The organism is Streptacidiphilus melanogenes (assembly GCF_000787835.1).
GTDB classification, from domain to species: domain Bacteria; phylum Actinomycetota; class Actinomycetes; order Streptomycetales; family Streptomycetaceae; genus Streptacidiphilus; species Streptacidiphilus melanogenes.
Window position 1 is genome coordinate 212,160 of record NZ_BBPP01000003.1, and the last position, 57,671, is coordinate 269,830.

Annotated in this window: 47 protein-coding genes and 1 pseudogene (2 of these 48 cut by a window edge); 30 read left to right on the forward strand and 18 right to left on the reverse strand. The window is 72.4% G+C overall.

What is annotated here, in order from left to right; translation table 11 throughout:
- Positions 1-1,906: the 3' portion of a helix-turn-helix transcriptional regulator gene (locus TR49_RS04845; protein WP_042377458.1), read on the forward strand. The gene continues 890 nt to the left of window position 1, outside the view; the window shows 1,906 of its 2,796 coding nt (coding positions 891-2,796); the start codon falls outside the window, past its left edge; the stop codon is at positions 1,904-1,906.
- A 45-nt stretch (positions 1,907-1,951) separates the two neighbouring features.
- Here the strand turns inward: TR49_RS04845 and TR49_RS04850 are convergent, their stop codons facing one another.
- Complete coding sequence (locus tag TR49_RS04850) at positions 1,952-3,634, reverse strand: serine/threonine-protein kinase (protein WP_042377460.1); 1,683 nt, start codon at positions 3,632-3,634, stop codon at positions 1,952-1,954.
- Positions 3,635-3,946: 312 nt separating this feature from the next.
- Between TR49_RS04850 and TR49_RS04855 the strand changes: the two genes are divergently transcribed.
- Positions 3,947-4,627, forward strand: coding sequence for an FHA domain-containing protein (locus TR49_RS04855; RefSeq protein ID WP_236653223.1), 681 nt, complete (start codon positions 3,947-3,949; stop codon positions 4,625-4,627).
- Positions 4,628-4,751: 124 nt separating this feature from the next.
- Here the strand turns inward: TR49_RS04855 and TR49_RS04860 are convergent, their stop codons facing one another.
- The 5 genes from TR49_RS04860 to TR49_RS04880 form a co-directional block, all read right to left on the reverse strand.
- A complete protein-coding gene (locus TR49_RS04860; protein WP_042377466.1) occupies positions 4,752-5,894 on the reverse strand; it encodes a DUF4185 domain-containing protein in 1,143 nt (380 codons plus the stop codon).
- Positions 5,895-5,950: 56 nt separating this feature from the next.
- Positions 5,951-6,184 (reverse strand): hypothetical protein, encoded by a 234-nt coding sequence (locus TR49_RS04865; RefSeq protein ID WP_042377468.1) that lies wholly within the window; start codon positions 6,182-6,184, stop codon positions 5,951-5,953.
- Positions 6,177-6,416: a hypothetical protein gene (locus tag TR49_RS04870; RefSeq protein ID WP_042377470.1), complete on the reverse strand. Its 240-nt coding sequence runs from the start codon at positions 6,414-6,416 to the stop codon at positions 6,177-6,179. Before TR49_RS04870 ends, TR49_RS04865 begins: the two co-directional genes overlap by 8 nt.
- Before the next feature lie 40 nt (positions 6,417-6,456).
- Positions 6,457-8,841 (reverse strand): ATP-binding protein, encoded by a 2,385-nt coding sequence (locus tag TR49_RS04875; RefSeq protein WP_042377472.1) that lies wholly within the window; start codon positions 8,839-8,841, stop codon positions 6,457-6,459.
- A 78-nt stretch (positions 8,842-8,919) separates the two neighbouring features.
- Positions 8,920-9,660, reverse strand: a complete 741-nt coding sequence (locus tag TR49_RS04880; protein WP_042377484.1) for a Crp/Fnr family transcriptional regulator — start codon at positions 9,658-9,660, stop codon at positions 8,920-8,922.
- 175 nt (positions 9,661-9,835) lie between these two features.
- Between TR49_RS04880 and TR49_RS04885 the strand changes: the two genes are divergently transcribed.
- From TR49_RS04885 to tgmB, 8 genes are read left to right on the forward strand one after another with little or no spacing between them, the layout of a single operon-like run.
- Positions 9,836-10,630, forward strand: coding sequence for a hypothetical protein (locus TR49_RS04885; protein ID WP_042377487.1), 795 nt, complete (start codon positions 9,836-9,838; stop codon positions 10,628-10,630).
- A gap of 9 nt (positions 10,631-10,639) precedes the next feature.
- Positions 10,640-11,056: a hypothetical protein gene (locus TR49_RS04890; protein ID WP_042377488.1), complete on the forward strand. Its 417-nt coding sequence runs from the start codon at positions 10,640-10,642 to the stop codon at positions 11,054-11,056.
- The gene (locus TR49_RS04895) at positions 11,053-12,282 is read left to right on the forward strand and encodes a protein phosphatase 2C domain-containing protein (RefSeq protein ID WP_052434017.1); all 1,230 of its coding nucleotides are present in this window, start codon (positions 11,053-11,055) and stop codon (positions 12,280-12,282) included. The genes TR49_RS04890 and TR49_RS04895 overlap by 4 nt, the downstream gene beginning before the upstream one ends.
- A complete protein-coding gene (locus tag TR49_RS04900) occupies positions 12,279-13,535 on the forward strand; it encodes a hypothetical protein (RefSeq protein ID WP_042377489.1) in 1,257 nt (418 codons plus the stop codon). Before TR49_RS04895 ends, TR49_RS04900 begins: the two co-directional genes overlap by 4 nt.
- Positions 13,536-13,555: 20 nt before the next feature.
- Positions 13,556-14,206, forward strand: a complete 651-nt coding sequence (locus TR49_RS04905; RefSeq protein ID WP_042377490.1) for a vWA domain-containing protein — start codon at positions 13,556-13,558, stop codon at positions 14,204-14,206.
- Positions 14,206-14,505 (forward strand): hypothetical protein, encoded by a 300-nt coding sequence (locus TR49_RS04910; protein WP_042377492.1) that lies wholly within the window; start codon positions 14,206-14,208, stop codon positions 14,503-14,505. Before TR49_RS04905 ends, TR49_RS04910 begins: the two co-directional genes overlap by 1 nt.
- A gap of 35 nt (positions 14,506-14,540) precedes the next feature.
- The gene (tgmA, locus tag TR49_RS04915) at positions 14,541-14,840 is read left to right on the forward strand and encodes a putative ATP-grasp-modified RiPP (protein ID WP_236653224.1); all 300 of its coding nucleotides are present in this window, start codon (positions 14,541-14,543) and stop codon (positions 14,838-14,840) included.
- A 28-nt stretch (positions 14,841-14,868) separates the two neighbouring features.
- The gene (gene tgmB / locus TR49_RS04920; RefSeq protein WP_042377498.1) at positions 14,869-15,867 is read left to right on the forward strand and encodes an ATP-grasp ribosomal peptide maturase; all 999 of its coding nucleotides are present in this window, start codon (positions 14,869-14,871) and stop codon (positions 15,865-15,867) included.
- A 195-nt stretch (positions 15,868-16,062) separates the two neighbouring features.
- Here the strand turns inward: tgmB and TR49_RS04925 are convergent, their stop codons facing one another.
- Positions 16,063-16,833: a DUF6585 family protein gene (locus tag TR49_RS04925; protein WP_152627066.1), complete on the reverse strand. Its 771-nt coding sequence runs from the start codon at positions 16,831-16,833 to the stop codon at positions 16,063-16,065.
- A gap of 647 nt (positions 16,834-17,480) precedes the next feature.
- Here TR49_RS04925 and TR49_RS04930 point away from each other — a divergent pair.
- The 12 genes from TR49_RS04930 (at position 17,481) to TR49_RS42435 (ending at position 34,077) form a co-directional block, all read left to right on the forward strand.
- Positions 17,481-18,512, forward strand: coding sequence for an AfsR/SARP family transcriptional regulator (locus tag TR49_RS04930; protein ID WP_084724568.1), 1,032 nt, complete (start codon positions 17,481-17,483; stop codon positions 18,510-18,512).
- Positions 18,509-20,845 (forward strand): TOMM precursor leader peptide-binding protein, encoded by a 2,337-nt coding sequence (locus TR49_RS46290; RefSeq protein WP_042377501.1) that lies wholly within the window; start codon positions 18,509-18,511, stop codon positions 20,843-20,845. The genes TR49_RS04930 and TR49_RS46290 overlap by 4 nt, the downstream gene beginning before the upstream one ends.
- Positions 20,842-22,842 (forward strand): TOMM precursor leader peptide-binding protein, encoded by a 2,001-nt coding sequence (locus tag TR49_RS04940; RefSeq protein WP_084724569.1) that lies wholly within the window; start codon positions 20,842-20,844, stop codon positions 22,840-22,842. The genes TR49_RS46290 and TR49_RS04940 overlap by 4 nt, the downstream gene beginning before the upstream one ends.
- An 80-nt stretch (positions 22,843-22,922) precedes the next feature.
- Positions 22,923-24,521: a nitroreductase family protein gene (locus TR49_RS04945; protein WP_042377503.1), complete on the forward strand. Its 1,599-nt coding sequence runs from the start codon at positions 22,923-22,925 to the stop codon at positions 24,519-24,521.
- Positions 24,522-24,535: 14 nt separating this feature from the next.
- Positions 24,536-27,307 carry a lantibiotic dehydratase gene (locus tag TR49_RS04950; protein ID WP_063770021.1) on the forward strand — a complete coding sequence of 924 codons (2,772 nt, stop codon included), beginning with the start codon at positions 24,536-24,538 and terminating at the stop codon, positions 27,305-27,307.
- The gene (locus TR49_RS04955) at positions 27,304-28,416 is read left to right on the forward strand and encodes a lantibiotic dehydratase C-terminal domain-containing protein (RefSeq protein WP_042377504.1); all 1,113 of its coding nucleotides are present in this window, start codon (positions 27,304-27,306) and stop codon (positions 28,414-28,416) included. The genes TR49_RS04950 and TR49_RS04955 overlap by 4 nt, the downstream gene beginning before the upstream one ends.
- On the forward strand, positions 28,413-29,678 hold the full coding sequence (locus TR49_RS04960; RefSeq protein ID WP_052434019.1) for a M50 family metallopeptidase: 1,266 nt from the start codon (positions 28,413-28,415) through the stop codon (positions 29,676-29,678). Before TR49_RS04955 ends, TR49_RS04960 begins: the two co-directional genes overlap by 4 nt.
- Positions 29,679-29,734: 56 nt before the next feature.
- Positions 29,735-31,630, forward strand: coding sequence for a TOMM precursor leader peptide-binding protein (locus tag TR49_RS04965; protein ID WP_042377838.1), 1,896 nt, complete (start codon positions 29,735-29,737; stop codon positions 31,628-31,630).
- Between the two features lie 153 nt (positions 31,631-31,783).
- A complete protein-coding gene (locus TR49_RS04970) occupies positions 31,784-32,743 on the forward strand; it encodes an ABC transporter ATP-binding protein (RefSeq protein ID WP_042377506.1) in 960 nt (319 codons plus the stop codon).
- Complete coding sequence (locus TR49_RS04975) at positions 32,740-33,549, forward strand: ABC transporter permease (protein ID WP_042377507.1); 810 nt, start codon at positions 32,740-32,742, stop codon at positions 33,547-33,549. The genes TR49_RS04970 and TR49_RS04975 overlap by 4 nt, the downstream gene beginning before the upstream one ends.
- 115 nt (positions 33,550-33,664) lie before the next feature.
- Complete coding sequence (locus tag TR49_RS04980; RefSeq protein WP_042377508.1) at positions 33,665-33,826, forward strand: thiazolylpeptide-type bacteriocin; 162 nt, start codon at positions 33,665-33,667, stop codon at positions 33,824-33,826.
- An 86-nt stretch (positions 33,827-33,912) separates the two neighbouring features.
- On the forward strand, positions 33,913-34,077 hold the full coding sequence (locus tag TR49_RS42435) for a thiazolylpeptide-type bacteriocin (protein WP_152627068.1): 165 nt from the start codon (positions 33,913-33,915) through the stop codon (positions 34,075-34,077).
- 103 nt (positions 34,078-34,180) lie between these two features.
- On the opposite strand, the gene TR49_RS04985 is transcribed toward TR49_RS42435, so the two are convergent.
- Positions 34,181-34,996: a class I SAM-dependent methyltransferase gene (locus tag TR49_RS04985; protein WP_042377509.1), complete on the reverse strand. Its 816-nt coding sequence runs from the start codon at positions 34,994-34,996 to the stop codon at positions 34,181-34,183.
- Between the two features lie 259 nt (positions 34,997-35,255).
- Between TR49_RS04985 and TR49_RS04990 the strand changes: the two genes are divergently transcribed.
- Together TR49_RS04990 and TR49_RS04995 are read left to right on the forward strand one after the other, a co-directional pair.
- On the forward strand, positions 35,256-35,720 hold the full coding sequence (locus tag TR49_RS04990; protein WP_152627070.1) for a hypothetical protein: 465 nt from the start codon (positions 35,256-35,258) through the stop codon (positions 35,718-35,720).
- Positions 35,717-36,121, forward strand: a pseudogene (locus TR49_RS04995) (hypothetical protein); the annotation flags it as partial. The gene TR49_RS04990 and the pseudogene TR49_RS04995, both read left to right, overlap by 4 nt.
- A gap of 152 nt (positions 36,122-36,273) precedes the next feature.
- On the opposite strand, the gene TR49_RS05000 reads toward TR49_RS04995, so the two are convergent.
- Positions 36,274-36,810, reverse strand: a complete 537-nt coding sequence (locus TR49_RS05000; RefSeq protein ID WP_160311535.1) for a hypothetical protein — start codon at positions 36,808-36,810, stop codon at positions 36,274-36,276.
- Positions 36,811-37,004: 194 nt separating this feature from the next.
- Positions 37,005-37,352 carry a transposase family protein gene (locus TR49_RS45205; protein ID WP_152627071.1) on the reverse strand — a complete coding sequence of 116 codons (348 nt, stop codon included), beginning with the start codon at positions 37,350-37,352 and terminating at the stop codon, positions 37,005-37,007.
- A gap of 256 nt (positions 37,353-37,608) precedes the next feature.
- Here TR49_RS45205 and TR49_RS05010 point away from each other — a divergent pair, with 256 nt between their 5' ends.
- Positions 37,609-37,887: a hypothetical protein gene (locus TR49_RS05010; protein WP_042377517.1), complete on the forward strand. Its 279-nt coding sequence runs from the start codon at positions 37,609-37,611 to the stop codon at positions 37,885-37,887.
- Positions 37,888-37,927: 40 nt separating this feature from the next.
- Here TR49_RS05010 and TR49_RS05015 read toward each other — a convergent pair whose 3' ends face one another.
- Entirely contained in the window at positions 37,928-38,764 is an 837-nt protein-coding gene (locus TR49_RS05015) for an alpha/beta fold hydrolase (RefSeq protein ID WP_042377518.1), read from the reverse strand.
- A gap of 76 nt (positions 38,765-38,840) precedes the next feature.
- The gene (locus tag TR49_RS05020) at positions 38,841-39,521 is read right to left on the reverse strand and encodes a class I SAM-dependent methyltransferase (RefSeq protein ID WP_201776148.1); all 681 of its coding nucleotides are present in this window, start codon (positions 39,519-39,521) and stop codon (positions 38,841-38,843) included.
- A 74-nt stretch (positions 39,522-39,595) separates the two neighbouring features.
- On the opposite strand from TR49_RS05020, the gene TR49_RS05025 reads away from it, so the two are divergent.
- Positions 39,596-40,498 (forward strand): helix-turn-helix transcriptional regulator, encoded by a 903-nt coding sequence (locus TR49_RS05025; RefSeq protein ID WP_042377521.1) that lies wholly within the window; start codon positions 39,596-39,598, stop codon positions 40,496-40,498.
- Positions 40,499-40,523: 25 nt separating this feature from the next.
- On the opposite strand, the gene TR49_RS05030 is transcribed toward TR49_RS05025, so the two are convergent.
- Positions 40,524-40,859 carry a hypothetical protein gene (locus TR49_RS05030; RefSeq protein ID WP_152627072.1) on the reverse strand — a complete coding sequence of 112 codons (336 nt, stop codon included), beginning with the start codon at positions 40,857-40,859 and terminating at the stop codon, positions 40,524-40,526.
- 157 nt (positions 40,860-41,016) lie between these two features.
- Positions 41,017-41,850, reverse strand: coding sequence for a PIG-L family deacetylase (locus tag TR49_RS05035; protein ID WP_042377524.1), 834 nt, complete (start codon positions 41,848-41,850; stop codon positions 41,017-41,019).
- A gap of 578 nt (positions 41,851-42,428) precedes the next feature.
- On the opposite strand from TR49_RS05035, the gene TR49_RS05040 reads away from it, so the two are divergent.
- From TR49_RS05040 to TR49_RS05055, 4 genes are read left to right on the forward strand one after another with little or no spacing between them, the layout of a single operon-like run.
- Positions 42,429-43,712 carry an MFS transporter gene (locus tag TR49_RS05040; protein ID WP_042377525.1) on the forward strand — a complete coding sequence of 428 codons (1,284 nt, stop codon included), beginning with the start codon at positions 42,429-42,431 and terminating at the stop codon, positions 43,710-43,712.
- Positions 43,709-46,996, forward strand: coding sequence for a type I polyketide synthase (locus TR49_RS05045; RefSeq protein WP_042377528.1), 3,288 nt, complete (start codon positions 43,709-43,711; stop codon positions 46,994-46,996). Before TR49_RS05040 ends, TR49_RS05045 begins: the two co-directional genes overlap by 4 nt.
- On the forward strand, positions 46,986-52,940 hold the full coding sequence (locus TR49_RS05050) for a non-ribosomal peptide synthetase (RefSeq protein WP_052434020.1): 5,955 nt from the start codon (positions 46,986-46,988) through the stop codon (positions 52,938-52,940). Before TR49_RS05045 ends, TR49_RS05050 begins: the two co-directional genes overlap by 11 nt.
- A gap of 17 nt (positions 52,941-52,957) precedes the next feature.
- Positions 52,958-55,258, forward strand: coding sequence for an alpha/beta fold hydrolase (locus TR49_RS05055; RefSeq protein WP_042377530.1), 2,301 nt, complete (start codon positions 52,958-52,960; stop codon positions 55,256-55,258).
- 3 nt (positions 55,259-55,261) lie between these two features.
- On the opposite strand, the gene TR49_RS05060 is transcribed toward TR49_RS05055, so the two are convergent.
- The 4 genes from TR49_RS05060 to TR49_RS05075 form a co-directional block, all read right to left on the reverse strand.
- Entirely contained in the window at positions 55,262-55,489 is a 228-nt protein-coding gene (locus TR49_RS05060; protein ID WP_439654074.1) for a hypothetical protein, read from the reverse strand.
- Positions 55,490-55,556: 67 nt separating this feature from the next.
- Complete coding sequence (locus TR49_RS05065; protein WP_174501550.1) at positions 55,557-56,411, reverse strand: hypothetical protein; 855 nt, start codon at positions 56,409-56,411, stop codon at positions 55,557-55,559.
- 49 nt (positions 56,412-56,460) lie between these two features.
- Complete coding sequence (locus TR49_RS05070) at positions 56,461-57,651, reverse strand: ferritin-like domain-containing protein (protein ID WP_052434021.1); 1,191 nt, start codon at positions 57,649-57,651, stop codon at positions 56,461-56,463.
- Positions 57,648-57,671, reverse strand: partial view of a GMC oxidoreductase gene (locus TR49_RS05075; RefSeq protein WP_042377532.1) — the end only. The gene runs 1,890 nt beyond the window's last position; only the last 24 of its 1,914 coding nucleotides appear in the window; its start codon lies off the right edge, out of view — the gene reads right to left on this strand; the stop codon is at positions 57,648-57,650. The genes TR49_RS05070 and TR49_RS05075 overlap by 4 nt, the downstream gene beginning before the upstream one ends.

Sequence of the window (57,671 nt, forward strand, 5' to 3'; positions counted from 1 at the left end):
CCTCTACCAGCAGGTCGAGCCCGGTCGGCGCCACGCCCTGCACCGGCGGGCCGAGTCCGCCCTGGCCGAACGGACGGCCGCCTACGCCACCCGTGCCCGCCACGTCGTCCGCGCGGCCGACCCGGAGCAGCCCGAGCACGTCACCGTCCTGATGACCGCCGCTCGCGACGTGCTCTACAGCGCCCCCGCCGAGGCGGTCGGGTTCCTGCGGGCGGCCCTGCCGCTGCTCCGGGAGGGCCAGGACCACTGGCACGAGGCGCACGTGCTGCTCGCCCGGGCCCAGCTGCTGGCGGGCGACGCGTCCGAGAGCCGCGCCCTGCTGGACTCCCTCCGGGCCACCGTCGCCGGAGCGCCGGCCGAGGCGACGGTGCTGCCGGAGTCGAGTCGCGCCGAACGACGTCTCGGCCGCTTCAGCGAAGCCGGGGCACTTGCCCGTTCGGGACTCGCGGCCCTCGCGGACCGGGACTCCGCGACCGCCGCGGCCCTGCACATCGAACTGGCCGACTACGCCTACGACCTGCAGGACTTCGACATGTCCCGGGACCACGCCGAGACCGCGGCGGCGATCGCACGCCGCCACCTCGACCGAGTCGGCGAGGCCCAGGCAATGGGCCAGGCCGCACTCGCGAGCCTGTACACCCGCGACCAGGACACCGCGCAGGCCAGAGCCACGGCGGCGGCCGAGCTCATCGACGCGTCGCCGGACGGCGCCCTGCTGACCAATCTGGACGCGGTCCTCCAAGTGGGCCTCACCGAAGGGGTGCTGGGACGGCTCGACGCGTCGCAGCGCCACCTGGCGCGGGCTGCGGAGCTCTCCCGGCGGACCGGGCAGAAGCACGTCGAGCACTCCGTCCTCACCGTGCTGGCGAACGCCCAGGCGCGTTCGGGGAACCTGCGCGGCGCACTGGCCACCCTCGACGAGAGCGGCAGACGCGGGGGTGGGGGGACGGAACCCTCGGCGCAGGCCATCGCGAACATGCTCCGGGCCGAGATCCTCCACTGGCTCGGCGACTCCGGCTCGGGCGGCTCCGAATCGGCCGGCTCCGGACCGCGGAGCGGTGCCGCGGAGGTCGAGGCCGCCGCCGGCCGCGCCCTGGCGATCGCGTCCGGGTCCCCGGCCGCCTGGGCCGTCTCGGTCCGCTGCTTCCACGCCGAGCTGGTGCTGCACAACGGCGACCCGGCGCGGGCCCGTTGGCTCCTGCTGGACGCCGTGGGCGGTGAGGAGGACCTGCCCCGACTCACCGTGTGGCGCAAGCCCCGCTGGTGCGACACCCTCGCCGAGGCGGCGCACGCGACCGGCGATCCGGCCTCGGTCGAGCACTGGGCGCGACTCGCCGAACGGTGCCACGAGGAGCTCCCGTCCGCCGGACGCCACGGGTTCGCCCTCCGGGCCCGGATGCGCGCCCACGCGGCGCAGGGCGCCGTCGACGCGGCCCTGCGCAGCGCCGAGGAGGCGATGGCGGACTTCACGGGCAGCGGCGAGCGGATCGAGCTGTGCCGGACGCTTCTTGCGGCGGCTGCCCTGTCCCTCGACGCCGGGCGTCTCGCGGGCGTGGCGGACTGGTTGGACCGGGCCGCCTACCTGGCCGAGCAGTGCGGCTCGGGCCGCCTGGCCGACGATGTCGCCCGTCACCGCCGCCGGCTTGCCGGAGCGGCCGCGCCGGTGCGCGCTCCCGAGGCGCCCGCGGCGCAGCTCACCGCACGCGAACGGCAGATCGCGGACCTGGTCAGCACGGGGTTGACCAACAGTCAGATAGCCCAGCGCCTGGTCCTGAGCGTCCGGACCGTCGAGACCCATCTCGGGCAGGTCTACCGCAAGCTGGGCATCGCGAACCGCGCCAGCCTGACGCGGACCATGCTGACCGGGGGCGGCGGCCCGACGCCCAGCGAGCCCCGCGGAACCTAGGACAACTCTCCTGTTAGCGGCTCTCCTGATGGCGGCGGCGTGAGGTCACTGCATGACCGGGGTGTTGCCGTTCATGCCGAAGCGGGGCGAGCACTTCTCGTCGGACTGGGCGCCGATCTTCCAGACGCAGATCCACATCGCGTGGCCGGCGTCCGGGAGGAAGTTCGTCTTCGCGGCGCCGAAGGAGGCCGCGAAGCTGAACGCTGTGCCGCCGGGGCTGCGGTAGAGCACGGCCTGGCAGCTGTCGCCCATGGAGGTGTTGACCACGCCTGCGAGGTCGCCTGAGCCGTCGCTGTCCAGCCAGGCGGAGCAGGCGGCGTCGTTGGCGTACCAGTCGGTGTCCGCCTCGGAGCCGCGGACCTGTGTGGTGTCGTCGCCGCCGTTGATGCCGCTGATGGACGACGCGGTGGGGCTGGGGCCGGGCACGGGCGGAGCGCTGGTCGGGCCCGGGCCAGGGCCGGGGTTCGACGTCGAGCCGGGCACGCCCGGTGGGGTGGTCACGCCGCCGGTGACGCCACCCGTGCCGCCGGTGACACCTGTGCCGTTGTTGGGGCCCGCCGGGACAGTCGGGAGTCCTGGCGATGCGGAGGCGGACCTCGCGGGGGAGGAAGCGCTGCGGCTCGGGCTCGCGGAGGACGACTGCGTGGTCCGGCCGACGGGTTGGAGGGCGTCCGTCGCGCCGCCGGACGACCGCGCGTTGCCGTTCTGTGGAGCCGTGGGTGCGAAGACCACGAAGGCGGCGACGGCGGCCAGGGCGACCAGGACGGCGGTCGGCACAAGAATCATGCGGGTGCGGCGGCGTGGCAGGCGGACGGTGGTGGGTTCCGGATCCGGTTCCGGGTCCTGGTCCGGCGGCGGGACGGTGTCCATCTTGCTGACCGGAGTTGCGGCGAAGTCCCGTCGCACGGCGATGCGTGCCGTGACCTCGGACGGCCAGGAGGGGGACGGATCCGACAGGTGCTCCCGGGCGGCCTCGGCCAACTCGTGCGCAGTGCTGCGGGCTTGGGGGTTGGCGACGAGACAGGACGCGACGAGGGCGGCGAGGTCGGCGTCCACGGCGCGCAGCGGCTCGACGTCCGGGAGGACGCCGGGTGTGCGACCCGAGGCCGCGTAGAGCAGGAGTGCCCCGAGGCCGTAGACGTCCGCGGGCGCGCCCACGGTGTCGTCCCCGGACTGCTGTTCTGGCGCCGAGAAGCCCTGGGTTCCGTAGCTGCCGCCGCTCTTGGTGAGCCTTGCCTGGTCGGCGGCGCGCGCGATGCCGAAGTCGATCAGCTTCACGCCATCGCGGACCAGCATTACGTTGCCGGGCTTCACGTCGCGGTGCACGATGCCGGACTCGTGCACGGCGTGCAGTTGCGCGGCCGCCTCGGCCAGCAGCAGCCAGAGCGCCTCGGCGGGCAGTGGGCCGCGCAGCCTGACGGCTTCGTCGACGGTGAGTCCGGGCACGTACTCGGTGGCGAACCAGGGGCGTTCCGCGGTGCCGTCGCTCGCCAGCACCCGCGGCCCGACCCCGACTGGAACCCGGTAGAGGATGCCGACCTCGCGCTCGAAGCGTTCGCTCGTGACCAGTCGCGCCCTGACGCGTTTGACGGCGGCGTGGCCCCGGTCCGACACGCCGAGGTAGACCTCGCCCATGCCGCCGGTGCCGAGCACGCCTATGACGGTGAAGCTGCCGATCTCCCGCGGGTCGTCCGGACCGAGCGGATCGGCGATCGTGCTGTCCAACATCAGCGGGTCCCCCGGCTGCTTGCGCCCACGGCGGGCAGGCTATCAGCAAGTTCACTGCCAACATGGCGCGTTGACAGCCCTGACGTCGGCGTGTGGGGGACTTCGCACAGGTCTGACACCAGTGCTTCGCATCCTGTGTGAGGACCGGTCCCCACGGTGCGTTCGTACACTGGCGCGAGCCGAACCGGAGGAAGTGACATGGCGTCAGGAACCTTTCCACCCCAGATGCTGCCACCCGGCAGTCCCGCCGACCGAGTGCCGTCGGCGCCGCCGGGAACGATCTTCGTTTTGGGTCCGGAGGGCGGGTATGCAGTGCCGCCGCGCCGGTACACGTTGCTGTTCGGGCGCGACCGCGAGGACGTGCACGTGCCGGTCGGCGTCGACGACCCGACGGTCAGCCGTCGGCACGGCGTCTTCACCTGCACGGGCGCGGACAGCGACTGGTGGTTGGTCAACACCGGAAACCTCCCGATCGAACTGCCCGACGGCGTGCTGATGCTCACCGGGCACAAGCGCATCCTCCAGGCCGGGTACACCCCGCTGGTGATCAACTCGTCCAAGCAGCGCTCCCATCTGGTGGAGGTCCGTCTGGTGGACGAGGACGACCGGCACCCCCGCTCCACGAGCAGCGCGGAGACCGTGGACCCCGAGACGGTCTACGAACTCTCCCCGCAGGAGCGGCTCGTGCTCACCGCGCTCTCCAGGCGCTACCTGGAGGGCCACGACGCGTTCCCGCTCCCGCTCCCGTGGGAGGACACCGCGCGGCTGGTCAACGCCTCGCCGTACGTGACCAAGTCCTGGACGCACAAGTCGGTCGCGAACACGGTCGAGGACGTGCGCGAGCGGCTGCACCGCCGGGGCGTGCGGGGCCTGCTGCGCGACGAGGTCGGCGAGCCGGTCGGCGCGACGCTCAGCGTCAACCTGATCAGGGAGCTGCTGAAGACGGCGACGCTCAGCGCGCAGGACCTGGAGCTGCTGGCCGAGCAGGACTGACTGAGCGGCCGTCGGGATGCCGGACGGCAGCAGGGCCCTCTGGCGGCTTGTCGGGCATACCCGCCCTTCGAGCTGCCAGGGGCCCTGTTGTCATGTCAGGGTGGTCATGGTCAGGTTCGGCACGTCAGGGGTTGATCCCGTCGAACTGCCGGACCCAGTAGGGTGGCTGGCTTACGGTGCCGTCCCACTGGGACACGATGAGGGTCAGCGAGTTCGCACCGGCACTGCCAGGGTGGATGTAGCCGCCGTAGAGGTTGGGCACGGTCAGGGCGGTGACCTGCGGGTTCGGGTTGCTCCAGACGGCGTCAGGGCGGGACGCGGTCCGCGTGAAGATGGTGCCGAGAACCACGTCGAAGTAGCTCATGCAGTAAGCTCCGCCGATCAGCTTCACCGAGAACTCGCCGGTGTTGTTGCCGGAGAGGATGACCGACGGCGGAGCCGCCGTGGTCCACTGCCAGGAGCCGTTGAGGTAGGCCCAGTTCTGCTGGGCCCCGAAGTTGCCGTCGTGGAAGTCGGTCGGCTGGATGCGTAAGAGCTGGATCGCTCCGGCGTCGGCGGTGTTGTGGTGGGTGCCGTTCCAGCGCTTGGAGAAGATGTACAGCCAGCCGTCGGGGTCGATGCCCGCGAACGACCACATGCCGTACAGGGACTGGTTCACCCCGCGGGTGTCGCCGTCCCAGTGGTAGGGGAAGTCGGTCCAGGTCGCGCCGTAGTCGTCGGAGTAGGCGACGCCCGACATCAGCGAGCCGTCATACCCGGCGGGCGGGGACCACGTGGCGACGGACGTGTACTGGATGTAGGTCCGGCCGCCGAACTCGATGCAGTCGTTGGGGATGCGGCTGACCTCGAAGCCGAACCCGTTGTCCGCGTTGTGGTTGTAGTCGAACAGCTGGGCGGCCGTGCCGTTCGGCTCCGCCCAGGTGAAGGAGATCGGGGTTGCGCCGGAGGAGTCGAAGCTCGCCTGGTTCAGCATCACCGGTGAGCCGAGGTAAGGGACACCCTGCTGCATGCCCCGCCACGAGTCGCCGAAGACATATCCCCAACTCCCGTCGTGCTCCCGGAAGTACGGAATGCCGAGGTCGCCGGAGCCCAGACCCACCGCGCTCGCGGAGTCACCGGGGTTGTCGCACAGCGGGGTGCCGCTCTGCGCGGCGGCGGCCGGCGTGGCGGCGGACAGCCCGGTGGCGTAGGCACCGGCGCCGGCGAGGGCGAGGCCCATGCCGGCCTTGAGGACGGACCGCCGGTTGGGCCGCAGCGGACGGGACATGGATCGGGCCTCCAAATGAGTTGGGGTGCTTGGGGTTCTGGTGATTTCGGCGTGGCTTAGTGCTGGGTGGCGGCGGCGATCACCAGGAACAGCACCAGGACGCCCACGGCGATCAGGCATCCGGAGCCGCACCCGGACGAGCCCTGGCGGAACTCGACCATGCCGCCGGGGACCACGTGGGGGTGCCGCGCGGCATAGTGGGCCGCGATGGCCTGCTCGCCCCGCGACTGGCTGCCCCAGGCGGTGCGGTGTCCACACTCGCCGCAGCGGTGCCGGTAGCTGTCAGTCATCTTCTTCGCCTCCTGTTGCAGGCGTGGCGGCGGTGGTCTGCGTGACGTGCATGACGCCGTGCTCGACGGCGAAGACCGTGGCGTGCCCCTCCGCGGAGTTCTCCTGGCGGAGTTGGGGCCGGGGCTGGTCCGGTTCGTGCTTCGTGGTCGTGACGCGGTTGTTGTCGCCGACGATCGCGGTGCCGGAGACGTCTCCGATGCGGACGCTCTGGCGCTCGGGCTTTGCGGACATGGTGGCCTTTCGTCGTCATCGGTGTCGGTCTCGGGGCGGATCAGGAGCCGCAGGCGCTCTGGAGGCTCTGGACGGCCGAGTTGAGGGAGTCGACCTGGCCCCTGTCGTCGAACGTGCTGTTCTGCGCGCCGTTCGCGAACGTCTGGAACTGCTGTGCCAGTTGCTGATCAAGCGTCAGGATGGTGTTGAGGTCCGACTGCACGGAGCTGGATTTGGCCTGGTACTGGGCCTGCCGGACCGTGGACGCGATCGCTTGCAGGTCGTTGATTTCGCTCTGGGCGGCGGAGCTCTGCGTGCTGCTGTCGGACGCACTCTGGAAGGTGGTGAAGTCGGAGTTGTACTGGCTGACCTCAGACGACCACATGGAGGCCATGGCCGTGCAGGCGGGATCGACGGAGGACTGGTTGGTCGCGTAGATCGTGGCGCCCACGCCCACGACGGCCACGGCGCCGATGGTGCAGGTGAGGGCGAGCGCCGACATGCCTCCCGCCTTGCCGGTCGCGGCCACGCCGGTGGCGACTGCGCTGTGGCCGCCCGCGCTCGCGGCGGCGTGGGAAGCGTGGGCGGCGGCGTGAGCCGCGTGGTGGGTCGCGTGGTGCGTCGCGTGGTGGGTCGCGTGCGCGGCGTGGCCGGTGTGGGGCGTGTGGGGCGTGTGCGGCGCGTGGGCGGCATGCGAGGTGTGCGAGCTGTGCGAGGCGTGGCCGGTGTGCGATGCGTGTGGCTTGGAGAGGTCGATCTTCTTGGGTACGTGCACGGCCGCGGCGTGCGTGCCGGTCGCGTGGGCGGCAGCGGACGGCTGCTGGGTCGCGGTCTTGGTGAGGTCGAAGACCGGCCTTGCCACGTGCACCGGCGGGGTCACCTGCACGGGCGGCGGGGTGGTGGGCGGCGCCGTGAAGGTCAGGGGGTTGGCCACGACGTGTGGTGCGGGCAGAAGGTGGATCGGCGGCGGGGTGAGGGTGGCTGCGGCCGTGGAGAGGTGCGGGGCGGCAAGCGCGTGTGCGTGCAGGGAGGTGAGCTCGCGGAACAGGACCTCCGCCTCCAGCACCAGGGCCGTGGTCTGCGCGGCACGGCCGATCGCCTTGCGACGCGCGCGGGCCTCGCTCAGGAAGAACTGTTCAGCGCCCTGGTCGCCCACCTGCTGCGCCACGGCCCAGCCGGATCCGAGCAGACTGCCCCAGGCATCGAACTGGCGGGAGAGCGCCAGCTTCGGCGAGGCGGCGCGGGCCAGTGCGACCCCGAGGCCGGGCTTGCCGAGCCGCTCGGCGCGCCGTATCGCGACGTCCAGTGCCTGGAATTGCGCCGCGACGTCGTCCGGGGAGGTGTCCCGTGCCTCGACCCACGCGGTGAGCGTCCGGCAGAGCTGGTCGGCGGGAAACTCCGTCTTCCGGATGGTGAGCACACAGCCGGCGACGTCCGCCGGACAGCTGTAGCCGGTTTCCGAGGCGAGCAACAGACCGTGTCGCACCAGGCCGCTCGCGACCGCGGCGGCGTCCGAGCGGCCGAGCAGGTCGTTCAGGTGCCGCACGGCCAACTCGGCACCTTCGAGCGAACCGAGCAGGTGCAGCAGGTCGCGCTCTTCCGGTCGGAGCTGCTTCACCAGTGCGGGAAGTAGTCCGGGGAGTTCGGTGGTGCTCGGCAGACGCCGACCCGTCGACGCCGACAGGGCGATGCGCCGTAGTTCGAGCGGGTTGCCGTGCACCGCGACGGACAGCGCTTCCGCGATCCGCACGTCGTCGGTCTCCAACTTGCGGCCCAGCAGCGCCCTCACGAGGCTCGCCCCCGACGCGGGCGCCAGCCCCTTGAGCTGGATCGCGTGCACATCGGCGACTGCGGACGGCTGCTGCGAGGTGAAGACGAACGTGGACAGCTCGGCCATGTCGAACAGTCGGCGCAGGTCCTTCTCGTCGAGACCCGCGTCGTCCAGGTAGACGCACAGCCGCAGGGTCTTGAGGTGTTCCTTCAGCACCTCCAGTGACGGCTTGTAGTTCGGCGCGTCGAAGCTGATGTCGAAGATCGCCTGTGCGAGGTCATCCGTGGTGCGGCCACCGGCCTCGATGTAGGCCACACCGTCCGAGCCGCGCGGCATCGTCCGCGCGAGGTGCCGCAGCAGGGTGCTCTTGCCGACCCCGGGCAGGCCCCAGAGCTGCACCAACTGTCGTGTCCGGATCGCTGTCTGCAGGACCCGGACATCCCGTTCGCGGCCGATCAGCGGCGTGGCGACAGACCGCGGGAGCTGGGAGATCGGCTGGCGCTTGACCGGCTTCGGCAGTGGCTCCTTGCGCAAGGTGACCGTCGCACCGGACGCGACGGTGATCAGGGTGTTCTGGTTGCCGACGATCACCGTTCCCGTGACGTCGCCGACCTGAGTGGTGGCGGTCGCGTCCGGAGCGTCGTTGTCCTCTCGGGCTTCCGTGTTCTGTGGCATCTGCTTCCCCCGTTCTTCCACGCCCGGGTTCCGGCGCCCGGTCAGGCTGGCAGCGCGACCGAGGTGCAGACCCGACGTTTATACGTGTTTGGAGAGATTCGTTTCCGGCGGGCCGCCGGGCCCGGCATCGGCGGCGATGCGGGCGAGGAGGTCCAGGTCGAGGATCGTGATCCTGCGGTAGCCGGTCGCCACCGCGCCCGACTCCCGCAGGGCCCGCAGGGCCTTGTGGACCGAGGACTCGGCCGCGCCGACCAGGGTGGCCATCTCTGGCTGTGAGAGCGGGAGTCGGGCTTCTCTGCGGCCGGGTCGGCCGTAGATGACGGCCAGGTGGTGCAGGATCCTGGCCAGACGTCCGAGCACGTCGCAACCGGCAAAGTCGATAATTCGGCCGGTTGCCGTGCGGAGCTTGGCCACCACGCTGGCGCTCAGGGCAAGTCCTATGGCCGGGTGCTGCTTTGTGCACTCCAGCAGCTCGGAGCGCAGGATGTAGCGGGCCAGCACCTTGCCGCAGGCGGTCACGGTGCCGACGCGGGGCTGACCGTCGATCCCGGCGAGTTCGCCGACCAGGTCCCCGGCCATCCGCACGGCCAGCAGCGCCTCACGGCCGTCCTGCGCGTGCGCGGTGACCTTCACCGTGCCGCCGACCAGGAGCAGCGCGAAGTCGGAGGTGTCCGCCTCCCGGATGGTGACCTGGCCGGCCGGGTAGACCACGCCGTGACCGAGCCCCAGCAGGACCTGGCGGTCGCGCTCGTCGACCCGGCCGAGCAGCCCTGCGGGCGGCCAGTACGGCGCCGCCCGGTGCACCCGTGTGTTGCTCATCGGCCTTACCCCTCTTCGTCGTTCGGCCGAAGCCGGACAAGCCGTATTTGTAGCCGTTCTCCTCGGGGACCCCTCCCCTACGATCGGGCCAATCATGTACTCGACACCGGAGAACCGGTGCCCACGGCAATTCGAGCTCCGAGTTGCCGGCCCTCGTCGTCATCGCGGAGGGATTGTGAATCCGAGGTACGAATACCGAGCGCTGCTGGCGTGCGACATCGCGGGTTCCGCGGGCCGTGGCGAGCAGCGGCTGCAGGAGATCCGCAGCGTGCTGCGTTCGGCACTGTCCGGCGCCCTGGGCAGCGCGCAACTGGACGAGCGGGACTTCGCGTACGTCGACACCGGCGACGGCTGCCAGTTGGTGGCTCCGGCGGGGTTGACCAAGGCCAGGCTGCTGGTCCCGTTGCTGCCGGTGCTGAACTCGCGGATCCGCGAGCACAATCGGCACGCCGCCCCGGAGGTCCGGATGCGCGTGCGGGTCGCGGCGCACGCGGGAGAGATCCGGGTCGACCCGGAGGGCACCATCTCCGGTGCTCCGTTCGAGGCGCTGGCCCGACTGCTCGACTCGGACGCACTGCGGCAGGCGACACTGACCGACACCAGCGGTACGCCGGTGGTCGCGATCCTGTCGCACCACTTCCACGAGGACGCGGTCGGGCACGGCCACGAGGGGCTCGACGCGGACGCCTTCAGCGAGGCCACGGTCCAGGTCAAGGAGTACGCGGCCACGGCCTGGCTCTGGTACCCGGGCAGCCCCGTCGGGCCGCGCGTCGACGCCGGCCGGGAGACCGATCCGGGTCTGGAGGCGGGTTCGGGTTCCGGCGCGGGTTCCGGCGCAGGCTCCGGATTGCGAGCCGCCGCGCCGCTGCCCGGGACGGTGGAGCAGCTCGTCCGAGCCGAGGGACGCAGCACGGTCTTTGCTGTCGGCAGCAACGGCGTCCAGAACATCCATGACAACAGGCGGAGTTGATTCGGGCCGATGAACGAGGAACTCGCTGGGCTGGCCGCGAGCGGCGCCACCGCACTGGTCGCCGCCATGGGCACCGATCTCTGGGACGAAGCCAAGGGCCTGATGAGCGGCGTCATCGCGCATGCCCGCCGCAGCCACCGCAGGGAACTGTCCGTAGCGCTGGACCGTGCGTCGACCGCCACGAGGGGAGCGGTCGACGCCACGGTCCTGGACTACTGGACCGAGGCCCTGTCCCAACTGCTCGAACAGAATCCGGCGCTCGCCCAGGACGTCCTGGCCCTCGCCGCGCTGCGAAACCCGGAGCGGGCGGGCATCGCGGTCCAGGTCAATTCGGCCACCCATTCAGGGGAGGTTTTCGCCGTGCAGCACGGTAGTCAGCACTTCGCCTCGGGACCGAAGTCCCACCACTCCGAGGAACGACCGTGAACGCGGACGACAGCCGGCCCGGCCTCATGAACGGATGGCTGCGGGCAGCGGAGCTCGCGGTCGTCGTCGCCGGGGCGTTCGTCGAGGTCAACCTGCCGCATCGGCAGTACGGGCTGCTGGTGGACATGTTCGCGCTCGCGGCCGTGGGCGTCGTCGGCGCGTCGACCGTACTGGGGTCCGAGGCCGCCGAGACGCTCGCCCGGCAGCGGGAACGGCTCGAACAGCCGCAACGGCTGCAGCCCCAGACCCCGTCCCAGCCTCCGTCGCACGCGACGGCACCGGTCTGCCGCTTCGTCAACGGGCCTGCGGTGTCGCAGGCCCAAGCCCCCAAGCCCAAGCCGTTCCTGCGGGAGCGGCCGACGGATCTCAGCGTTCCCCGCTTCGGCGAGGGCGCCCGCGCCCAGGGCTACCCGTGGCAGCTGCCGGATCGCACGGTGCAGAACGGGATCGCGGCCGACGAGGCCACGGTCGGCGCCTTCACCGTCCGTGCGGCGTCCGTCATCGGGCCGGGGCACCGCTGCGCCCAGCCTGCCGAGCCACGGCAGGACGCCTACCGGATCGGTCGGAGCCGGGACAGCCGGTACGCGATCGTGGCCGTAGCCGACGGCCTGTCCAGCGGGGCCTGGTCCGACATCGGATCCACCACGGCCTCCAGCCGGGCCGTCACCTTGCTGCGCGAGCAGATCGACGCGGTCGGTTTCGAAAAACTCGACGTCGAGGCGCTGTACGGGCAGATCGCGGAGTCGGTCGCCGGGCAGGCGGCCGTACGCGGTGTCGGCTCCTCGGACGTGTCCACCGTGCTGATCACCGCGGTGATCGCGGAGCCGGACGCGAACGGCGTCGCGGAGGCCTGGATCGGGTGGCTGGGCGACAGTTCGGCCTGGCTGCTCCACCCGCAGCACCCGGTGTGGCTGTTCTCCTCCGGGGAGGCCAAGGACCGCGCGGCAGTGGTGGTTTCGAACGAGGTCGCGGGCGGGCTTCCGGACACGCCGCACCTGGCCCGGGGTCACTACGTCCGGCTGGCCCCCGGCGCCGCCCTCGCCCTGGTCACCGACGGGATCGGCGACGCGTGGGCCGACGACGAGGGCAACGTCAACGCGTACTTCGCGAACGCCTGGCGCTCGCCGGTCCCCGCCACGCGGTTCACCGCCGACGTCGGCTTCGACGCGCCCCAGTGCCTGGACGACCGCACCGCGGTTGTGGTGTGGAACGGAGGCCGGTCATGACCGAGCCGGAGCCCGATGTCGTCCGCAGCGACCATCGCGACGATCGCCACGCCGCCCACGATCGCGACGGCAGCCACGGCAGCGTCGGCGGCGACCACGGTCCCGGCGGCTCTGGCGGCGATCCGCGGGGTTGGCCGTTGGCGCGGTCGGTGAGCCTTCGCGAGCTCGGCTCGCTCGCCGCGCCGATCTCCGAACACAACGGACAGGCCATCGCGGTGAAGCCGCTGGCAGACCATCCGGGGTGGCTGGCCAAGCTCTACCACCAGGGCCAGCATGTGGAGGACGCCCGCCGGCTCGACCAGCTGATCTCCGCCCCGAGCTCGCTGTCCAACGCGGACCGTGAGGCCCTGTACGCCGGGACGTGCTGGCCCGCAGCCCGGATCGAGGAGCCCGACAACCCGGTCGTCGGGTGCGTGATCCCGATGGCGCCCGAGCACTACCGGCACGAGCTGCGCCGAGGCGCGTTCAGCGAGCGCCGCTTCGTGGAGATCGACTGGCTGGCGAAGTCCGACGAGTCGATCCAGCGGATCGGACTGCCCAGGCCCGGGTTCGAGGGCAGGCTGGCCGCCTGTCGTCGACTGACGGAACTTGCCGCGATCCTGGAGGGGTTGGGCCTGGTCTACTCCGACTGGTCGTTCTCCAACGCCTTCTGGAGCCCGGACCGGCGTTCCGTCTACCTGATCGACGTCGACGGCTGCCAGCCGAAGAAGATGATTGACGTCCACCAGCCGAACTGGGACGACCGGCTCACGCCGCCCGGCACCGACGCGGACACGTACACCGACCGGTACCGGATCGGACTGCTGGTCGCCAAGTGCCTGACCGGGCAGCGCGACGCGCACGCCTTCCACACCGTCGCCGCGTCACCCTGGCCGAACCAGTCGGCTGCCGCGGAAGTGCTGCTGGACATGCTGCTCGCGACCGACCGCGAGCGGCGGCCCTCGGCGGGTCAGCTGAACCTGGCACTGAACGGCGGGCCCTACCTCAGGACCGTGCCACGCGCGACGCGCGACGAGCTGCCGAAGGTGCCCCGCGCGATCCCGCAGCCTCCCACCGCTCCGCAGTCCACCGCCGTCACAGTCGCCGCCGGGGCCGTGCGGAGGCCCGAAACGGCTTTCACCAAGCAGATCCAGGCGTCTGCGGCGCCCAAAGCCAAGAAGCCGCAGCCTGCGACCAGCGGGAACGGCGGGTGGGCGCTCCTGGGCCTCATCGCCGTGATCCTGCTCTTCGCCCTGATCGCCTCCCACCACTAGATCCAGATCAGAGGTGCCTCATGTCCGTCTGCTTGCCCACCTACGTGGTGATCGACGCGTCCTCGTCGATGAAGCCGCACGAGGCGGTGCTCAACGCCACCCTCTCCCGCCTGCACTACAACCTGGCGACGAACCCGCGCGTCTCGGAGTTCGCCCGGGTCAGCGTGATCGCCTTCTCCACCGACGTGCACGTGGTGATCCCGATGTCCGACATGGAGCAGGTGCCGGCTCTGCCCGAGGTGATCTGCGGCGGGGGCACGGAGTACGGCAAGACCTTCGACCGGCTGCGGGACTGCATCGCGGAGGACGTCAAGAACCTGCGGATGCAGAACCTCAAGGTGCTGCGACCGGCGGTGTTCTTCCTGACCGACGGCGCTCCGACCGACTCGCGGTGGCAGGAATCCTTCCGCAGGCTGGTCGACAAGGACTGGTCGCGCCACCCGCATGTGATCGCCTACGGCTTCGGCGGCGCCCAGCGTGAGGTGCTGGAGAAGGTGGCGACCAAGGCGCTGTTCATCGCTGACGGTTCGGACACCGAGTCGGCGCTGAGCTCGGCGATCTCCGGTCTGCTCAACTCTCTGATCGCCTCGTCGAACACCGGCGAGATTCGGATCGCCACCGAGGTCAAGGGCTTCGAGTACGTGCAGGTCGCCCAGGAATACATCGACTGATGGCCCGCGGACTCATCCCGGACGCCGACCCGGGATTCTCGGCTCTTAGAGCGCGGCGTGCTTCCGGCGGACTCACCGTGCTGGCCGCAGCGCTGCTCGTCTGCGGCGCGGTGGTGGCGGCGATGGGCGGTATCCAGGGCGCCTCGGTGAGCGGGCCTCCGCAGTCGGTCCCCGCGAGCCCCACCGTCTCCGTGGCGCCGCTGCCCGTCTGCGTGCCCGGACGTCACGGACCGATGGTCTGCTCGGGCGAGGTCCGACTGCCGAACCGCGACGGCAGTGCGCCGAAAATCGCGCGGTGAAGACACCAAGTGAAGACAGCAAAGGGAGTTGGACGATGGAAAAGCGAGAGCACAACGCATCGTGGGGTACCACCCGGATGGCGCCGTACGCGGAGACCGAGGCGGTTCCCGCGCTCACCCCTGTGATCGACCCCGAGACCCAGCTCGCCGTCGTCGTCGACGAGCTCGGCCGCGTGGTCGGGCTCGCCGGCCATGAGGCCGACGGCAGCACGAGCACCAGCAACTACACCAGCACCTCGAACTACACCAGCACCGGAGGCGGCACCAACAGCTACGACACCGACAACACCTCCGACTCCGACAACGGCTACGACCAGGACCACCACCATCACTGATGGCGCTGGCGACGACGGGACGACAGAGATGACGGGGACGACGGATCCGGGCGGGTCGGTGCTGGTGCTGACCAACACGCGTGACGCGACCAGCGACCTGGTGCTGCGCATCCTCGCGGAGCGCCGGGTTCCGGTGACCCGGCTCGATCCCGGCACCGACCTGCACGTCGGCGCCGCGTTGAGCGCCACCTACTGCACAGGCGACCAGCGCGGCAGGCTGCGCACGTCGAGCCGTGAACTCGACCTGAGCGAGGTCCGATCCGTCTGGACTCGTCGTCCCTCGGCCTTCGAGGGGCCGGGTGAACTGGAAGGACAGGAACGGAGGTTCGCCGCCTCGCAGGCGCTGTGGGGTGTCGGCGGCATCCTGGCGTCCCTTCCCGGGGCCCACTACGTGAACCACCCGTGGGACAACCGGGCGGCGGAGCACAAGCCCGCCCAGCTCGCCGCCGCACTCCGCAGCGGCCTCACGGTCCCCGCCACACTGATCACCAACGACCCGGACGAGGCACGGGAGTTCGTCGCGTGCCGGAGCGGCGGGGCGGTCTACAAGCCGTTGTGGAACACGCCCTACGAGGTGGACGGCCGGGCCCAGCAGGTGTGGGTGCGGGAGGTGCGCGCGGACGAGATCACCGACGCCGTGGCCGCCTGTCCCCACCTGTTCCAGGCCGCGGTGGCCAAGGCGTTCGATGTACGCCTGACGGCCGTGGGCGAGCGGCTGTTCGCGGTCCGGATCGACAGTCCCGATCTCGACTGGCGGCAGCGGCAGTCCTTGATGGAGTGCACGCCGATCGCCGTCCCCGCCGGGATCGCGCGCTCGGTCCGCGCCTACCTCGCGCTCTCCCGGCTCGTCTTCGGGGCGTTCGACTTCGCCGTCACGGCGGAGGGGGAGTGGTACTTCCTGGAGTGCAACCCCAACGGACAGTGGGCCTGGCAGCCCGAGCCGGTCATCGACGCGATCGCCCATGCACTTGCCGACCGGCTCCAGAACGGCAGACGGCCCGCAGGCTTGTTCCCATCCCCGACCTAGGAACGGGGATGTGGGCACCGGAGGACGATCCGGTGGGCCGGCGGGCCGGGTGACTGCAATGGACTGCGCTTGCGCGCTGTGGAGTTGTCCGCTGCACCAGGCCCCTGCCGAGGCGCCCCGCGGAACCGGCGCCCCGCGGAACGGCGCCCGGTGAACCGACGCCCGGTGAACCGACCGCCGCCGGCAGGCGCGGGGTCACGCCGCGGCCCGGCGTCGCAGCTCCTCGGCGAGGGTGAGGAAGACCGGGAGGTTCGGCATGCCCGCGGCGGGGACCGACAGGCACGCGTGCTGCTGTCCGTGCCGGAAGACGTGCAGGACCTCCTCGGGGCCGACGGCGATCCGCTCGACGTCGTGCCAGTCGACGCGCTGGCCGCAGGCGCCGACGCCGCCTTCGTCCACCGCGAGCTGACCGCCGAAGCGCAGTTGCTCTCCGGCCCGCAGGCGCACCATCTCCCGGGGCGCGCGGGCACGGGCGAACGCAACAGTCAGCCGCTCCGCGAAGGGCCCCGCGCCGTCGAACGAGTCGTTCACACAGATCAGATCGCCGTCCAGCGGCACGATCAACAGGCTGCGCCCGGTGGAGCTGCGAAACGCCCTGACCACCCGGGCGTCGTGCTGGGCGACGGCGCGGATGTCGTCCCACGCGTAGGCGCGGGGCTCTGCGTCGCCGACGCGGTGGACGACGCCGTTCTCGAACCGGGCCACCCAGGTCTTCCTGGGACGGGGGGTGCGGCGGAGCCCCGCGACGAACCACAGGGCGAGGGCGGTCCCCACGCACACGGGTAACCAGCCGTACCAGCCGCCGGTCCGGCCACCCCGGTGGACCGCGAGCGCGACGCCCGCGACGGCAACGCCGACAGCCGCGGCGCAGGCCGGAGCCGCCGTGGATCGGGGTCGGCGCCTGGGCCGGTTCTGGACCGAGTCCCTGAGGACACCCAGCCCGTGGCGCTCTGCTTCGGCCGCCATGTCATCCGGCACCATGGTCGCCCCCTCGTGTCCCGCCGGGCTCCGGCGGTCCGAGTCTGCCGTGGCCGACCCCGGTCCGGGATCCGTGAAAACACGTAGGTGCGGCACGGATGGGGGAGAGGCGGCCGGTCCCGTACGCTGCGCGGACGTTCCAGCCGCGGCGGGAGGGCAGCCGAAACGGCCCGCCGGCGAATGGGCGGGCTCTCAGGAAATGTCCAGCAAAAGGGCAGGCGTCAGGAATTCCGGCGCCGTGCTCGTATTCGGGTCGCCGCGCGGGACCGTGAATTCGGACCACTGTTCTCCGAGTCGCCTCGAATGGGTGGCAGGGGCACAGTCTGTCGGTCTGCTCGTTCCCGCTTCAAGCCCCCGCCTGGTGGGGGTCGCACCCGCCAAGTGGCTGGTCCGTTCAGGGGGTTGCGGAGCTCGGCCAGGAGTGATGGGTGCGCGGCCGGCATCCAGCGAGTCCTTGGGGACGAGGTTTAATTGACATGCTTCTGCCAGAATTCCCGCATTCTCGGCCGCACTTGACAGAAATATCCGGAGGCATCAGATTCTTGTCCGATGCGTGGGGGAGTTGTGAAGGATTCTGTGCTTTCTATCGCCCGCGGTACCTGACATCCGAGTAGCCTTCCGGGAGAAGCATGCGCATGGCAGTTGAGTCTGCCCGGAAAGTCGAGTTCACCGTGCTGGGCCCGTTGGGGTTCACCGACGGTGCCGAGGTCGCCGTGCTGCAGCCGTCCAAGCCCGGCGCGCTGCTCGCGACCTTGCTGCTCAACGCCAACAGTGTGGTGTCCGTCGGCTACTTACTCCGGGCCGTGTGGGGGGACGAGGCCCCGGAGACCGCCAAGGCCGCGGTCCAGACGTGCGTCCTGCGGCTGCGCAAGCTGTTCAAGACCTACGGGATCGCGGGGAGCACCATCGAGACCCTGTCGGACGGCTACCGGATCAACGCGAACCCCGACACCCTCGACCTGCTGCGCTTCCGCGAGCTCCTGCGCGCCGCCTCCGCGGCGGACTGCCGCTGCGACGCCGAACTGGCTCTGCTGCGGGAGGCGCTGGCCCTGTGGCGGGGAAGACCGATGCTCGCCAACGTCAGCTCGGCCCTGGTGCACCGCAACGAGGTGCCGCGCATCGCCGAGGAGTGGCTCCGGGCGGCGGAGCGGGTCTTCGAGATCGAGATGGCGCTCGGGCGCTGCCGCGAGGTCCTGCCGGAGCTGGTCCAGACCGCGTACGGCCACCCCGTCCACGAACGCTTCTGGGAACAGCTGATAGAGGCGCTGTACCGCACCGGGCGGCGCGCGCAGGCCCTGGCGGAGTACGCCACGGTCAAGCGGCACCTGCGCGAGGAGCTGGGCATCGACCCGGGACCCGGCCTGCAGCGGCTGGAGCTCCTCGTGCTGCGCGGCGACCCCGTCGCCTCGCCGGAGGCCGCCGTGCGGCCCACGCCGCCGGACCGGTCCGCGCCGGACCCGCACGTGCCCGGCGGGCGCGTCGCCGACGGGCCCGCGTCGGGGCCGGACGTGCTCCAACTCCTGCTCAAGGCAGGACTGCTGGAGCAGGACCCGGCGGGCCTGTACCAGATGAACGGCCTGCTCCAGGCCATGACAGGCGCGTCCGGGGACAGCCGTCGCGCCTCGGGCGCGCAGCGCGCCGCGACATCCCGATCGACAGGAGAATGAAGAAGTTGGCTGCCGCCTACGAGGACCTCGCCCCCACCCGGCCGCGCCTGCGGCGGGACGTCCTGTTCACCGAGACGCCCACCGGTGTGCTCTTCCACAACGCCCAGGGCGGGTTCGGCGTCAACGCCACGTCCGCCTACCGGTTCGCCTCCCTCGTGGTGCCGCACCTGGACGGGCGTCAGAGCGTCGCGGCGCTGTGCGAGGGCCTGGGCGACGGCGCGCGCCGCATGTTGGTGCATCTCGTCGACGCGCTGTACACCCACGGGTTCGCGCGGGACGTCGCCGCGGACCGCGTCTGCGGTGAGGCACCGCCTGCTCCGGTCGCCGCACGCTTCGAGGCGCAGTTGGGGTACCTGGACCACTACGCCGACGACCCGGCCGGCCGCTTCCAGCGGTTCCGGCGTTCCCGGGTCGCGGTGCTCGGGGACGGCCCGGCCGCCCGCTGGTGCGCGCTCGGCCTGCTGCGCAACGGCAGCGCCGCGATCGGGGTCGCGCATGCGGCGGGGGACTGGGACGAGTTGCTGCCCACGGTGCTGTCCGAGGCCGCGGCGCTCACGGCGGACGACTGCCCCGCAGCCGTCGAGCTCTCCGCCGCCTTCGGCAGCGGACGCGTGGGCTGGGCGGAGCTGGACGGCTACGACCTGGTCGTGGTGGCGCCCGGGCCCGACGCTGCGCGCCAGACCGCGACGTTGCTGGACGCGGGCGTGCCCACGGGCCGGGCACTGCTGCCGGCGTGGTCGTTCGGCGGGCGCCTGGTGGCCGGGCCGTTGATGCGCGCGGGCAGCCAGGGGTGCTGGATGTGCGCGTTGCTGCGCCTCGGCGCGAACGGCGACGCGGCCGCGGCGGCGGAGGTGTGGAGCGGGCTCGGCCTGGTGGCCCCGCTCGACCTGCTCGGGCCCCGGCTGGGCGGGCCGCTCGCAGCCATGGTCGGCAACCTGCTGGGCTTCGAGGTCTTCCGGATCACGACGGGGGCGCTGCCCGCCGAGACCGAGGACCGGCTGGTGGTCCAGGACCTTGACACGCTCGACGTGGTGACCGAGCGTCTGCTGCCGCAGCCCCGCTGCCCGTACTGCGCGGTGGCGGGGGACCCGCCCGCCAACGTCACCCCGGAGGCCGGGCGACAGACGGCGGGCGAGGCGGCGAGCGTGGACGAGTCCGAGCTGGCCGAGCCCGACCTGGTGCCCGACCCCGTGAGCGTCCTTCAGGAGGCGGGCCGGACCCGCGCGTCGCAGGCCCTGGAGTCGCTGGAGCCGCTGCTCGGCTCCCACGCCGGGGTGTTCCGCGGCTTCGAGGACGAGGAGTTCGAGCAGAGCCCGCTGAAGGTGAGCTCCGTCGCGGTCGGCCTCGGCCCGGGATGGACGCGGAGGATCGCCGCGTTCGACCTCCACCACGTCGCCGGCGCACGTCTGAACGCGCTGCTGCGGGCTGCGGAGGTGTACGCCGACCACGTCGTGCCGCACCACGGGGACCGCCGCGAGGGCGCGGCGGCACCGGACCCGGCGGCACCGGGCGCGGCCACGGCCGCGACCGCCGCCGGATGGCCGGTGGTAGGGCCCGAGGCGCTCGACATCGGCAGCGGCGTCGCGACGGGCGCCGGCCGGGTCCGCTCCTGGGCCCGGGTCAGGTCGCTGCTGGGCGGCGGGACCGTGCTCGTGCCGAGCGCCGTCCTGCGGCCGTTCGGCGCCGACAACGGCGACCGCCTCGTCGAGCGCACCAGCGCGGGGATCGGCGCGGGCCGGACCCCGGGCCAGGCCGTGGCGCGGGGCCTGCTGACGGCGCTGTCCCACCAGGCCGTGCGGCAGGCCGTCCGGGGCGCCGTGCCGGTGTTCCGGCACACCCCCGAAAGCCTCGACGGCGTGGCCGAGCTGCGCTTCCTGCTGCGCTCGGCCGCCCACCTCGGCGCGCAGCCGGAGCTGCTGGAACTCGGCGAGCCCGGCGAGCGTCCGGTGCCGGTGCTCCTCGCCCGGTGCGCCGCCCCGTCGGGTGGCCAGGCGCTCTGGGCCGTCTCCGCGTCGCCGGACCGGCACCAGGCGGCCGTGCGCGCGCTGCGCGACCTGGTCGGCGCGCTCCAACTCCGGCTGGCCGGAACGGATCAGGTCGACACCGGGGACCCGCTCATGGCGGACCTCGACCCCGCCGCGCTGGCCGTCACCACCGCCGCGCCGACGGCGCCGCAGCCCGCGCAGGGCACCGCAGCGCCGTTCACCGAGACCCTGGCGCGGATCCGCAAGTCGGGCCAGGACGTCCTGGTCGCCCAGGTGGCCGCGCCGGACCTGGCCGTGGGCGGCGTCCACGTGGCCCGGGTCCTGCTCGCGCGGGGGGTCGCCCGGTGACCGTCGACACCGCACCGCCGCCCCAGGCGGTCGTCGGCCGGCCGGACCCCTGGCCGGACACGTGCGCGGACCTCGCCCGGCTGCTGGACCGGGCGCTGGCCGAGCACGGCGTCACGACCGGCGTCGAGGTGGCCGTGCTCGGCGTGCGCGACGAGCTGACCCCCGCGCCCGCCCCGACGCCCGCCCGGGCGCGGGCCGAGGAGAGACCCGGGCCGCCCGCAGGCCGGTGGCCCGTCCCGGTGCACCTGTACGGGCACCAGGTCGTGGTCGGTCCGTTCCCCGCCGCCCACCGGTCCGCGCCCTGCCCGCGCTGCCTGGTGCGCCGCTGGCAGGCGGTGCGGTCCACGGCGCTGCGTGACGCGCTCGAACTCGGCGGGCCCACCGTGCCGTCCGGAAACCCGCCGTGGGCGCTGCCGTTCGCGGCGGACACGGTCGCGGCCGTCGTCGCGGCCGGCCTCGCCGCTGCGGCGCGCGAGGAGGACCGGTACGGCGCCGTGTACCTGGTCGACCTGGAGCGGCTGCACGTCGCGCGGTACCCGCTGGTCCCGGACTCCGGGTGCCCCGCATGCGGCCCGATCCTCGCGGACTGCGCCGACGCGGCCTGGCCGATGCCCGTCGCGGAGCCGAAACCGGCCCCGGAGGTGTTCCGCGGCCGCCCGATCGACGCCTACGACCTGCCCGAGGCCGCCTTCGTCAACCCCGTCACCGGCATGCTCGGCGCCCGGACGGTGCCCGACCTGGGCTCGGTGTCGAGCTCCGCGACGCTGGGCTGCTTCACCGTCCGCTCCGACGACTACCTCGACGAGTGCTTCTGGGGCGGGCACACCTCCGGCTACGGCGTCAGCCGCAAGGTCGGACTGCTGGAGGGCCTGGAGCGGTTCGCCGGCATGCGTCCGCGCGCCAAGGCGACCGTGGTGCACGCCAGTTACAGCGAGCTCGGCGACCGGGCGCTGGATCCCCGGCTCTGCGGCGGCTACTCCGAGGACTTCCACCGGCGCGAGCCCGGCGTGCGGCCGTTCACCATGGACCGGCCGATCCCCTGGGTGTGGGGCTACTCGCTGCGCGACCGCCGTCCGCTGCTCGTGCCCGAGATCCTGGCGTACTTCCACACCGAGGGGCAGGGCGGCGACCGCTTCGTCCAGGACAGCTCCAGCGGCTGCGCCTCCGGCGGCGGACTCGCCGAGGCCGCTTACCACGGGCTGATGGAGGCCGTGGAACGCGACGCCTTCCTGATCGCCTGGTACGCGCAGGCCGAGCTGCCCGAGCTCGACCCGTACAGCAGCACCCGGCGCGAGACCCGCGAGATGGTCGACCGGCTCGCCCTGTACGGCTACCGGGTCCGGCTCTTCGACACGCGCATCACCTTCCCCGTCCCAGTGGTGACGGCTGTGGCGCAGCGCCGCGACGGCGGCCTCGGCACGCTCGCCTTCGGTGCCGGAGCGGGCCTCGACCCGGAGGCCGCCGTGGCGGGCGGCCTGTGCGAGATCGCCACGGACGCGGTGAAGCTGGGCCGGATGGCCGCGCACGAGTACGAGCGGCTGCACGCCATGACGCGCGACCACGCCCGCGTCGGAGGGCTGCACGACCATCCGCTGGTCTACGGCCTGCCGCAGATGGCCCGTCACGCGGACTTCCTGCTGGCGCGGGAGCGGGAACCGCTGTCGCTGTCGCAGGCGTTCGGCACGGGCGGACCGCCGCGCACGCCGGTGCCCGCGCCCAGCCTGGACCTCGTCGAGGACCTTCGGCGCTGCGTCGAGATGGTCGCCGCCGCCGGGTTCGACGTGGTCGTCGTCGACCAGACCGCGCCCGAGCAACACGCACTCGGCCTCCACGCCGTCAAGGTGATCGTGCCCGGCCTGGTGCCCATCGACTTCGGGTGGCACCGCCAGCGCGCCCGGCACCTGCCGCGCGTACGCACCGCCCTCCGCCAGGCCGGTCTGCGCGACCGCGACCTGCGGGACGACGAGCTCAACCCCGCCCCGCACCCCTTCCCCTGACACCCGCACCCTCTGACACCCGCACCCTCTGACACCCGCACCCCCTGACGCCCCGACACTCCAGAGAGGAAGGGCTCCCTTTGGGACCCGCCCACGCCTACGCGAGCGCCGTACTGCACCGCGCCAGAACGCCGATGCCGCCGGCCGACTTCCAGCCGGACTGGGACGACCAGCCGCGCCCCGACCGCTTCTTCCCCGGCGCCGAACGCCTCCCGCTGCCGCCCTGCCAGCCCGAGGTGGGCGCCACGACGCAGGCCGGTCTGACCGGGCAGGGTGGCGACCGGCCGTTCACCCTGCCGCTGCTGGCGGGCATGCTCCAGGACTCCTGCGGCCTGCTGTCCCGCCGCCTCTCGGTACACGCCAACGTCAACGTCACCACCATGCCGTCCTACCGGGCGGCCGACTGGGCGCGCGGAGCCGCCTCGGGCGGCGGGCTCCACCCCGTCAGCTGCTACTGGATCACCGGCCCCGATGGACCCGTCCTGCCCGGCGTCTACCACTACGCGCCCGCGCACCACGCCATGGAGCGGCTGGTCACCGGCGACGCCACCGCGCGGACCCGGGCGGCGCTCGGCGCCGCCGGGGACGACGGGCCCTGGGCGGGGTCCGACCAGTTCCTCGTCCTCGGCGTGAAGTACTGGCGCAACGCGTTCAAGTACGGCCCGTTCGCCTACCACGTGGTCAGCATGGACGTCGGCGCGGTGCTGCAGACCTGGCGTCTCTGGGCGCGGGCCCACGGCCTGCGGATCGGGCCGCTGCTCTGGTTCGACGAGACCCGCCTGTCGGAGACGCTCGGCCTCGACGTCGAACGGGAGGGCGTCTTCGCCGTCGTCCCGTTGCGCTGGGAGCCGAGCACGACCGCCACCGCCACCGCCGTGCCGGGCCCGGACGTGCGGGTCCGGCGACGGGACGAGGAGCGGTCCCGCGTCCTGCACCGCTTCGACCTGCTGGAGGAGCTGCGGCAGGCAGCCCTGGCGGGCGCCGCCGACCGGCCCGCGCCGCAGGCGCTGTCCCCGGCCCGCCCGCGTGCGGCCGATCCGCAGGCCCGGCGGACGCTCCTGGAACCGGCACCGGCCCTGGACCTGCCGGTGCGCACCGCCCTGCGCGAGCGCCGCAGCAGCTTCGGCCGGTTCTCCTCCCACGCCCCGGTCGAGCCGGGCGAGTTGGCCGCCGTCCTGGACGCGGCCGTCGCCGCCGCTGGGGCGGACAGCGACGCGGACCCGGACTCACGGGCGCCGCTGGCCTCCCTCCACGTGTGCGTCAACCACGTCCGCTCGGTGACGCCGGGCGGCTACCGGTACGAACCGCAGGAGCGCGCACTGACGCTCGTCCGCGACGGCGCACCGGGCTCCTTCCTGCAACGCGCCTACACGCTGGACAACTACAACGTCGAGCAGGCGGGCGCGGTCCTCGTCGCCTCGGTGCGGACCGCGGCCGTCCTCGACGCCGCGGGGGACCGCGGCTACCGGCTGGTCGGCGCGGTGGTCGGCGCCATGGCCCAGGCCGTCTACACCGCCTGCGCGGCCCTGGGACTGGGCTGCGGCGTGGCCCTGGGCTTCGACGCCGACACCTACGTCGAGGAGCTCGCGCTCGGAGGCGGCGACGAACAGCCGCTGCTGATCATGATGATCGGCCATGAACGGCCCGGCCCGGCCGGCTTCCGGTACGAGATCGTCTGACTCGGGGGAACCTCGTGGACACCACACACCATGACGGGTCGTCGGCTCCGTCGTTCGGCGCCGCCTGGCGTCTCGGCCCGCGGTTCGTCATGCGGCTCGGCGGGCTCCCGCTGTCCGCCGTGCACGCGCTGCGCTGCTCCGAGGCGCGCCGGGACGCGGACCTGCTGATCCAGGACGAGGCCGCGCTGCGCGCGGCGGGGGCCGAGCTGGCCGACCGGCTCGGCGCGCTCGTCGGTTCGCTGCACCCGGACGAGCGCCGCGCCGTCCTCGCGCTGCGCCGCCATGTGTTCAACAACCGACTTCCGGGCGACCGACCGGCCGCCGAGGCACTGGCCGCCCGGCTGGGCAAACCGGTGGGCGAGGAACTCGCGGCCTGGCTCGCCGCCCGGGCCGGCCACGACGAGGCCCGCACCCGGCTGGCCGAGGAGCTGGCCGCGCAGCTGCGGCGCAGCCGCGGCGAACTGCGGCGGCTGGCCGGGGAGGAACGGCTGCGCCGAGGCCTGCTGCTGGCCTCGCCGACGCTGGAGGGCCGACTCGACGACTACGCCGCCGGTCTGCGGCCCGAATCCGACAAGCGCACGCGCAAGCAGGAGCGCGCGCTGCTGCACTACCTCCACCGCACCGCCTGCAAGACCAGCCCCTTCTCCACCTTCACCAGCGTGGCCGCAGGCGCGTTCCTTCCGGGCCCGTCCGGTGCCGTCGTCTTCGACGACGAACAGCGCAGCCACCCCCGGCTCAACGTGGCCGTGCTGGCCCGCCTCGCCCAGGTCGCCGCCGCCGACCGCGCCCGCCGCGACGACCTGCCCGTCGCCCCCGCGGCCGGACTGGCGCTCGCCGAGACGCGGGTGCGTTACGTCCGCCGCTCGCTGACCACCGGCGACGACAGCCGGTCCGTCGCGTTCGACACCGCCGAGGACCGCGTCTACTTCCTGCGCCGCAGCGGGGTCCTGGACCGACTGCTCGGGTTCCTGGCGGACCGTCCGGACGCGCGCTGCGGCGAACTGCTCCAGAAGCTGCGCGAGGACACCTCGGCCACCGAGGAGGAGGCCGAGCACTACCTCGCCGCGCTGCTCGACCTGGGCCTGCTGCAACTCCCGGCCCTGGCCACGGACGTCCACGACCGCAACCCGCTCGCGGCCTTCCGCGAGCGGCTGCGCGCGCTCGACCGCCCCTGGGCCGCCGACACCGCCGACCGGCTCGGCGCGGTCGCGGACCGCATCGAGCGCTACCGCGACGCGGGCGCCGCCGAGCGCCGCAAGCTGCTCACCGCGCTCCGCCGCGACCTGCTGGCCGTGCAGACCGAGCTGGGCGCGGCCGACGCATCGGTTCCCCAGGTCCTGCTCTACGAGGACGCCGCCGTCGGCGCCGTGGCCGCGGACCGCGACACCTGGGACCGGCTGGCCGAGCCGCTGGCACAGCTCGCGCCGCTGCTCGCCGCCTACGACCCGCAGCTCGCGGGGCGGCTCACGTTCAAGGGCTTCTTCGTGGCCCGCTTCGGCAGCGGCGGGCGCTGCGAGGACCTGCTCACCCTCGTCCACGACTTCCACGAGGACATCTACGACCGCTACCTCGACTTCGCCGCCCGCCCCGGCCGCGCCGCCCCGGACGGCGGCCGGCCGCCGGAGGAGAACTGGCTGCGCCAGCCGGAGATCACCGCGATCAACCGCGCCCGGGCCGAACTCACCGCGCAACTGCGCGCCTTGTGGAGCGACCACAGCGACCACCAGGGCGGCAGCGCCGAACTGTTCCTCAGCCCGCAGGCCGTCTCGGCCGCCGCCGCGCACCTGGGCGCGCTGCCGCGGGCCTTCCAGCCGCAGTCGCACTTCGTGCAGTGGGTGCGCCGCACCGACGACCCGCTCCTGGTCCTCAACAACGCCTACGGCGGCCTGGGTTACCCGTTCACCCGGTTCACCCACTGCCTGCGCGAGGAAAACGGCGACGAGGTCGGCGAGGCGCTGCGCGCGCAGCTGCGCGAACACCACCCCGACGGCGCGGTGTTCGCCGAGGTCACCGCCGGCGCCGCCACCACCAACCTCAACCTGCACGACCGGCTGACCGACTACGAGATCGTCTGCCCCGGCGAGACCAGCACCGCCGACCCGGACGCCCGACTCGACCTCGACGACCTCTACGTGGTCCACGACGAGAAGGACGACCGGCTGGTGCTGCGCTCGCGTCGGCTGGAGCGCGAGGTCGTCCCCCTCTACCTCGGCTACCTGGTGTCGGTGGCCCTGCCGGAGATCCCGCGCACCCTGCTGCTGCTCTCCCCGGCCTTCCAGGCGCAGCCGGACCCCTGGCGCGGCGTTCCCGAAGGCCCGGCCGTGGAGGGCGTCACCACCCGCCCCCGTCTGCGCTACGGCGCGCTGGTACTCCAGCGCCGCAGCTGGACTGCCACGACGGACGTGCTGCCGCGCCGCGAGCCGGGCGGCGACGAGACGCCGTGGTACCTGGCGTGGCTGCGCTGGCGGGCCCGCCACGGCCTGCCGGACCAGGTGTTCGCGCGGATCCGCCCGGACGCCGCCTCCGGCGGCGGGCCGGACGACAAGCCGCAGTACGTCGACTTCGACAGCCCCCTGTCGCTGCTGGCGCTGGACGCGGCCCTGGCCGAGCGCCCCGGACGGGTCGTCTTCGAGGAGATGCTCCCCTCCGGGGACGAACTCGCGGCCCGCTCCGCGGCGGCCGGCCACGTGAGCGAGCTCGTGGTGGAGCTGCTGCCCGCGATCGCGGCGAGCCAGGCGAGCCGGTCGACAGAGGCAGCCCAGGCAACCGAGGAGGGACCCCGATGAACCCCGTGCACACCGGTCCGCAGCAGGCCGTCCAGGAGACCCGCGGGTACTGGCAGGCCTACCACATCTACTACTCGGCCAGCCCCCGCCCGCTGCTGCTCCAGCTCGTCGAACCCCTCGTCGACGAGCTGACCGACGAGGGCCTGCTGGCGGGCCACTTCTTCATCAACTACTGGCTGGAGGGGCCCCACGTCCGGCTGCGCCTGCGCCCCTCCTCGCCCGAGGCGGCCCGGCCCGTGCGGGAGCGCACCGAGGCGGCCGTCGCCGCGTTCCTGCGCCGCCGCCCCGCCCTGTACGAGGTGCCGCCCGGTTTCCTGGACGACTACTACGACAAGCTGATGGAGCGTGAGTTCACCCCCGCGCAGCGCACCCGGCTGCTCGGCCCGGACGGCACCATGCGGCTGCGCGCCACCAACACCTTCAGCGCCGAGCACTACCAGCCCGAGTACGGCAAGTACGGCGGCCCGGCGGGCGTGGAGCTCGCGGAGTGGCACTTCGAGCACTCCAGCCGCCTGGTCCTCGACGCCAACCGAACCCTGAACCTGCACCTGCGGCCCGTCGCCCTCGGCTTCGCCGCCCAGGTGATGACGGTCACCGCCGGATGCCTGGTGCGCGACGGCGAACTGCTGGCCGAGTTCCTCGACGGCTACCACCGCTTCTGGGACGAGTCCTCCGGCAAGGCCGAGACCGCCGGTCAGGACGACTTCGACCGCGGCTACCGGGCGACCGCCGACTCGCTCGGCCCGCGCATCCGCCGCATCCTCGCCGCTGTCGGGGCGGACGACTTCTCCGCCCTCCCCGGCACGCTCCGGGCCTGGGCCGAGCACTGCCGCGAGCTGCGCAGACGCGTCGTCGACCTGACCGAGCAGGGACGGGTCGCCTTCGCCCCGCCGGAGCAGGACGAGGAGCCGTGGCCCGACGCCAGGCCAGGCGTCACCGACCTGGCCGTGACGCTGCCCCGGCTGCTCGTGCCGTACCTCCACATGACCAACAACCGCCTGTCGATGACGCTCCAGGACGAGGCCTACCTGGCCTACGTGCTCGCCCGCGCCCTCACCGAGCCCGGCGTGCGGCCCGCCGCGGACGAGCCGGCCACGGCGGCGTCATGAACCCCACCGACAACCCCACCGAACACCCGAGCGGAACCCGCGCGGCCGCGCCGCGCACCCGACCCGACATCCTCGTCAGCGCCCCACTGCTGCGCGGGCCCGAGCCGGTGCGGCTGCTGCTCGACCCGCGCACCGGCGCCCGGATGGAGCTCTCGCCGAAGGTGCACTTCGTACTGGACCGGCTCGACGGCGTGCGGACCCTGGACCAGATCGGCGAAGACTACGCGGCCCGCTTCGGCGCCCGGCTCGGCGAGCCGCAGTGGCGGCAACTGCTCGGCCTGTTCTACGGACGCCGCCTCCTGGTGGGCGCCGAACCGCCCGAGGCGGCCGCCGGCTCGGCCACGCCCATGGAGTCCGCGCGCGGACACTGGGCCGAGGGCCGACTGCGGCTGGTCACGGACGGCCACGCGCGCTTCGACGTGCTGCGCCGGCTCCCCTCCCCGGCCCGCCACCGGGTCGTGCGGGGAGCCGCCGTGGCGGCCCTCGGCGCGGCGCTCGGAACACTGCTCGTGGGCCTGGTCTGGCGGCTGCCGGAACTCACCGCTTCGGCCGGGGCGCTGGTCCACCGCCCGGCGATGCTGCTGCTGGTCACCGTCGCCCTGTGGCTGAGCATGGCGCTCCACGAGATCGGCCACGCCCTGACCGCCAGGGCCGTCGGGGCCACCGTCGGCGAACTGGGCCTGCGCTGGCGGCTGCCCATGGTCTACCTGTACTGCGACGTCCCCGACGCGCGGTTTCTGCCGCGCCGTCGCCAGGTCGCCGTCGCCGCGGCAGGGGCCCTGACCAACCTCGTCGTCCTGCTGCCCGCGTACGGGGTGTGGCTGCTGCTCACCCGGCACGGCGGCAGCCACCCCACCCTCAGCGCGGTGCTGCTCTCGGGCACCGTGGTGGGGCTGGCCAACCTGCTGCCGCTGCCCCCGCTCGACGGCTACCGGATCCTCGAGGCGCTCCTCGGCACCACCCGCCTCGCCCAGGAGACCCGGGCCTACGTCGCCCGCGCCGCCCTGCGCCGACGGCGCGGCTCCGGCCAGGGGACCAGCGGTTACCCACGCCGGGCCAAGCGGCTCTACCTCGGCTATGCGGTCCTGTGGACGACCGTGACGGCGGGGCTGCTGTTGGCCGTCGCCGCGACGGTGTCCGCCCTGACGGCCTCCCCGGACCGGGTCTTGACGGCGACTCTGACCGCGCTCGCCGTCGCCGCACCGGTGGCGCTGCGCGTCGTCCGTCCTGCGCGTCGCCGGGGTCAGGCGGTGGCCAGGTGACCACAACCGGCACCGAGGCCCCGGTGCCCACGTCATCCGCCGCGGCCGGAATCGTCATGGCCGACCGTCCGCTGGCGGCGGCGGGGGAGCGGCTGCGCCTGCTGCTCGCCGCCGAGGCGGCCCGCCTCGGCCGTCCGGCGCCGGACGTGGCCTGCCTCGGCGACGCCGACACCCTCGCGCCCCGGCCGGAGGATTCGCTCGACGCCCGCGCCCGCGCGACCGTCCACCTGACGGCCGACGCCGTCCTCGTCGGTCCATGGGGCGGCGACGGGACAGCCGACGGGACGGCGTGCGGGGTGTGTCTCGCCATGCGCTGGCAACGGCTGCGCGGCTCAGCCCAGCGCGGCGCCCTCGAAGCAGGCAGCGGCACGACCGCCGCCGGGACGTGGCCGCTGCCGACAGCAGCCCTTGCCACCGCTGTCCTGGCGCTGCACCAGGCCGTCACCGGCCCGACGCCGCCCGACAGCGGCCTCACCGGCGGCGACCGGCGGCTGCCCCGGGTGACCCGTCTTGACCTGGCCACCTGGCACACCGTCACCGTGCCGCTCCTGCCCGAGGCGCGCTGCCCCGGCTGCCCCACCGCCGGCGCGCACCCCGAGCCCGAGCCCGGCCTCGCCCTGATCTCGCGTCCCCGCGCCGCGCACGCCTACCGTCTGCGGGCGCCCGAGTCCTACGACCTGCCCGCCGTCGCCCTCGCCAACCCGGTCTGCGGCGCGCTCGCTGCGGGCGTCCGCACCGACCTGACCTCGCCCACCACCGCCCCCGTGGCCGGTGCGGTGCTGCTGCGCACCTCCACCGGTCTGACCGAGATGACCTGGAGCGGCAAGACCGGGTCGTTCCGGCGCAGCCGCGACCTCGGTCTGCTCGAAGGCCTGGAACGCTACGCGAGCACGCTGCGGCAGTCCCTCGTCTCGCCGCTGGTCGCCTCGTACGACAGCCTCGGGGACACGGCCCTCGACCCCCGCGACTGCGGCGTGTACGCCCCCGAGACCTACGCGGCCGAGACGCGCCTGCGGCCGTTCGACCCGGCACGGCCCATCCCCTGGGTGACCGGCTGGTCCCTGCGCGACCAGCGCCCCGTGCTCGTCGCGCAGCGCTCCGCCTACTACTTCGAGGGCAGCGACGCGGACGCCTTCGTCGACGACTGCTCCAACGGCTGCGCCACCGGCAGTTGCCTGGAGGAGGCGGTCCTGTTCGGCCTGCTGGAACTCGTCGAACGCGACGCTTTCCTGCTCTCCTGGTACGGCGACACGCCGCTGACCCGGATCGACCTCGACGAGTGCGGCCGGCCCTCGGTGCGCGCCCTGCTCGACCGGGCCGAACTCCTCGGCTACGGGCTGCACGTGCTCGACACCCGCGCCGACCTGCCGATCGCCTCGGTCGCGGCCGTCGCGGTGCGACGCGACGGCGGCCCGGGCCACCTCTCCTTCGCCGCCGCCGCGGCGCTGGACCCGGCCGCCGCGATCGACTCCGCGCTGGCCGAGACCCTCACGTACCTGCCCGGCCTGGCCGCACGCGTCGCCGCGCGCCCCGACGAACTGGAGGCCATGGCCGAGGACTTCACCCTCGTCCGCCGCCAGGACGACCACCCGGCCTTGTTCGGGCTGCCCCGGATGGCCGCCCAGGCCGCGAACTACCTCACACCGTCCGCCACCGTCCCGTTCGCCTCCCTCCGCGCCGACCGCCCGGAGGGACCGCACGACCTGCGGGACGACGTGCGGCGGTGCGTCGACGCGCTCGCGGCCGCCGGCCACGACGTGATCGTGGTCGACCAGACCTCCCGCGAGCAGCGGCGGCTCGGCCTGCGCACCGTCCGCGTCATCGCGCCGGGCCTGCTGCCCATGGACTTCGGCTGGTCGCGGCAGCGTGCCCTGCACCTGCCCAGGCTGCGCACCGCACGGCCGGGCGCCCCCGACCGACCCCTGCGGCTCGTCCCGCACCCGTTCTCCTGAGCCCCGCCACGGCCGCCGTCAGCGCCCGAAGCGCCGTCACCGCCACCACCGCCGCCACCACCGTTCGAACCGCCCCGACACGAAAGCCGACACCGTGACCCAGCAGCACCGCCCAGGCCCCGCGCCCGCCCTGCGAAGTGGAGAGACCCGCCGATGAACCACGTGCTCGTGCAGGACCTGCACAAGAGCTACCGCGACAAGGAGGCGGTCCGCGGCGTCAGCTTCCACGTCGAGGCCGGGGAGATCTTCGCGCTGCTCGGCCCGAACGGGGCGGGCAAGACCACCACCCTGGAGATCCTCGAGGGCTTCCGCGACCGCGACGGCGGCCGGGTGGAGGTGCTGGGCCGCGACCCGGGCGACCGCGCCCACAGCGCCTGGCTGCGCCGCCACGTCGGCCTGGTGCTGCAGGACATCGCCGTCGAGCCGTATCTGACGGTTCGTGAGACGATCGCCCGGAACGCGGGCTACTACCCCGCGCCGCGCTCCGTCGACGAGGTCGTCGAACTGACCGGCCTCACCGAGAAGAGCCGCACCCGCGTCAAGGACCTCTCCGGCGGACAGAAGCGCCGACTGGACCTTGCCCTCGGCGTCATCGGCAACCCGCGCCTGCTCTTCCTCGACGAGCCGACGACCGGCTTCGACCCGAACGCCCGCCACGGCGCCTGGGACGTCGTGCGCAGCCTGCGCGACGCGGGCACCAGCATCCTGCTCACCACCCACTACATGGACGAGGCCCAGGCCCTGGCCGACCGCGTCGCCGTGATCGCTGACGGCCGGATCGTCGCCACCGGGACCCCGGCGACCATCGGCGGCCGCGACCACGCCCTCAAGCGGATCCGGTTCACCCTCCCCGACGGCTGCTCGCCCGCCGACCTGCCCGTCCCGGTCAGCGTCGAGGACGACGGCGCCGTCACCGCCTCCGTCGCCGAACCCACCCTCGCCCTGCACCGGCTGACCGGCTGGGCCCTGGACCGCGGTCTGCTGCTCGACGGGCTGACGGTCGAACAGCCCAGCCTGGAGGACGTCTACCTCGGCCTCACCGCCGACCACCAGCCTGCCCCCGTCCTCGAGCCGTCCCCCTTGTCCGCCGCAGGTCACCGGAGCACGCCATGAGCCAGGCCACCGCCACCGAACGTCCCGTCCTCACCGCCCCGGCCGCGGCCGCACCGGGCCGTCTCCGCCTGACGCTGCACCAGATCCGCTACGAACAGCTGTCGTTCTGGCGCAACCCGCAATCGGTGTTCTTCACCTTCGCGCTGCCGGTGATGATCATCGTCATCTTCGGGGCCGTCTTCAGCGGGAACCAGCCCGACAGCTTCTTCTACGGCCTGTCCGGCATGCAGTACTTCACCCCGACCGTGGCCGCGCTGTCGGTCTTCGGCGCCTGCTACGGGCAGCTCGCCGTCTCCCTCTCCATCCGCCGCCAGAACGGCATCCTCAAACGCCTGCACGCCACCCCCCTGCCGGCCTGGACGTACTTCGCGGGTCTGCTCGCCCACGCCCTCGTCGTCAGTGCCGTCGAGGTGCTCCTGATCACCCTCGTCGGCTACTGCTACGGCGTGCCGCTGCCCGCCCAGTGGGGGACGGCGATCGCCTCGCTGGTCCTGGGCGCCGCGAGCTTCTGCGCGCTCGGCGTCGGCGTCTCCTCGCTGATCAGCAACTCCGAAGCGGCGTCGGCGGTGGTGCAGTTCATCCAGTTCCCGCTGATGTTCATCTCCGGCAACTACTTCCCGATCCACTCGGCCGTCCTCGACGACGTCGCCGACGCGCTGCCCATGCGTCCCCTCAACCAGGCCCTGCTCGGGGCCTTCACCGGCCACGGAGACGTCCCCTGGCGGCAGCTGGCCGTCCTGCTCGCCTGGGGCGTCCTCGGTGCCCTGGTGGCCGTCCGCCGCTTCCGCTGGGACAACCGCCGCTGAGGGTGACAGCGATGTGTCAGCGATCTGCCAGCACCCTTGCCAGCAGCCGCCGATAGACCTGTTCCAGATCGTTCCGCAGGCCCGTGCAGCCGCGGGCCCCCGCAGAGGAGGACCCATGTCCAACGTCGACCACAAGGCGCTCGCCTCCCTCAGCCAGGAGATCCTCGAGCTCGAGTCCGAGACCTTCGAGATCACCGACTACGCCGACGCGGCCGAGGTCATGAACGGCTCGACCTGCTCGAGCACCTGCAGCTCCTGCTGCGCCAACAAGGACTGACAGCCCCGCCCACGGCGGCAGCCCCGTCCCCCGACGAGGCTGCCGCCGTCACCCGTCCCGTCCCGCCTTCCGCAGAGGAGACCACCATGCAGCCCGAGCAGACGACCAGCACCCTCCCGGCCCTCGGCCTCGAGATCCTGGAGCTCGAGTCGGAGACCTTCGAGATCACCGACTACGCGGACGCCGCCGAGGTCATGAACGGCACCTGCTCCAGCACCTGCAGCTCCTGCTGCTCCAGCCTCAAGGCCTGATCGCAGCACCCGTACCAGCCCGCCACGCGGCCGGTCCGAAGGCGCCTCCGGGCACCCAACCCTTCGGCCCGGCCGCGCCGCGCTGGGCCGACCGCGAGGCGCGCTACGGGCGGATCGCCGAGATCAGTCCGCCGGGCCCCTCCTCGCGCCGCGGCGGGATGCTGATCGGACGGCCGTAGGCGGCAGCGCGCTCGCGCAGGGTGTGGCTCTCGGCCTCCCAGCCGTGACCGGCCAGCCAGCCCACCGGGTCGTCGGGCATCTCCGAGACCCACATGGACGCCGCCGATCCCGGCACGGCGTCCGCGCCGAAGCGCTCGATCACGCCCCGCGAGCCCAAGGTCAGCCCCATCCGACTGCCCGCCGCCGACTGCGCGCCGATCCGGGCCAGCAGCAGCTCCACCGCCTCCTCGGGCAAATAGATGAGCAGCCCCTCGGCGATCCACACGGTCGGCGCCGCCGGGTCGTGCCCCGCGGCGGCCAGCGCGCCCGGCCAGTCCTCGCGCAGATCCACCGCCACGGTGATCCGCTCGCAGCGCGGGGCGGCCCGCTCCTGGCGCAGCACCGAGGCCTTGAAGTCGAGTGGCGCGGCGGTGTCGACCTCGAACAGCCGGGTGCCCTCGGGCCAGTCCATCCGGAAGGCCCGGCTGTCCATGCCGGCGCCGAGCAGCACGACCTGCCGGACCCCGGACGCGGAGGCCCGCCGCAACAGGTCGTCGAGGAACTTCGTCCTGATCACGATGGAGAACGCCACGCCCAGCCAGCGAAGTCGTGCGGCCTCGTCATCGGGGAGCGCGGTCCCGGTGGGCCACAGGCCGCCGGCGGCGGCAAAGGCCCGTGCCAGCGGGTCGCGGAACAGCGCGTCCTCCCGCTCGCTCTCCACCGCCCGCACCCTGGCCACCCCCACCGCCGTGGCCCACACTCCCGACGGCTGCAACGGCTCCCGCTCATCAGTCACCGCGCCAGCCTAGCCTGGGGGTTTCGTCCGGGGGTGTGGTCCGAATCGCTCCCGCCAAGCCGGCTGTGCCTCTGACCTGGAGCGATGAGGAATGTTGATTGCCTCTGGCAGTGGCGGGCGGCAGCGCCTCCTGCGTGCGGGCCCCGAACTCTCCTTGCCGGCGTTGGAACTGCCGCCTTGCTGGGTGCCGTCCCGGGTAGAGCCCGGGATGGGGGAGGCAAGGTTGAGGGTTCGGCCCTTTGGAAAGCATCGCAAGCTGGGCTGTCTCGGCCTGGGCGTGCTGATGGGCGTTCTGACCGTTGGGACGGCGACAGGCGTGGTGCTGTGGCTTCGCCAAGGGAACGCTCCGCCACAGCCGCGCTTCTTGAGCCGCACTGCGTTGATCGGCACGTGGCGGTCGGCCAACGACGGCGAACTGCGGATACAGGCTGACGGAACGTTCAAAGCCACCGAGGTGTGCGGCGTGGGTGACGGCGAAGGAATGGGGTCAGACAGCGGAACCTGGGGCTCCGGACCAGGGGAGTGGTCCGCCCTTACGTACGGCATCACGACCGGGGGCCTGGATCTGATGGGCAGGGCCGCCCAAGCCGAACTCGACGAAGGGAAGGACGGCGCTGGCGATCCCGTGCTGTGGATGTTTCGCGATGCGCCGGGCGACAGTCCCATCTGCGAACTTCACAAGGAATGACGTGCGCAGGTCTTCGCCCCCGCGCCGTCGGGGGACCGCATCCGGATCGCGCTACCCGGTCACGCCCCGAGCTCGTCGTCAGCGCCGACGGGAACGGGGTGGTCAACCACGCCGGCTCGCGTCTGCTCGCGGATCTGGCTGACGCCACCTCGCTGACCAGCGCCTTCAGCGAGGCTCTGCGCCGGCTGGGTCCGCGCGGGACCGGGCACGACCCCGGCCGCGTCGAGGCGGACCTCGCGGCGATGCTCGCCGACGGCGGCGAGGCGATCGCCGACCTGGCGGTGCTGCCCGACCAGCGCGAGGTGTTCGGTCCCGTCGCGTCCACCCCGACCGCCTGGCGCGTGCTGGCCGGCATCGACGAAGCGACTCTGAACGCACTGCGGGCGGCCAGGGCAACCGCCTGGGTGTCGCGCACAGGTCCGGCACCCTGGCATTGACCGGCTCCATGCTCCGCGATCTCCCCTGACATGCCGAAGGCCCCCGTGCGTACCCCGGCGCACGGGGGCTTTGGCGTGTCCGCATGCTCCTTGCTGGACTCGCCTCGGCTCTCGGGTCAGCCGGTGTAGCCCTGCGTACCCGGGCAGGCGTGGTAGGTGCCGCTGGACCACAAGGCGGTACCGGAGGCGTTGTAGATGACGAAGTTGCCGTCGACTTGCACGATCGCCTCGTAAGCTCCCGGGGTGTTCGTGTTCCACGCCGGTGTCTGAGATGGAGGGTTGCTGCTCTCGTTGAAGTTCCAGATGGTCATGTTGCCGTTCTTCTGGAACTGAACCTGGCGGTAGTTCGACGTTTGCTGGCTCAGGCTCAGGTTCGTGCCGGTGGCCCACACCGCTTTGCCGCCGCTGACGCAGTACAGCACGAAGTTGCCGTCGGTCTGCATCTTGAGCACGACGGTGGGGCTCCACCACTCGGGTGTGGTGGCTGTGCGCGCATTCGGGTAGAACGTGTCGTTGAAGAAAATGCCGGTCTGATGGTTGCAGCCGTCGCCGCCGGAGCAGGACCAGTTGGCGCTGGCCGTTCCGGTGGTTGCGGCCAATGCTGCGAATGTCAGTGCTGCGACTGCTGCGGTTGCCTTCAGCTTGAGCTTCATGGTCATCCCCTCCTGGGCCTGGCTTGCGTTCGCGCCAGGTGTCGACTCTCGCCAACGCAGGACAGTCCAGCGCTCCGGGTGCGGCTGCCGCCAACATTTCGCTCATGCTCGAATCGCTGCAGGACGCCCGAGTGCACCACCACCTGTCGAGGCCCCGTGCATGAGGCGGTGCACGGGGGCTCTTTGCTGCCACTTCAGCGTTGCTTCTCCAGGGTGAGGATGGCTTTGGCTGCTGGCGTCAGCCGGTTGGGGCTGCAGCGGGCGTGGCGGAAGATGCGCCAGCGTTTGAGGGTGGCGACTCCGCGTTCGACGGGGTAGCGCAGTCGGGCGTGGGCGCGGTTGATCGGCTTCTGCCCCACACTGAGGTCCCCGCGTGGTGGGCGTCTGGTCGGCACGGTGAATGTACCTCCCGCGCCGGTGTAGCCATGTCGGCCAGGGCGGGGACGGGCAGTCGGACGCAGGTCTTCACGATCCGAAACGGCGTGCAGGAGGTTGCCGGGCTGTGATGAGTGCCGACCTGCACGCGGGAGAACCCGATCCATCGACAGGGCCCGCGACGAGGACGCTGAGCGGTACCGGCTCCAGCAGGCCGAGCGCCTGCTCAGGAGGCAGGACTCGCGTAGGACTGCAGATGGCCCCACCGCCAGATCCCGATCTTCGTCGTGCCCGTGGCTCGGCGCGTGCTCTGCCGGTCACGCGTCGATCCGGAAGGTGCTTCCGCGGTTCTCGGGAATCGCCCCCCGAGGACCGAGTACGCGTCCGGTCGCGCGGATCCGGCGCGGACGGTCTCATGATCTTATGGAGACCTATTACTACAACGTCGTCGAGACGTCACACGCGGGTGAGCCGCGTCTTCTGCATCAGCTGCCGGTGAAGGACAGGGCGGACCTGGACGCGCAGGGGTTCGCCGACATGGTTCTCCGACAGCGCGCCGATCCGGGGACTCGAACCGATCCGCTGCCCGCCCGGATCGTGGTCAACGTGTGGCAGACAGAGCCTGACCTGCTGCTGGGTCAGGAGCCGGACGCGGTCGCGGAATGGCCCGATCCGGTCGAGCTGTGGACAGAGGAGGAGTGAGCGGCGACGACCTGCCGTCGGGCACCCGAGGTCTGCCGACTCACCCTTCGGCCGCGGGGGAGAGGCGGGAGAGCAGAGCCGCGAAGGCGGCCCGGACCGCGCGCGGGTTCTCGATCCAGGGGAAGTGGCCGGCCCCGTCGATGACGTGCCGCAGCACCTCGGGTCCGGTGAAGCCGTCCGCCCGCTCCCAGACGCGCTGGTCCACGACGTGGTCCTCCGCGCCGCTGACGATCAGCGTGGGGAGGCCGCGTGGCCGCCACGCCGCGCGGTAGGTGGCGTCGAAGTGCGCGTCCGCCCAGGTCACGGCCTCGTGGCAGTAGGTGAGCCCGGCCAGCAGCGCCCGGCCGCGGGTCAGTCCGGCCGCGGTGAAGTTCCACGGCGCGGCGGCCACGGTGAGGTCCCGCAGCGTGCCGTCACCGGGGGAGGCGGCGTAGCGCTGTGCCGCGTCCTCCAGACCGGGCACGGGGTGGGCTGCCGCCCACCGTTCGAAGGCCTGCCGCCAGCCCGCGTCCGGCCCGCTGCTGACCAGCACCAGTGCGGACAGGCGCCGTTCGAGCGCGGGGACCGACAGGGCGAACATGCCGCCGGTCGAGTGCCCGACCACGACGCAGTCCTCCAGTTGGTCGAGCGCCTCGGCCAGCACGTGCGGCCAGCGCTGGAACGGACGGGCCGGAACGGCGGCGTGCCCCCGGTTCGAGCCGTCCCCGGGCAGGTCGACCAGCCAGACCCGTCCCGGCACCGTGCACACCTGTGCGAGCCCGGCCAGCGACTCGGACCCGAGCCCGGGCCCGCCGGGCACCAGCAGCCAGTTCCACGGTCCCGGGCTCGCGGCCGCGAGCCGCAGCCGTACCCCTGACGGCGTCCACCGTTCTTCCACCGCGACCTCCTCGGACGTCTCCCGCCCGATTCTCCCTGCCGGCTCGGTCCGGTCCGGTGTGGGGTGCGGGGTGCGGTCAGGTCGGGCGGACGGCCCGGTAGTAGCGGACCTGGCCCAGAAGCCGGTGGCGGCGGGTGGCGACCAGGGCGGAGTCGAGGCCGGCCGCGCCGAGCAGCCGCAGGGTGTCGTCGTCGGACCCGCCCCCGGGCTCTTCGCTGAAGTGGCCCGATTTCATCATGCGAGCGGCCAGGTGCCCGTGCAGGCCGTGCCCGGTCCCCGAGAAGTCCACCAGGTGCAGGCTGCCGCCGGGGCGCAGCACCCGCCGCACCTCGGCGGCGGTCTCGGTCTTCGCCTCGTCGTCGAGATGATGGAGCATCAGCGCCGACAGCACCCGGTCGAAGCCGGCGTCGGGGTAGGGCAGACGTTGGGAGTAGCCGCGCTCGAAGCGGATGCCGTCGAGACCGGCGGCCTTGCGCTCGGCGACGGCGAGCGCGAGCGGGTCGGGGTCGGAGCCGACCAGCTCCACAGCGGGGTGGGCGCGCTTGGCGCGCAGGGTGAGATTGCCGGTGCCGCAGCCGATCTCCAGCACGCGCTGCCCGTCGGCGAGGTCCGCCTGCGCGAGGAGCGTGCGGTGCAGCTCGGCCGCGCCCAGCAAGGCCGTGAGCCGGTCGTAGAAGGGCAGGAACGCGTCCCGCCCGGCGGCGGGGAGGTAGTCGTGGGGCCGGGCGGACGCCGTGGTGGGATGATTCTTCGCCATGCCTTCCATGGTGGAGCCGGGCCCGGCTGTGCAGTTGGTCGATTCTCGGCAGAACTGGGACTATCTTCGGCAGCATGCCCGACATGGCGAACCCGGTCCGTTTCCGCGCCGGCGTGCCCGTCTACCGGTACCGGACGGACCCGGCGAGGCCGCCGGTCTCGGTGCTGCGGTTCGACTGGGACCGGCAGCCCGGACACGGACGACGGCACATCCACGACTTCCCGGTGCTCATGTACGTCGAGCACGCGGGGCCCGGGGAGCCGAGCGGCCCGTTCGGCCCGCTGGCGGACGGCGACGCCTTCGTGGTGGCCCCAGGCGCGGTGATCGACCCGACATCCGTCGCGGCGTTCGGCGGCGGCACCGGGGTCTTCTTCGATCCCGCGGCGCTCGGCGGCGACGAGCAGGCGCCGTGGTCGTCCTGGCGGGCGCATCCCCTGCTGCTGCCCTTCCTGCACCGCATCCCTGGCGGACTGCTGCGCCTGAGCGTCCCGCCCGAGCGGCAGCCGTTCTGGTCGGCCACGATCACCGCGATCGAGACCGAGTTGACCGGTCGCGCCGACGGCTACCGGCAGGCTGTGCTCGCGCACCTGACGCTGCTCCTCGTGGACGTCGCACGGCTGGCCACGGACGTGGTGGGCGACCTGCGGCGGAGCAACGAACCCCTGCTGGCCGAGGTGTTCGAGGCGATCGAGCAGCGCTTCGCCCAGCCGCTGTCGCTGCGCGACGTCGCCGACGGTCTCGGACTGACCCCCGGTCACCTGACCACGGTGGTGCGACAGCGCACCGGACGCACCGTCGTCGACTGGATCACCGAGCGCCGCATGGCCGAGGCCCGGCGGCTGCTGTCCGGGACCGACCTCCCGGTCGCGCAGATCGCCCGCCGCGTCGGCCTGCCGGACGCCGGCTACTTCGCCCGCGTCTTCCGCGCGGGCCACGGAACCACCCCGCGCGCCTGGCGCCGCGCCGCCCAGGGGTGAGCTCGCGCCCGGCGCCGCTGCACGGCTACTGCTGCGGCGGCTTGTCCCAGCGGTAGAGGTCGGGCATGTTGTGCCTGCCGCCGGAGTTCTGGTTCTCGATCTCCGCGTCGGCCGTGTAGGACGTGCCGTCCTTGAACGTCACCAGGCAGCGCAGGTGGGCGGTGTCGCCGCGCATGGTGCCGTGGACGTGCGGCGTGCAGGCCACGGAGCTGACCGGTCGGTGGTCCACGTTGGTGATGTGCGACTTCATCGCGTTCTGCAGGTCGACGTAGGCGTCCGTGTTCGGCCCGCATCCGGCCGCGCCCACGCCGACGACGGCCGCCACCGCGAGGAGCGCCGTGCCTCGCCAAAGCGGTCTCACGGCACGCCGCCGCCCCCGAAGCCGGGCCATCCTCATCGCTGGACTCCTGATCGATCGGTCGAGGGGCCCGAGCGTAGCGGAGACGTGCACGGATCTTCGCCCCCTTCCCGAAGACCCCCGCCCGGTCGAGGGGGCCTTCGGCGTGGGGCGGCCGTGGTCAGCGCAGACCGGCGAAGAGGTCGTTCTCGGGGAGGGGCGCGTCGGTGGTGTCCTGGACCCGGACGAAGGTCTCCATGCCCATGAGCTCCGTGAACCGTTCCTTGCCCATCCGCAGGAAGAAGATGTTCTCGCCCTGGCTGGCGTGCGCGGCCAGCGCGTCGAACTTCTGCTCGCCGAACTCCCTGGTGTCCACCCAGGTGGTGATCTCCTCGTCGGGGAGCCCGATCTCGGCCAGCGCGGCGGCCTCGTCCGGATCCGGCTCCTCCCAGTCCGAGCCGAACTCGCGCATGACCTCACCGAAGCGCTGCATCATCGAGCGCGGCGCCGTGGTCCAGTACACCTTCGGTGTCAGCTCGGTCATCGCCAGCGCGGCGGTGGTGATGCGGTTGGCCTGGATGTGGTCGGGGTGGCCGTAGAACCCGTTCTCGTCGTAGGTCACCACGACGTCGGGCCGGTACTGCCGCATCAGGTCGGCGAGGCGGCCGGCGCTCTCCTCCACGGGCGTCCGCCAGAAGGACCCGGGGGCGTCGTTGGCGGCCCAGCCCATCATCCCGGAGTCGGCGTAGTCGAGCATCTCCAGATGACTGATGTTCAGGACCTCGCAGCTCGCCTTGAGTTCCTGCCGCCGCATCGCGGCCACAGCCTCCGGGTCGTGGCCGGGCTCGCCCGGCTTGACGCCCCCGGGCCCGTCCCCGCAACCGCCGTCGGTACACGTGACCAGCACCGTCCGAATTCCCTCGTGCGCGTACCGCGCGAGGACACCCCCGGTCCCGGTGGCCTCGTCGTCGGGGTGGGCGTGCACCGCCATTAGTGTCAACGGCCGGTCGTTCATGAAACAGTCCTCCGGTGCAAGAAGTGCGCTCAGGACCCACTCGTCCTCAGCCAGTCCAACAGCGTCGGCCGGACCGCCTGTTCCCGCCGCGCGGACCAATGATCCCCGCCTCCGCCCTTGCACCCGCACCTCGGGGTACGACGGGTGGCCCGGTGCCGCACCTGATCCGGTGCGGCAAGGCGAAGGTCTGCTCCACGACGAAGCGGATTTCCGCCAGGCCCTCGACGTCCTGACGTGGTTCGTTCGCCTTCTACGCGGTGGGGGCAATGCATGTCGCTCGACGCCCCGTCTCCGACCTTATGTCTTGATTTACCCGCGTTTCCCGCAGGAGCTGGTTGCCGCCATGCATATGTGTGCGGTATGAATGTGCGGATCTTCGACGTCCTTCAAAAGGGTCCACGAAGCCCGCCACGCTGTTGAGTACGCAGGGAGGCGCAGTGACTGAAATCGTTCCCGGGCCCGAGACCCCGTTGTTCACGACGATTGCACTCGCCAAACCCTTGTAACAGAGCCACAAGCTCGTATTCTCTCCGCTCAGCCCGGCCTGCCTACACACATATGACAGGGCTCCGTTTCCGATGACCTCCGGCTTCAGGAACTTCCGCTATCTGGTGGCGGGCAACGCCATATCCGCCTACGGTAGCTATTTGAATCTCGTGGCGCTCAATCTCTACGCACTGAGCACCACCGGGAGCGCTGCGCAGACCGGCCTCATTATGGCCGTGCGCCTGGCCGTCGCCTTTTCCATGGGCTTCGTTTCCGGCTCGATTGTCACCCGCTTCAACCGCAAGGTCGTGATGATCTGCGGCGACCTCTCGCAGGCCGTCGCTCTGACGGCGCTGCTCACGGTGCAGCCGGATGCCCGGCCCGCCCTGCTCTATGTGGTGGCCGTGGTCGCCGGGGTCGGCGGGACGCTCTCGAACGTCGCACTGCGGAGTAGCGTCCCGGTGATCGTCGGACAGGACCAGCGGGTACGTGCCAACGGGCTGCTGACCACGGGACGCTCGCTGGCCATGGTGGCTGGCTTCGCCTCGGCCGGCATCGTGGTGACCGCCTTCGGCTTCCGGGCCGCGTTCGCGATCGACGCGGCGACCTTCGTCGTCTCCGCCGCGAACATGGCGCGGCTGCCGCTGAAGCTGCGGATGTCCGAATCCGCGGCGCCCTCCGCGGGTGGCGGGTCGATCTCGCCGATGATCGGGCTGCGGATCCTGCGGGCCACCCCCGTGCTCCTCGTGATGATCGCGATTCGCGCGGTGGACGCGCTTGGCTCGGCCTCGCACAACGTCGGTCTGCCGGTGTACTCGACGGCGCTCAATCCGGCGCATCCCGCGGAGTTCGTCAGCCGCTTCTGGGCGATCTGGGCCGTCGGCAACATCGTGGTCCAGCGCGGTGTGGTGCGTTATGTGAAGAAGAGCGGGCGCTCGATCGGCGAGAACGCCTTCTCCGTCGGCACGATCCTGATGTCCGCCTCGTTCATCATCGCTTTCACCGGCCCGCCCCTGGTCGTGGGCGCCGTCGTCGCGCTGTGCGCCGGAATGGCGGACGGATTCACCGACAACGCGTACGCGTCGCGCCTGCAGACCGTGGCCGACGACGACCGCGGCTATGTCTTCGGCTTCTCGTCGATGGCCGAGAACCTCGGCTTCGGCTCGGGCATGGTCATCAGCGCCCTGCTGCTGGACCACCACAGCCCGCTGTGGGTCGTCGGCGTCTCCCACGGCGTCGCGATCGCCTGCGGCGTCGCGTTCCTGAGCTATGTGTTCGTCTCGAGGCGGCGGCGGGCGCGTGCGTCGGGCAGCGAAGAGGCGGCCCTGGAGCTCGATTCGATCGACTCGGCGGCCGTGGGCGGTGAAGCGAGATGACCGACCGGCGCATCGCCGTCGTCGGCATGGCCTTCCGCTTACCCGGCGCCGACGACGAACTCACCTTGTGGCGCAACATCCGTGACGGTGTGTGCAGCGTCCAGCGCTTCACCGACGAGCAGCTCGCGGCCGCCGGGGTGCCTCCCGAGGAGTACCGCGAGGCCGACTTCATCGGCGCGAGCGCCTTGATCCCGGGGATCGCGGAGTTCGACGCCGCCTTCTTCGGCATGAGCGGCAACACCGCGCGTGCCACCGATCCCCAGCAGCGGCTGTTCCTCGAAGTGGCCTACCACGCCCTCGAGGACGCGGGTTACGCGGCGGTCCCCGACGGCGTGCGGGTCGGCGTCTTCGCGGGCCACGGCTATCACCTGTACGGGCACCGGACCTACCTGGTCGGCAACCTGATTCCGGAGGGCTGGCCCGACTGGGTCTCCGGGTCGCTGGTCACCTACGGCAACCACCCCGACTTCATCGCCACGCGAGCCTCGTTCGCGCTGGATCTGACCGGCCCCGCAATGGGTGTGCAGAGCGCGTGCTCGACGGGGCTGACGACGGTGCACATCGCCGGCCAGTCGCTGCTGACCGGGGACACGGACATAGCCGTGGCCGGCGCTGCCGCCGTGCACGTCCCGCAGGTCCTCGGCTTCAGGCACGTGAGGGGTTCCATCCTGTCGCGCACCGGCGTCTGCCGCGCCTTCGACGCGGAGGCCGACGGGACGGTCGGCGGCAACGGCGTCGTCGCCGTCATCCTCAAGCGTCTCGACGACGCGCTGGCCGACGGCGACACGATCCACGCCGTGCTGCTCGGCAGCGGCATCGGCAACGACGGTGCGTCCAAGGCCGGATACAGTGCGCCGAGCGCCGAGGGGCAGCGGCGGACGATCCGCCGCGCGCTCGAGGCCGCCGGGGTCTCCGCCGAGTCCATCGGGTACCTCGAGTCGCACGGCACCGGTACGTTCAAGGGCGACCCGATCGAGTTCGAGGGCCTGACGGCGGCGTTCCGGGAGGACACCGACCGGGTCGGCTACTGCGCGCTCGGCTCCACCAAGGCCAACATCGGCCATCTGGACGCCTGCGCGGGCCTGGCGAGCCTGGTCAAGACGATCCTGGTGCTCAAGAACAGGACCATCCCGCCGATGGCGAACTTCCGTTCGCCGAACCCCTTGCTGCCGCTGACCAGCAGCCCGTTCGACATCCCGGCACAGGCGCGGCCGTGGCCCGCCGGCGACTCCCCGCGCCGCGCGGGGATCAACGCGCTCGGAGTCGGCGGGACCAACGTGCACCTCGTCGTGGAGGAGGCGCCCGAGCGTCACCGGCCGGGCGCCACGCTGCCACCGCTGCCGTTGACGCCGGTGCCGCTGTCGGCGAAGTCGCCGCAGGCGCTCGTGGAGCTGCGCGACAGCTACGTCGGTCATCTGCGTTCCGACGTCGGGGCACAGGCGCAGGACGTGACGCTCAGTGCGGCAGCCGGGCGACCGCACTACGCGCACCGGACCCTCGTGCTGGGCCGCGACCTCGGCGAGGTCGCGGACCGGCTGGAGAAGGCCGACGCCGCCGCGCACGCGGCGGCACCCCTCGGGGAGCGCGGCGTGGCCTTCGTGTTCTCGGGCCAGGGCAGCGCCTGTCGCGGAATGGCGCGCGCACTGTGGGACCTCTTCCCGATCGTGCGCGGGACACTCGAGGACTGCGATCGGCACCACCGGGAGCTGACGGGCGAATCGTTGCTGCCCGCGCTGCTGGAGACCGGCGGCGCGGCCGCGCGGGACGACGCCGCTGACGTGTGGCCGACCGAGCTCGCGCAACCGGCGCTGTTCGCTCACCAAGTCGCCCTCTGCAGACTGTGGGAGTCACTGGGGGTACGGCCGCGGCTGGTCGCCGGTCACAGCGTCGGTGAGTACGCGGCGCTGTACGCGGCGGGTGCGCTCACGGTGGCCGAGGGCATGCGCCTGACCGTGGGGCGCGGTCGGCTGATGCGCGACGCGAGTGTCGAGGCTGGCATGGTCGCGGTCTTCGCGGAGCGCGCGGACGTCGACGAGCTGTTGGCCTCGGTGCCGGATCTCGACCTCGCCGCCGTCAACGGTCGGGCCGACCACGTGCTCGCCGGGCCCGTGCGGGCGGTTCGCGTACTGGGCGAGCTGTTGGACGCCAGGGGTGTCGCGTACGCGCCGCTGGCGGTGGACCGTGCCTTCCACTCCCGGCTGCTCGACCCGATGCTCGAGGCCTGGCGCGGCCACGCCGCCGGAGCGAGCCTGACGGAGCTCGACATCCCGTTCGTCACCGGACCGGACGGCGTGGTGCGGGAGCCCGGTTGGCGTCCTGACGCCGACTACCTCGTCCGCCAGACCCGTCGGCCGGTCCGCTTCGACCTGGTCCTGGCCGGGCTCGCCGACTCCGGTGTCGGCGCCGTCGTCGAGATCGGAGCGGGAACGACCCTCACGGGCCTCGCCCGCCGTGCCCTGCCCGAGGAGGAGTCCCCACTCCTGCTGCCCACGCAGCGGCGCGGGCGCGCGGCGGAGACGCTGCTCGCGTCGGTGGGCGCGCTCTACTGCGCCGGGGCCGACATCGACTGGAACGCCCTCACCGAAGGACGCGGCGGTGGCCGCGTGCCGCTGCCCCGCTACCCCTACCAGCACCGAACCTACTGGACCGGACCACTGCCGGACCCGTCCGTCATCGAACCGCGGCCTGCCACCCACTCCGAAGGGAACAGAGGGAACAGTATGAGCAGCACCAGTGCGGCCACGACCCACGAGCAGCAAGTGCTCGCTCGGATCGTCGACCTGACGGTCCGGCACTTCGGCTGCGATCCCTCCGCGGTGAGGCCGGGCAGCACGTTCGTCGAGTTCGGCGCCGACTCGCTCCAGATGATCAACATGGTGCGTGAGCTGGAGAAGGAGTACTCGGTCCGGGTGGGCCTGCGCGAGGTCTTCGAGGAGGCCGGTTCGCCCGCGCTCCTCGCGGCGATGGTCGCCAAGCGCTCCGGCGACACGGCCAAGGCGGCCGACCCGGTTCCGGTTCCGTCGCCTGCTCCCGCCCTCGCGCCCGCCGTCCCGGCGGTCCCGGCCTTCCCCGCGGCGCCCGCGGCGGGGAACCCGGCGGTCCCCGCCGCGCCCGTCGCCCCGGTGATCCCCGCGTACGCGCCTGCAGCGACGGCCCCGGCGACCCCGAGTCTTGAGGCGCTCGCCGAGCAGGTCCGAGTCCTCCAGCAGGTCCAGCTTCAGATGATGGAGCAACTGTCCCAGCTGGTCTCGCTTCAGCTCGCCGGAGCCCGCGGTGACCGTTGACGACGCGTCGGCGCGGATGCTCGCGCTGAGCCGGCAGATCTCCGCCCAGCTCGCCGAGGCGAGGGGCGGGACGACCAGCGAGGCCCCGGAGGCGACGGCCGGTGCACCGGCCGGGAGCCCGGCCCGTCCGCAGGAGCACGGACCGCGGGTCAGCGTGGCGCGCGAGTCCGGCATGGCGGGTTCGGCCGACGCGGCGCAGCGCGAGCACGTGGCCGGGCTCATCAGCAGACTGACGGCGAAGACCCCGTCCTCCAAGGACGCGGCTCAGCGCTACCGCTCCGTGCTCGCCGACAGCCGTGCGGTCGTCGGCTTCCGCAGCGCGACCAAGGAGATGCAGTACCCGATCGCGGGCCGCCGCGCGGCCGGTTCCCGCCTGGAGGACATCGACGGAAACGCTTACGTCGACATCACCATGGGCTTCGGCACGCTGCTCTTCGGCCACGAGCCCGCCTTCGTGACCGAGGCCGTGCGCGAGCACCTCTCGCGCGGCCTGCAGCTCGGCCCGCGCAACGTCGAGACCGGCGAGGCCGCCCAACTGCTCGCCGAGATCACCGGGATGGAACGGGTCGCCTTCGCCAACTCGGGCACCGAGGCCAACAGCGCGGCGATCCGACTCGCCCGCAACGCCACCGGACGCTCGAAGATCGTGATGTTCCACGGTTCCTACCACGGCCACGCGGACAACGTCCTGGGTCGCTCGGTGCCGGGAGACGGCAGCCGCCAGACGGTGCCGGTCTCCTCCGGCATCCCGGACTCCGCGGTGGCCGACCTCGTCGTGCTCGACTACGGCTCGCCCGAGAGCCTGCGGGTCATCGACGAACTCGGGCCGCAGATCGCCGCCGTGCTGGTCGAGCCGGTCCAGAGCCGCAAGCCGTCCTTCCAGCCGGGCGAGTTCGTGCGCGAGCTGCGGGCGCTGACGACCCGTCACGGCATCGTCCTGGTCTTCGACGAGATGCTCACCGGCCTGCGGCCGTGCCCCGGCGGCGCCCAGGAGTTCTACGGCGTCACCGCCGACCTGGCCACCTACGGCAAGGCGCTCGGCGGCGGCTTCCCGATCGGCGCCGTCGCGGGCCGCGCCGACATCATGGACGGCATCGACGGCGGATTCTGGCGCTACGGCGACTCCAGCTACCCACCGCGGGACACCACGTTCTTCGGCGGCACCTACATCCAGCACCCGGTCTCCATGGTGGCGGCGCGCGCCGTGCTGACCCACCTGCTCGCCGAGGGCCCCGGGCTGCAGCAGCGGCTCAACGCGCGCACCGACGCGTTCGTCGGCGGGCTCAACCGGTTCTTCGCCGACGAGGAGTTCCCCCTCCGCATCAACCACTTCGGCTCCATGTTCCGGTTCGAGCACCTCGCCGACATGGAACTCCTGTATCCGCACCTGCTGCTGGGGGGCGTGCTGGTCTGGGAGTGGCGCAACTTCTTCCTGTCGACCGCGCACTCCGAGGCGGACCTCGAGTTCGTGACGGACGCGGTCAAGACCTCCCTGCGCGAGCTTCGCGCGGGCGGCTTCTTCCCGTCGACCACGGCCCAGCCGACCGCACCGTCGCGTGCGGTGACGACCGCGACGGTGACCGAGCGCCCGGCCGCCGCGTCGGACCCTGCGCCGAACCCCGCGCCTGACCCCGCGTCGAATGCCGAGCCGAGCCCCGCCCAGGTCGGGGCCCTCGACTTCAGCGTCTACTTCTTCGGCGACTACCCGCGCGAGACCCCGGAGGCGGAGCGGTACGACCTCGTCGTCGAGACCGCGCGCTTCGCCGACCGGCACGGCTTCCACGCACTGTGGCTGCCCGAGCGTCACTTCCACTCCTTCGGCGGCATATCCCCGAACCCCTCGGTGCTCGCGGCCGCACTCGCCAGGGAGACCTCGCAGATCCGACTGAACGCAGGATCGGTGGTGCTCCCGCTGCACGACCCGATCCGCGTCGCCGAGGAGTGGGCGATGGTCGACGCGCTCTCCGGAGGACGGGCCGGGCTCGGATTCGCGCCCGGCTGGCGGCCTGACGACTTCGTCTTCCACCCCGAGCGCTTCGGGAACCACCGCGATCTCATGTACGAACAGCTCGACGAGGTGCGCCGGCTGTGGCGCGGCGAGTCGGTGCAGCGCGCGTGCGGCAACGGCCGGACCACCACGGTGCAGGTGTTCCCGAAGCCGGTCCAGTCGGAGCCGCCGATGTTCGCGGCCGTGGTCGGGAACCCGGTGTCCTACGCGCGCGCCGCGCGCAACGACCTCGGGATCATCACGAACCTGATGAGCCAGACCCCCGAGCAGTTGGCCGACAACATCGTCCTCTACCGCAAGGAGCGCGCCGCCGCAGGGCTCGACCCGGACGGTGGACGCGTGGTCCTGCTCCTGCACACCTACCTCGGCCCGGAGCTCGCCCAGGCGAGGGGCGAGGCCTTCGCACCGCTCAGCCGATACCTGCGCTCCTCCCTGTCGATGTTCGGCGACGTCACCAACAGCCTCGGCTTCACGGTCGACCTCGACCGGATGACCGAGGACGACCTCGACTTCGTCTTCGAGCGCGCGTACGACCGGTACTGCGACCAGCGGTCGCTGATCGGGACCGTCGAGTCCTGCGCCCCGCTGGTGCGGCGGTTGCGGGACGCCGGGGTGGACGAGATCGCCGCCCTCGTCGACTTCGGCGTTCCGGCCCGCGGCCTGTCGGCGAGCATGGCGGAACTCGACGCCCTGCGCAGGACCGCGCAGCATGCCCAGGTCGGCTCCGTCGCGCCGACGCCGACGCTCGCCCCGCAGATCGGCAAGCGGTCCGAGCCGGAGCCTGTCGTCGCCTTGGAGCCCGTTGCCGCACCGGAACCCGTTGTCGCCCCGGTGTCCGCCGGCCAGCAGCGCATGTGGTTCTCGGAGCAGCTGCTCGCCGGGCGCTCGGTGTACAACGAGGCCAAGGCGATCCGACTGCGCGGTGCCGTCGACGTCGACGCCCTGCGCGCCGCGCTCGGCGGGCTGATCGAGCGGCACGACAGCCTGCGCACCGTCTTCCGCGAGATCGACGGCGAGCTGTGCCAGATCGTGCGGCCCGCGGCCGAGCTCGACTTCGCCTTCGTCGACCGGTCCGGCGCCGACGAGGAGACGGTGGCGCGTGAGGCGCTCGACGAGGAGGGCAGCCGCCAGTTCGACCTGGCCGAGGGGCCGCTCTTCGTCGCACGGCTGATCCGCCTGGCCTCGGACACGCACGTGATGGTGTGGTCGATGCACCACATCGTCATGGACGCCCTGTCCACGATGGTCATGTGCCGCGACCTCTCGGCCCTCTACCGTGCCGTGCTCGACGGCCACCCGGCGGACCTGCCCGCCCTGACCACGAGCTGCGCGGACCTGGCCCTTCGGCAGGCCGAGTCGGGTCAGTCGGACCTCGCGCGCGCGGACCTGGACTGGTGGGCGCGGCAGTTGGGCGACCCGTTGCCCGAGCCACAGCTGCCCGCGGACCGGCCCCGGCCCGAGGTGATGACGTCCCGCGGCCGCGCCGCGTTCACCACCTTCGACCTCGAACTCACCACGGCCCTCAAGGATCTGAGCCGCAGGCACGGCGTCACCCTGTTCACCTCGCTGCTCGCCGCGTTCGCCGCCATGGTGCGGCAGGTCGGCACGGGCGAGGACGAGGTGGTGCTCGGCACGCCGGCCTCGGTGCGCCCCGACGGCGCCGAGAACCTGGTCGGCTTCCTGCTCAACCCGCTCGCCCTGCGCATCGACCTGTCCGGCGACCCGACCTTCGCCGAACTGCTCGGGCGGGTGCGCGGCGTCGTGCTGGACGCCTACGACCACTCGGACACGCCCTTCGAGCGGATCGTGCACGCCCTCGCCCTGCCGCGCCGCACCGACCGCACGCCGGTCTTCCAGGTGATCGTCGAGTTCGAGAACGAGCAGGTCTTCGACCTGGACCTGCCGAGCGTCGAGGCATCGGTGCTGGAGTTCGCGACCAGCCGGGCCATCACCGACCTGACGGTCAACCTGACCAACGGCGCGGACGGCGTCCTGTGCCAACTCGAGTACAACACCGACCTCTTCGACGCCGCCACGGTCGAGGGCTTCCTCACGGCGTGGCGCTCGGTCCTGCGCGCCGGCTCGGCCGATCCGGACCTGCGGCTGTCCGAGTTGGCGGCCCTGCGCGGCCGCGACGTCGAGGTTCCGCGCACCACCGTGCGCCGGCTGGTTGACGAGCAGGCCGTGCGCCGTCCGGATGCCGTCGCGGTCGAGTCGTCGCTTGGCGCGGTCAGCTACGGCGAGCTGGTGAGGCGCGCCGACCGGATCGCCGGGGCGCTCGCCGCGCGCGGTGTCGGTCCCGGCGACGTAGTCGCGCTGTGGCTGCCGCGTTCGGCGGATCTGATCGCGGCGATGCTCGCCGTGCTCGGGCGCGGCGCGGCCTACCTGCCGCTCGACCCGGCGCTCGGGCGGCAGCGGGTCGACGTCGTGCTCGCGGGGAGCGGGGCGCGCCTGGTACTGGCCGGTTCCGAGGCAGGCTCCGTTCCGACGCCCGGGATCGCGGTGCTCGACATCGCCGACGCGTTGCGAGCCGAGCCCGTCGCGCCGGTTTCGGGCAGCGAGGACGACGCCTGCTACGTCATCTACACCTCGGGCTCGACCGGTCGGCCGAAGGGCGTGGTCGCCACCCATGCCGGTGTCGTCAACCTCTGCGGCTGGCACCGCACCCGCTTCGGCTTCGGCGAGGACCGGCGCGCGGCGATGGTGTGCGGCCAGAGTTTCGACGCCTCCGTGCTCGAGGTCTGGCCCGCCCTGACCTCCGGCGGCACGGTCGTCGTCGCCGACGACGCGGACCGGCTGGACACCCGCGCGCTGGCGAAGTGGTTGGGGGAGAAGGAGATCGAGGTCTCGATCGTGCCCACGCCGCTCGGAGCGGAGCTGCTGACGCTCGGCGACGAGCTGCAGCCGGCGTCGTTGCGCCATCTGCTGCTCGGTGGTGAGGAGATGCGACGTCGGCCCCGGGCCGGCCTGCCCTACGAGGTCCTCAACGTCTACGGTCCTACCGAGACCACGGTCCTGGTGACGACCGAGACGGTCGCCGACGCGAGCGTCGAAGCCGGGCCGATCGCGCTCGGCCGGGCGATCGACAACACCGTGCTGCACGTCCTCGACGAGCACGGCCGTCGCGTCGCCCCGGGCGGCGAGGGGGAGCTGCACATCGGCGGCGCCGGGCTCGCCCAGGGCTACCTGGACGAGCCCGAGCTGACCGCGGAGCGGTTCGTGACCACCGAGTGGGGCCGGCTGTACCGCACCGGCGACCTGGTCCGGCTGCGCCCGGACGGTCGCCTCGAGTTCCACGGCCGCGCCGACGACCAGGCCAAGATCCGTGGCTACCGGGTCGAGCCGGGCGAGGTCACGCACGCGCTGCTCGCGCTGGAGGAGGTCGCGGACGCGTATGTCACCGCGCGCCACGACCACCAGGGCGATGCCTACCTCGCGGGCTACGTCGTTCCGAGGACGCCGTCCGCCGACGTCGTCGGACGGATCCGCGACCGGCTCGGCGCGCGGCTCCCGGCCTACCTGGTGCCGACGCGCTGGGTCGTGCTCGACTCCCTGCCGCTGAACCCGAACGGGAAGATCGACAGGTCCGCCCTGCCGGAACCCGGGCAGCGGTCCACCCCCGAGCCGGAGCCGGTACCCGCGCCCGAGGTCGTCGTGGCGGACCGGATCGTCCAGCGGGTGCGCGAGCTGTGGTCGGCAGAGCTCGGGCAACCGGTCGGCGCGGAGCCCGGCGGCTCCTTCTTCGACCTGGGCGGTCACTCGATCAACGCGATGCGCCTGCTCAACCGGGTCCGGGACGCGTTCGACTGCGACTACTCGATGATGGACTTCTACAGGGAACCCACCGTCGAGGCCATGGCGGCCGCAGTCGGGCGGACCAGCGCGGGGCCGGTCGACGACGCTCCCACGACGTCACGCGTCCGCGGCACGCTGTAACGGGGGACGAGTACGTCATGCGCCTGTTCTGCCTGCCTCATGCCGGGGGCACCTCACGGGTCTTCAAGCCCTGGTCCCAGGTCCTCGGCGGCCGGGTCCTCGGTGAGGACGTCGAGCTCGTCGCGCTCGACGTCGCCGGACGTGGCACGCGGCTGCACGAGGAAGGGCCCGGGTCGTTCGCCGACGCGGCGGACGACCTGGCCCGGACCATCGCCGAGCGCAGCGTCGGCGACGACTACGCCCTGTACGGGCACAGCATGGGCGCCCTGCTCGCCTACGAGGCGGCCCACCGGCTCGCCGAGCGGGGATGCCGCAGCCCTGTCCTGTTGTTCGCGGCGGCGTGCCGACCGCCCGGCTACCGGCGGCCGGGGCCGATGCTGCACTCCTTCCCGGACGGGGCGTTCCTCGGCGCGCTCGCCGCGTTCGGCGGCCTGCCGGTCGAGATCCTGCACGACAGCGAGCTGACCGAGTTCTACGCCGGGCAGGTCCGGGACGACTACCGGCTCTACGAGCAGCACGCCGCCGTCGTGACGCCGCGCCCACTCGCCTGCCCGATCGCGGTCGTCCTCGGCACCGATGACCCGATCGCACCGGTGGCCGCGGCGGAGGGCTGGCGCGCGGTCTCCGGAGGGCCGCTCGCGGTGCTCGCGCTGGAGGGCGCGGGGCACTTCTTCGACGAGCGGATCGAGGAGATCGGCACCTTCGTGGCGACCTCCCTGGCCGCCTTCCGTACAGCCGCCGACCGGAAGGAGCCGGCCGGGCCGCTCGGCCGAGAGCGTCGCCGGCCCGGCCCCACGCCATCGCGGGCCGCCCGAACACCTGATGACCGAGGAGGAGATCCAGTGACCGGCGCCGAACCGGAGGCCGAGGCCGCCGCCGAACTGCTCGGCCGGCTGCGGCTGGCCGACGTGCGGATGTCCGTGACCGCCGCGGGGCTCGGCTACGACGCCCCGGTCGGCGTCCTGGACGACGCGCTCCTCGGGCAGATGGCACGGCACAAGGCGGCCCTGACCGCTCTCGTCGCCGAGGGCGGGCCGGTGGAGGCGTCCGGGCCGATGGCCTGGGGCCAACGCCGGTCGATCGGCCGGTTGGAGGCGACGTCGGAGCCGGCGAGCTTCACCATCGCCATGGCGCTGTCCATCACCGGCGCCCTCGACGTCCCGGCCCTGCAGCGCGCGCTGACGCTGCTCACGGCGCGTCACGCCGGTCTGCGCACCCGCCTTGTGCGGCGTGGCGGGCACCTGGTCCAGGAGGTGCTGCCGACGGCCCGCATCCCGTTGCCGATCACGGATCTCACCGATGTGGCTCCCGAAGGCCGGGACGCCGCCGTCGACACCTGGCGGCGCGAGGGCGCCAAGGTGGCCTTCCCGCTCGGTGAGGGACCGCTGCTGCGGGCGGCCCTCGCCGAGATCGGACCCGAGGACTGGGACCTGCTCATCCTCGTGCAGCACACCGTCTCCGACGCCTGGTCGAACTCGACGATGCTGCGCGACCTGGACGAGCTGTACCGCGGCGCCCTGCCCGACCCCACCCGGGCCGACCTGCTCGACTTCGCCCGCTGGGAGGCCGAGCGCTACCAGGGCCCGCGCCTTTCCGCGCTGCGCGCGTGGTGGCTCGACCTCCTCGCTGACGCACCGCTGACCTTCCGGCTCCCCGCGGACCGGCCGCGGCCCCCGCAGCTCAGCGGTCGTGGCGGACTGCACGAGTTCCTGCTCCCCGCCCGGCTCGCCGACCAGGTACGGGCCTTCGCCGACACGGCGGGCGCGACCGAGTTCGCGGTGCTGTTCGCCGCCTTCCTGGAGTGGCTCGGCGGGCTGACCGGCCAAGCCGACCTGACCGTGCCGGTCAACTACGCGAACCGGCCGCGGAGCGAGTACGAGGACGTCGTCGGCTTCTTCGTGGACAACGTCGCCGTCCGCACCGTCCTGGACGACGCAGAGCCCTTCGACGCCCTGGTACGGCGCGTCGGGGCCTCGCTCTTCGAGAACGTCGACCGGTTCGTGCCCTTCGGCCTGCTCGGCGAGATCCTGCAGCAGGCCGGCAAGGACGGCCTCGGGGTCTTCCCGCAGGTGCCCTTCGTCGTGCTGAACACACCACCGATGCAACCGGCGCTCGGTGACCTCGACGTGACCCTCACCCTGGTCCCGACCGGCGGGGCGAAGATGGAGCTCTCGTTCATCCTCGAACCCGAGGACGGCGGATGGCACGGATTCATCCCCTACCAGTCCGACATGTTCGACGCCACGACCGTGGCCGCCTGGTGCGCCGGATACGTCGAACTCCTCGAACGCCGCACGGCGGGGGAGCCGGAGCGCTGAGCGTCAGGCCGGGCGGACGGCGAAGAACTCCAGGTGGCCGCAGTTGAGGCAGTGGTAGGCGTCGACCTGGAGGTGGGGCCGGCCCATGCGCTTCGCGCCGCCCAGGGGGCCGCGTTCGATGGGGCCGGCGACCCAGCGGGCGTCGCCGTGGCCGGCGGGGGCGTTGTCCTCGATGAAGCCCGGTTCCAGGCCGACGGTGCCGCACTGGGAGCACTTGATGTTGTTGATCACGCGGGAAGTGTAGGCCGGGACCCCGCGCGGAAGGGGGGCGCGTGGGGCCCCGGCGGATGGGGTGGGGTCAGGGCTTCGTCGCGGTGTAGTACGGGCGGTTCTGCGCCGCGACGATCGGCGACTGATACGACCACGCGCCGACGGGGTGGGCGTCCTTGAGCAGCGCCTGCAGGTCCGCGCCGACGCCGGACTGCGGGTCCTGGACGGTGAGGCTGACGCGCTTGCTCCCCTGACCGTCGAGGGCGAAGTGCTGGTAGTTCTGGTAGACGTTCAGCGGCGCAGCCAGCGTGCGGTGCTTCGGGTCCGTTCCGTACTCGGTGAAGGGCGCGATGCTCACCGGGGCGGGGAGCAGCCCGGCCAGGTCGGCCCGGAACGAGAACAGCGGCTTGTCGTGCTTGATGATGTCGTTCCCGTCCGGGGTGAGCGACGCGTCGAGGCACTCGACCTGCCAGACTGCGCCCGGGTCCGCGTTGGGGGAGGGCATGGTCGTCTTGAACCAGGCGGGGAACTTCGGCTCGTTGAACAGCTCCTTTCCGGCCCGGATGGCGATCGGTGCGTCGCAGGCGACCTGGATGCGCCAGTTGCCGCGCAGTTTGGTCTGGTCCTCGCCCTGGGCGAACTGGCGGTAGGTCAGGTCCGGCAGGAGGGTGGAGGACGCGGTCGGGAAGGCGATGATGTTGAGCTCGATCTCCTGGGTCACGCTCGGCCCGAAGTCGAACTGGGCGAAGTAGAGCTGGTAGTTGAACGACACGCAGGCCTTGCCGTCGAGCAGCGCGGCCGACAGGCCCGTGCCGGCCAGGTGTCCGTTCACCCGCTCGGGCGGGACGAGGTAGTCGATGCCCACGTTGTGCAGCGCGCCGTAGAAGAACGGCAGCCGGAATCCGGCCGGGATCGGGGGAAGCGGTGGCGCCAGATCGTTCATGGGGACGGTCTCTCCTCAGTGGTGTGGGCGAGGCGGGTGGAGCGACTGGTCAGGCAAGGCTCGCCAGCAGCGCGGTCGCGCCGACTCCGGCGTCCAGCTCGGCCTTGGCCGCGGAGAGCTCCGCGCCGGTGATCTCGAAGGTGGCGCTGGCGTGCACGCCCCGGGCGGCCTTGGCCGGGTCCGGGTGCGGGTTGGCGTACAACTGCAGGGCGAGGTCCCGTAGTTCGAGCATCACCGGGACCGCCGCCTGGAGCTGCTTGGGCTCGCCGTTGAAGGAGAGGTCGAGCAGCCACAGCAGCCGGGCGTAGACCAGGTTGAAGTGCTCTGCGGCCTGCCGGACCTCGCTGCCCACCGGGTAGTCGGCGACCTTGGCCTGCGGATCGATCCGGTAGGCGGCCGACCAGTCGATGGGCAGGGCGGGGCCGGTCGGGCCGGACGCGGGCGTGTCGAGCGGACCGTAGCGGCGCTCCTCGTGGACCTCCATGAAGCGGAAGTAGTGCGCCAACTCCTTGGCCTGGCCGAACAGCCGGTCGTCCGGGTTGTAGATCGACCCAGGGACGCCCTCGCCCTGCTCGGAGATCAACTCGATCGCCTCGAGCGCCGAGGCGAGGTCGGTGACGGGGAAGGCCCGGCCGCCGGAGTTGTAGAAGTCCTCGGGGCCGACCTGGCGGCCGGGGTCCCCGTCGAACAGGTCCGGGTGCTTCTCCGACAGCCCGCGCATGCCCGCCCGGATGGTCGCGTAGAACTGTCCGATGGACGTCCACCCGCGCGGATCGGGCTCCTTGCCGGTCCTGGGCAGGTCCTCCAGCTTCTCCGGGCGTTCGATCCACAGGCCCGTCCGGATGGCCTCCCGCCCGAAGCCGCGCAGCGCGATCGGCACCTGTTCCCTGGCGTACGGGAGCTTGGCCGGGTAGTCCGTGACGAACCGCGGATCGGCGACGACGGGCGTCCCGCCGACCGCGTTGAGCAGGTTGGCCACCAGGGTCATGTGGAGCATCTCCTCCAGCACGACCGCCCGCAGCGAGTACCAGGCCTCCTGGTTGGTCCCCGGCTTGATGGTGTACATCGCGGTGAGGTACGGCGGGATGGTGAGGAACTCCAGGGCCAGCGCCGCCTGCAGGAAGTACCGCAGCTTCGGGATCGTCCTCGGGATCTCGAACGGCGGCTGCTCGATCTCGGTGAGCGGCGCCTTGATGTCGGTGAAGCCGGTCAGTCCGGTGAGCGGGTCGCGGACGGTCACGGTCGGGCCTCCGTCGGGTG

Coding starts and splice junctions, on each gene's coding strand:
- TR49_RS04850 (WP_042377460.1), bottom strand. CDS start 3,634: ATGTTGGACAGCACGATCGCCGATCCGCTCGGTCCGGACGACCCGCGG.
- TR49_RS04860 (WP_042377466.1), bottom strand. CDS start 5,894: ATGTCCCGTCCGCTGCGGCCCAACCGGCGGTCCGTCCTCAAGGCCGGC.
- TR49_RS04865 (WP_042377468.1), bottom strand. CDS start 6,184: ATGACTGACAGCTACCGGCACCGCTGCGGCGAGTGTGGACACCGCACC.
- TR49_RS04870 (WP_042377470.1), bottom strand. CDS start 6,416: ATGTCCGCAAAGCCCGAGCGCCAGAGCGTCCGCATCGGAGACGTCTCC.
- TR49_RS04875 (WP_042377472.1), bottom strand. CDS start 8,841: ATGCCACAGAACACGGAAGCCCGAGAGGACAACGACGCTCCGGACGCG.
- TR49_RS04880 (WP_042377484.1), bottom strand. CDS start 9,660: ATGAGCAACACACGGGTGCACCGGGCGGCGCCGTACTGGCCGCCCGCA.
- TR49_RS04890 (WP_042377488.1), top strand. CDS start 10,640: ATGAACGAGGAACTCGCTGGGCTGGCCGCGAGCGGCGCCACCGCACTG.
- TR49_RS04900 (WP_042377489.1), top strand. CDS start 12,279: ATGACCGAGCCGGAGCCCGATGTCGTCCGCAGCGACCATCGCGACGAT.
- TR49_RS04905 (WP_042377490.1), top strand. CDS start 13,556: ATGTCCGTCTGCTTGCCCACCTACGTGGTGATCGACGCGTCCTCGTCG.
- TR49_RS04910 (WP_042377492.1), top strand. CDS start 14,206: ATGGCCCGCGGACTCATCCCGGACGCCGACCCGGGATTCTCGGCTCTT.
- tgmA (WP_236653224.1), top strand. CDS start 14,541: ATGGAAAAGCGAGAGCACAACGCATCGTGGGGTACCACCCGGATGGCG.
- tgmB (WP_042377498.1), top strand. CDS start 14,869: ATGACGGGGACGACGGATCCGGGCGGGTCGGTGCTGGTGCTGACCAAC.
- TR49_RS04925 (WP_152627066.1), bottom strand. CDS start 16,833: ATGGCGGCCGAAGCAGAGCGCCACGGGCTGGGTGTCCTCAGGGACTCG.
- TR49_RS04930 (WP_084724568.1), top strand. CDS start 17,481: ATGGCAGTTGAGTCTGCCCGGAAAGTCGAGTTCACCGTGCTGGGCCCG.
- TR49_RS46290 (WP_042377501.1), top strand. CDS start 18,509: ATGAAGAAGTTGGCTGCCGCCTACGAGGACCTCGCCCCCACCCGGCCG.
- TR49_RS04955 (WP_042377504.1), top strand. CDS start 27,304: ATGAACCCCGTGCACACCGGTCCGCAGCAGGCCGTCCAGGAGACCCGC.
- TR49_RS04960 (WP_052434019.1), top strand. CDS start 28,413: ATGAACCCCACCGACAACCCCACCGAACACCCGAGCGGAACCCGCGCG.
- TR49_RS04965 (WP_042377838.1), top strand. CDS start 29,735: ATGGCCGACCGTCCGCTGGCGGCGGCGGGGGAGCGGCTGCGCCTGCTG.
- TR49_RS04970 (WP_042377506.1), top strand. CDS start 31,784: ATGAACCACGTGCTCGTGCAGGACCTGCACAAGAGCTACCGCGACAAG.
- TR49_RS04975 (WP_042377507.1), top strand. CDS start 32,740: ATGAGCCAGGCCACCGCCACCGAACGTCCCGTCCTCACCGCCCCGGCC.
- TR49_RS04980 (WP_042377508.1), top strand. CDS start 33,665: ATGTCCAACGTCGACCACAAGGCGCTCGCCTCCCTCAGCCAGGAGATC.
- TR49_RS42435 (WP_152627068.1), top strand. CDS start 33,913: ATGCAGCCCGAGCAGACGACCAGCACCCTCCCGGCCCTCGGCCTCGAG.
- TR49_RS05000 (WP_160311535.1), bottom strand. CDS start 36,810: ATGAAGCTCAAGCTGAAGGCAACCGCAGCAGTCGCAGCACTGACATTC.
- TR49_RS45205 (WP_152627071.1), bottom strand. CDS start 37,352: ATGGATCGGGTTCTCCCGCGTGCAGGTCGGCACTCATCACAGCCCGGC.
- TR49_RS05010 (WP_042377517.1), top strand. CDS start 37,609: ATGGAGACCTATTACTACAACGTCGTCGAGACGTCACACGCGGGTGAG.
- TR49_RS05020 (WP_201776148.1), bottom strand. CDS start 39,521: ATGGCGAAGAATCATCCCACCACGGCGTCCGCCCGGCCCCACGACTAC.
- TR49_RS05025 (WP_042377521.1), top strand. CDS start 39,596: ATGCCCGACATGGCGAACCCGGTCCGTTTCCGCGCCGGCGTGCCCGTC.
- TR49_RS05035 (WP_042377524.1), bottom strand. CDS start 41,850: ATGAACGACCGGCCGTTGACACTAATGGCGGTGCACGCCCACCCCGAC.
- TR49_RS05040 (WP_042377525.1), top strand. CDS start 42,429: ATGACCTCCGGCTTCAGGAACTTCCGCTATCTGGTGGCGGGCAACGCC.
- TR49_RS05045 (WP_042377528.1), top strand. CDS start 43,709: ATGACCGACCGGCGCATCGCCGTCGTCGGCATGGCCTTCCGCTTACCC.
- TR49_RS05055 (WP_042377530.1), top strand. CDS start 52,958: ATGCGCCTGTTCTGCCTGCCTCATGCCGGGGGCACCTCACGGGTCTTC.
- TR49_RS05065 (WP_174501550.1), bottom strand. CDS start 56,411: ATGAACGATCTGGCGCCACCGCTTCCCCCGATCCCGGCCGGATTCCGG.